This is a genomic window from Faucicola sp. SE7633, assembly GCF_059264685.1.
This window is the reverse complement of sequence record NZ_JCADBW010000005.1, coordinates 1-57,671: the sequence shown is the minus strand read 5'-3', so window position 1 is coordinate 57,671 and position 57,671 is coordinate 1. Positions and strand designations below refer to the sequence as shown.

46 protein-coding genes, 4 tRNA genes and 1 riboswitch (1 of these 51 running past the window's edge) are annotated in these 57,671 nt (G+C 50.4%); of the genes, 24 read left to right on the top strand and 26 right to left on the bottom strand.

Annotated features, from left to right (window positions below; genetic code table 11):
- Window positions 1–84: the start of a phosphate signaling complex protein PhoU gene (gene phoU, locus AC5L4R_RS03245; protein ID WP_494472642.1), read on the bottom strand. 678 nt of this gene lie to the left of the window's left edge; 84 of the gene's 762 nt are visible here — the first part of the coding sequence; it begins with the start codon at window positions 82–84; the stop codon falls past the left edge of the window.
- Window positions 85–524: 440 nt separating this feature from the next.
- Between phoU and pstS the strand changes: the two genes are divergently transcribed.
- Window positions 525–1,532, top strand: a complete 1,008-nt coding sequence (gene pstS / locus AC5L4R_RS03240; RefSeq protein WP_494472641.1) for a phosphate ABC transporter substrate-binding protein PstS — start codon at window positions 525–527, stop codon at window positions 1,530–1,532.
- 91 nt (window positions 1,533–1,623) lie between these two features.
- Here pstS and AC5L4R_RS03235 read toward each other — a convergent pair whose 3' ends face one another.
- Entirely contained in the window at window positions 1,624–2,991 is a 1,368-nt protein-coding gene (locus AC5L4R_RS03235) for a TolC family outer membrane protein (RefSeq protein ID WP_494472697.1), read from the bottom strand.
- Between the two features lie 104 nt (window positions 2,992–3,095).
- A riboswitch (TPP riboswitch) is annotated at window positions 3,096–3,242 on the top strand.
- Between the two features lie 61 nt (window positions 3,243–3,303).
- On the opposite strand from AC5L4R_RS03235, the gene thiC reads away from it, so the two are divergent.
- Window positions 3,304–5,349: a phosphomethylpyrimidine synthase ThiC gene (thiC, locus tag AC5L4R_RS03230; RefSeq protein WP_494472640.1), complete on the top strand. Its 2,046-nt coding sequence runs from the start codon at window positions 3,304–3,306 to the stop codon at window positions 5,347–5,349.
- Window positions 5,350–5,406: 57 nt separating this feature from the next.
- Here the strand turns inward: thiC and AC5L4R_RS03225 are convergent, their stop codons facing one another.
- From AC5L4R_RS03225 to AC5L4R_RS03210, 4 genes are all read right to left on the bottom strand, one after another.
- Complete coding sequence (locus tag AC5L4R_RS03225; RefSeq protein WP_494472639.1) at window positions 5,407–6,114, bottom strand: PAP2 family lipid A phosphatase; 708 nt, start codon at window positions 6,112–6,114, stop codon at window positions 5,407–5,409.
- An 18-nt stretch (window positions 6,115–6,132) separates the two neighbouring features.
- Entirely contained in the window at window positions 6,133–7,719 is a 1,587-nt protein-coding gene (locus AC5L4R_RS03220) for a phosphoethanolamine transferase (RefSeq protein ID WP_494472696.1), read from the bottom strand.
- A gap of 236 nt (window positions 7,720–7,955) precedes the next feature.
- Window positions 7,956–9,419, bottom strand: coding sequence for an ATP-binding protein (locus tag AC5L4R_RS03215; protein WP_494472638.1), 1,464 nt, complete (start codon window positions 9,417–9,419; stop codon window positions 7,956–7,958).
- Window positions 9,420–9,887: 468 nt separating this feature from the next.
- On the bottom strand, window positions 9,888–10,568 hold the full coding sequence (locus AC5L4R_RS03210; protein ID WP_494472637.1) for a response regulator: 681 nt from the start codon (window positions 10,566–10,568) through the stop codon (window positions 9,888–9,890).
- Between the two features lie 243 nt (window positions 10,569–10,811).
- On the opposite strand from AC5L4R_RS03210, the gene AC5L4R_RS03205 reads away from it, so the two are divergent.
- The 3 genes from AC5L4R_RS03205 (at window position 10,812) to uvrC (ending at window position 13,986) form a co-directional block, all read left to right on the top strand.
- Complete coding sequence (locus AC5L4R_RS03205; RefSeq protein ID WP_494472636.1) at window positions 10,812–11,417, top strand: class I SAM-dependent methyltransferase; 606 nt, start codon at window positions 10,812–10,814, stop codon at window positions 11,415–11,417.
- Between the two features lie 15 nt (window positions 11,418–11,432).
- Window positions 11,433–11,846: a hypothetical protein gene (locus tag AC5L4R_RS03200; protein WP_494472635.1), complete on the top strand. Its 414-nt coding sequence runs from the start codon at window positions 11,433–11,435 to the stop codon at window positions 11,844–11,846.
- Between the two features lie 286 nt (window positions 11,847–12,132).
- Window positions 12,133–13,986: an excinuclease ABC subunit UvrC gene (uvrC, locus tag AC5L4R_RS03195; RefSeq protein ID WP_494472695.1), complete on the top strand. Its 1,854-nt coding sequence runs from the start codon at window positions 12,133–12,135 to the stop codon at window positions 13,984–13,986.
- 65 nt (window positions 13,987–14,051) lie between these two features.
- Here the strand turns inward: uvrC and AC5L4R_RS03190 are convergent, their stop codons facing one another.
- A complete protein-coding gene (locus AC5L4R_RS03190) occupies window positions 14,052–14,576 on the bottom strand; it encodes a hypothetical protein (RefSeq protein WP_494472634.1) in 525 nt (174 codons plus the stop codon).
- 145 nt (window positions 14,577–14,721) lie between these two features.
- Entirely contained in the window at window positions 14,722–15,480 is a 759-nt protein-coding gene (locus AC5L4R_RS03185) for a CatB-related O-acetyltransferase (RefSeq protein ID WP_494472633.1), read from the bottom strand.
- Between the two features lie 324 nt (window positions 15,481–15,804).
- Here AC5L4R_RS03185 and AC5L4R_RS03180 point away from each other — a divergent pair, with 324 nt between their 5' ends.
- On the top strand, window positions 15,805–16,911 hold the full coding sequence (locus AC5L4R_RS03180; RefSeq protein ID WP_067056846.1) for an NADH-dependent flavin oxidoreductase: 1,107 nt from the start codon (window positions 15,805–15,807) through the stop codon (window positions 16,909–16,911).
- A 100-nt stretch (window positions 16,912–17,011) separates the two neighbouring features.
- Here AC5L4R_RS03180 and AC5L4R_RS03175 read toward each other — a convergent pair whose 3' ends face one another.
- Both AC5L4R_RS03175 and tyrS read right to left on the bottom strand, forming a co-directional pair.
- Window positions 17,012–17,257, bottom strand: coding sequence for a DUF1653 domain-containing protein (locus AC5L4R_RS03175; RefSeq protein WP_067056843.1), 246 nt, complete (start codon window positions 17,255–17,257; stop codon window positions 17,012–17,014).
- A 14-nt stretch (window positions 17,258–17,271) separates the two neighbouring features.
- Window positions 17,272–18,483 carry a tyrosine--tRNA ligase gene (gene tyrS / locus AC5L4R_RS03170; RefSeq protein WP_494472632.1) on the bottom strand — a complete coding sequence of 404 codons (1,212 nt, stop codon included), beginning with the start codon at window positions 18,481–18,483 and terminating at the stop codon, window positions 17,272–17,274.
- Between the two features lie 286 nt (window positions 18,484–18,769).
- Here tyrS and AC5L4R_RS03165 point away from each other — a divergent pair, with 286 nt between their 5' ends.
- Complete coding sequence (locus AC5L4R_RS03165) at window positions 18,770–20,110, top strand: anhydro-N-acetylmuramic acid kinase (protein WP_494472694.1); 1,341 nt, start codon at window positions 18,770–18,772, stop codon at window positions 20,108–20,110.
- Window positions 20,111–20,135: 25 nt separating this feature from the next.
- Here AC5L4R_RS03165 and AC5L4R_RS03160 read toward each other — a convergent pair whose 3' ends face one another.
- From AC5L4R_RS03160 to AC5L4R_RS03150, 3 genes are all read right to left on the bottom strand, one after another.
- Entirely contained in the window at window positions 20,136–21,164 is a 1,029-nt protein-coding gene (locus AC5L4R_RS03160) for an alpha/beta hydrolase (RefSeq protein WP_494472631.1), read from the bottom strand.
- 87 nt (window positions 21,165–21,251) lie between these two features.
- A tRNA-Phe gene (locus tag AC5L4R_RS03155) sits at window positions 21,252–21,327 on the bottom strand.
- A gap of 122 nt (window positions 21,328–21,449) precedes the next feature.
- The gene (locus tag AC5L4R_RS03150; protein WP_494472630.1) at window positions 21,450–21,851 is read right to left on the bottom strand and encodes a GNAT family N-acetyltransferase; all 402 of its coding nucleotides are present in this window, start codon (window positions 21,849–21,851) and stop codon (window positions 21,450–21,452) included.
- Window positions 21,852–22,571: 720 nt separating this feature from the next.
- Between AC5L4R_RS03150 and AC5L4R_RS03145 the strand changes: the two genes are divergently transcribed.
- Window positions 22,572–24,440 (top strand): ABC transporter ATP-binding protein, encoded by a 1,869-nt coding sequence (locus tag AC5L4R_RS03145; RefSeq protein WP_494472629.1) that lies wholly within the window; start codon window positions 22,572–22,574, stop codon window positions 24,438–24,440.
- 251 nt (window positions 24,441–24,691) lie between these two features.
- Here AC5L4R_RS03145 and hisA read toward each other — a convergent pair whose 3' ends face one another.
- Entirely contained in the window at window positions 24,692–25,426 is a 735-nt protein-coding gene (gene hisA, locus AC5L4R_RS03140) for a 1-(5-phosphoribosyl)-5-[(5-phosphoribosylamino)methylideneamino]imidazole-4-carboxamide isomerase (protein WP_395147597.1), read from the bottom strand.
- Between the two features lie 256 nt (window positions 25,427–25,682).
- Between hisA and nhaD the strand changes: the two genes are divergently transcribed.
- Window positions 25,683–27,104 carry a sodium:proton antiporter NhaD gene (gene nhaD / locus AC5L4R_RS03135; RefSeq protein ID WP_290000227.1) on the top strand — a complete coding sequence of 474 codons (1,422 nt, stop codon included), beginning with the start codon at window positions 25,683–25,685 and terminating at the stop codon, window positions 27,102–27,104.
- Between the two features lie 236 nt (window positions 27,105–27,340).
- Window positions 27,341–27,967, top strand: a complete 627-nt coding sequence (sodB, locus tag AC5L4R_RS03130) for a superoxide dismutase SodB (protein WP_494472628.1) — start codon at window positions 27,341–27,343, stop codon at window positions 27,965–27,967.
- 191 nt (window positions 27,968–28,158) lie between these two features.
- Here the strand turns inward: sodB and panD are convergent, their stop codons facing one another.
- From panD to gltA, 8 genes are all read right to left on the bottom strand, one after another.
- Window positions 28,159–28,539 (bottom strand): aspartate 1-decarboxylase, encoded by a 381-nt coding sequence (gene panD / locus AC5L4R_RS03125; protein ID WP_494472627.1) that lies wholly within the window; start codon window positions 28,537–28,539, stop codon window positions 28,159–28,161.
- 112 nt (window positions 28,540–28,651) lie between these two features.
- The gene (pth, locus tag AC5L4R_RS03120; RefSeq protein ID WP_494472626.1) at window positions 28,652–29,254 is read right to left on the bottom strand and encodes an aminoacyl-tRNA hydrolase; all 603 of its coding nucleotides are present in this window, start codon (window positions 29,252–29,254) and stop codon (window positions 28,652–28,654) included.
- Between the two features lie 30 nt (window positions 29,255–29,284).
- A complete protein-coding gene (locus AC5L4R_RS03115; RefSeq protein ID WP_067056811.1) occupies window positions 29,285–30,013 on the bottom strand; it encodes a 50S ribosomal protein L25/general stress protein Ctc in 729 nt (242 codons plus the stop codon).
- A 173-nt stretch (window positions 30,014–30,186) separates the two neighbouring features.
- Window positions 30,187–31,149, bottom strand: a complete 963-nt coding sequence (locus tag AC5L4R_RS03110; protein ID WP_067056808.1) for a ribose-phosphate pyrophosphokinase — start codon at window positions 31,147–31,149, stop codon at window positions 30,187–30,189.
- Window positions 31,150–31,334: 185 nt separating this feature from the next.
- Window positions 31,335–31,410: transfer RNA gene (locus AC5L4R_RS03105), tRNA-Gln, on the bottom strand.
- 136 nt (window positions 31,411–31,546) lie between these two features.
- A tRNA-Gln gene (locus AC5L4R_RS03100) sits at window positions 31,547–31,622 on the bottom strand.
- 60 nt (window positions 31,623–31,682) lie between these two features.
- Window positions 31,683–32,636 (bottom strand): 4-(cytidine 5'-diphospho)-2-C-methyl-D-erythritol kinase, encoded by a 954-nt coding sequence (ispE, locus tag AC5L4R_RS03095; protein ID WP_494472625.1) that lies wholly within the window; start codon window positions 32,634–32,636, stop codon window positions 31,683–31,685.
- A gap of 188 nt (window positions 32,637–32,824) precedes the next feature.
- A complete protein-coding gene (gene gltA / locus AC5L4R_RS03090; protein WP_067237223.1) occupies window positions 32,825–34,117 on the bottom strand; it encodes a citrate synthase in 1,293 nt (430 codons plus the stop codon).
- A gap of 702 nt (window positions 34,118–34,819) precedes the next feature.
- Here gltA and sdhC point away from each other — a divergent pair.
- From sdhC to rapA, 12 genes are all read left to right on the top strand, one after another.
- Window positions 34,820–35,209, top strand: coding sequence for a succinate dehydrogenase, cytochrome b556 subunit (gene sdhC / locus AC5L4R_RS03085; protein WP_067056799.1), 390 nt, complete (start codon window positions 34,820–34,822; stop codon window positions 35,207–35,209).
- Window positions 35,210–35,230: 21 nt separating this feature from the next.
- The gene (gene sdhD / locus AC5L4R_RS03080; RefSeq protein ID WP_067056796.1) at window positions 35,231–35,572 is read left to right on the top strand and encodes a succinate dehydrogenase, hydrophobic membrane anchor protein; all 342 of its coding nucleotides are present in this window, start codon (window positions 35,231–35,233) and stop codon (window positions 35,570–35,572) included.
- Window positions 35,573–35,743: 171 nt separating this feature from the next.
- Window positions 35,744–37,597, top strand: a complete 1,854-nt coding sequence (sdhA, locus tag AC5L4R_RS03075) for a succinate dehydrogenase flavoprotein subunit (protein ID WP_494472624.1) — start codon at window positions 35,744–35,746, stop codon at window positions 37,595–37,597.
- A gap of 186 nt (window positions 37,598–37,783) precedes the next feature.
- Window positions 37,784–38,494 carry a succinate dehydrogenase iron-sulfur subunit gene (locus AC5L4R_RS03070; RefSeq protein ID WP_494472623.1) on the top strand — a complete coding sequence of 237 codons (711 nt, stop codon included), beginning with the start codon at window positions 37,784–37,786 and terminating at the stop codon, window positions 38,492–38,494.
- 340 nt (window positions 38,495–38,834) lie between these two features.
- A complete protein-coding gene (locus AC5L4R_RS03065; protein WP_494472622.1) occupies window positions 38,835–41,765 on the top strand; it encodes a 2-oxoglutarate dehydrogenase E1 component in 2,931 nt (976 codons plus the stop codon).
- Between the two features lie 129 nt (window positions 41,766–41,894).
- The gene (gene odhB / locus AC5L4R_RS03060; RefSeq protein ID WP_494472621.1) at window positions 41,895–43,163 is read left to right on the top strand and encodes a 2-oxoglutarate dehydrogenase complex dihydrolipoyllysine-residue succinyltransferase; all 1,269 of its coding nucleotides are present in this window, start codon (window positions 41,895–41,897) and stop codon (window positions 43,161–43,163) included.
- A gap of 109 nt (window positions 43,164–43,272) precedes the next feature.
- On the top strand, window positions 43,273–44,721 hold the full coding sequence (lpdA, locus tag AC5L4R_RS03055; RefSeq protein ID WP_494472620.1) for a dihydrolipoyl dehydrogenase: 1,449 nt from the start codon (window positions 43,273–43,275) through the stop codon (window positions 44,719–44,721).
- A gap of 121 nt (window positions 44,722–44,842) precedes the next feature.
- Complete coding sequence (gene sucC, locus AC5L4R_RS03050; RefSeq protein ID WP_494472619.1) at window positions 44,843–46,012, top strand: ADP-forming succinate--CoA ligase subunit beta; 1,170 nt, start codon at window positions 44,843–44,845, stop codon at window positions 46,010–46,012.
- A 43-nt stretch (window positions 46,013–46,055) separates the two neighbouring features.
- Window positions 46,056–46,958 carry a succinate--CoA ligase subunit alpha gene (sucD, locus tag AC5L4R_RS03045; protein WP_494472618.1) on the top strand — a complete coding sequence of 301 codons (903 nt, stop codon included), beginning with the start codon at window positions 46,056–46,058 and terminating at the stop codon, window positions 46,956–46,958.
- Between the two features lie 133 nt (window positions 46,959–47,091).
- Complete coding sequence (locus AC5L4R_RS03040) at window positions 47,092–47,508, top strand: diacylglycerol kinase (RefSeq protein ID WP_494472617.1); 417 nt, start codon at window positions 47,092–47,094, stop codon at window positions 47,506–47,508.
- On the top strand, window positions 47,505–48,293 hold the full coding sequence (locus AC5L4R_RS03035; RefSeq protein WP_494472616.1) for a DUF72 domain-containing protein: 789 nt from the start codon (window positions 47,505–47,507) through the stop codon (window positions 48,291–48,293). Before AC5L4R_RS03040 ends, AC5L4R_RS03035 begins: the two co-directional genes overlap by 4 nt.
- Before the next feature lie 193 nt (window positions 48,294–48,486).
- A complete protein-coding gene (gene rapA, locus AC5L4R_RS03030; RefSeq protein WP_494472615.1) occupies window positions 48,487–51,351 on the top strand; it encodes an RNA polymerase-associated protein RapA in 2,865 nt (954 codons plus the stop codon).
- A gap of 116 nt (window positions 51,352–51,467) precedes the next feature.
- Here rapA and AC5L4R_RS03025 read toward each other — a convergent pair whose 3' ends face one another.
- On the bottom strand, window positions 51,468–52,352 hold the full coding sequence (locus tag AC5L4R_RS03025) for a PM1805 family lipoprotein (protein ID WP_494472614.1): 885 nt from the start codon (window positions 52,350–52,352) through the stop codon (window positions 51,468–51,470).
- Between the two features lie 219 nt (window positions 52,353–52,571).
- Here AC5L4R_RS03025 and AC5L4R_RS03020 point away from each other — a divergent pair, with 219 nt between their 5' ends.
- On the top strand, window positions 52,572–54,140 hold the full coding sequence (locus tag AC5L4R_RS03020) for a D-alanyl-D-alanine carboxypeptidase/D-alanyl-D-alanine-endopeptidase (protein WP_494472613.1): 1,569 nt from the start codon (window positions 52,572–52,574) through the stop codon (window positions 54,138–54,140).
- Between the two features lie 59 nt (window positions 54,141–54,199).
- Here the strand turns inward: AC5L4R_RS03020 and AC5L4R_RS03015 are convergent, their stop codons facing one another.
- The 3 genes from AC5L4R_RS03015 to AC5L4R_RS03005 all read right to left on the bottom strand — a co-directional run bounded on the left by AC5L4R_RS03015 (window position 54,200) and on the right by AC5L4R_RS03005 (window position 57,092).
- Window positions 54,200–54,478, bottom strand: coding sequence for a hypothetical protein (locus AC5L4R_RS03015; RefSeq protein WP_494472612.1), 279 nt, complete (start codon window positions 54,476–54,478; stop codon window positions 54,200–54,202).
- Between the two features lie 131 nt (window positions 54,479–54,609).
- Complete coding sequence (locus AC5L4R_RS03010) at window positions 54,610–56,250, bottom strand: phospholipase D-like domain-containing protein (RefSeq protein ID WP_494472611.1); 1,641 nt, start codon at window positions 56,248–56,250, stop codon at window positions 54,610–54,612.
- A 44-nt stretch (window positions 56,251–56,294) separates the two neighbouring features.
- The gene (locus AC5L4R_RS03005) at window positions 56,295–57,092 is read right to left on the bottom strand and encodes a hydroxymethylpyrimidine/phosphomethylpyrimidine kinase (RefSeq protein ID WP_494472693.1); all 798 of its coding nucleotides are present in this window, start codon (window positions 57,090–57,092) and stop codon (window positions 56,295–56,297) included.
- Window positions 57,093–57,365: 273 nt separating this feature from the next.
- Here AC5L4R_RS03005 and AC5L4R_RS03000 point away from each other — a divergent pair.
- Window positions 57,366–57,456, top strand: a tRNA-Ser gene (locus AC5L4R_RS03000).
- Window positions 57,457–57,671: the final 215 nt, after the last annotated feature.

Here is a 57,671-nt window from a genome sequence, read left to right as displayed (position 1 = left end):
GCCGCCCATTTTTAAAAACAGGGTTAATAAATCTTGTAAATCTTGGTCAAACTGCTTTGAAATATGTTCGCCGATTAAACGCATAATTTGTCCCTTATTTCATCTAAAATTTGCCAAAATCTATAAATCCTCGATACTTTGGCAGGTCAGTGCAACCAAACGCTGTATAATATTTTGTAAAACTAGCGCTTGGTACATGCTAAATGCTGGCAACGGGTGATAAAACCAAGCGCTAACCTAGCACAAAATTGTGACAAATTGATGTTAATGCTAGCGTTTTATTGGCCAAAAATTAGCGAAAAATAAAAATTCATTTGTCATATATTTGACATCTTTGCGGCGTACAATACCGCCAATCTTAGCGTGGTGTTTGTAGTAACGCTTTTTAGTGGTTAGTGTGCCCAAGGACGCTGCGATGGTGGTTTTACTTGTGATCCTGTTAGGTCATCTAGCCTGATTCTCACTCACCCACTTTAACCTGCTTAATTCTTTAAGCCTCACTGTAGTCTTAATAAGGAATCACCATGAAGCTATCTCACATTTTGGCAGGCCTCGTGCTTGCAACGGTTGGCAGCCAAAGCATGGCAGCCACTGTAACAGGTGCAGGCGCGACGTTCCCACAACCTGTGTACTCAAAATGGGCCGCTGAATATCAGCGCAGCACTGGCAACCAAGTGAACTACCAAGGTATCGGTTCATCAGGTGGTATCAAGCAAATCCAAGCCAAAACTGTTGATTTTGGTGCTACTGACGCGCCAATGACACCTGCGCAATTAAACGAAAGCAACTTGGTACAATTCCCAGCGGTCATCGGTGGTGTGGTACCTGTGGTGAACATCGCAGGCGTTGCACCTGGTCAATTAAAATTGACAGGCCCTATCTTGGCGGATATCTACATGGGTAAAATTACCCAGTGGGATGACGCGCGTATCAAGGCAATCAACCCCGGTCTAAACTTGCCTGCTGCCAAAATTACCACAGTCAATCGTTCAGACGGTTCAGGTACTACCCACGTTTTCACCACTTACCTAAGCCAAGTGTCTAGTGATTGGAAATCATCAGTGGGCGCAGACAAAACCGTTAAGTGGCCAAATGCCAACTCAAGCGTCGGCGGTAAAGGTAACGAAGGTGTGTCAAGCAACGTGCAACGCGTCGCCAACTCAATCGGTTACGTTGAATATGCTTACGCCAAGCAAAACCGTCTAGCGCACACCCAGCTACAAAACCGCGCTGGTCGCTTCATCCAGCCTGATGACTCAACGTTTGCAGCGGCAGGTAACATCAACTGGGCACGTTATCCTGGCTTTGCGGTGTCAATCACCAACATGCCAGCGGCTAACGCGTGGCCAATCTCTACCGCAACTTACATCCTTGTACCACGTACTGGCGGCGGTGCTAAAACCCAAGAAGCCATCAAATTCTTTGATTGGGCATTCACCAATGGCGACAACCTAGCGCGTTCATTGGACTACGTTCCACTACCAGCAGCCACCAAAGCCGCGGTACGCAACGAGTGGAAAAAAATCCGCTAATCGCTTGAGCTAACTCAAGCCACCAAAAGCCCTGTCTGTCAAAGACGGGGCTTTTTTGTGTTAAATGTACTGCGCTAGACAAAACCAATCATTAGGGCGTACTTGGCAGGGCGTGTGCTTGATCAGATGGCGCATGGACTTGTAGCAAATTGTCTAAGGTCTTGACCGTGTCATCGCCCAAATTGCCCGTGGCTTTTTGCAAATCCACATAGGCGTTGAGGTAGTCAAAATGGGCGTTGAGCCAGTCGCGCCGCGCGGCATAGTATTGTCGCTGTGCCAGCAATGTATCAACCATTGAGCGCATACCCAAATCATAACCCGTCTGCGAGGCTTCGGCGACTTTGGCGTTGGCGGTGACGGCGGCAGCTTGGGCCGCTAGTGTGGTTTGGCTTGCCATCAAGTTTAGGTACGCTTGGCTGGTTTGGGTCAGCGCCTGCTGATAAACAAACGTGAGCCGACTTTGCGCGGCTTGGGCTTGCAACGCGCCTTGCCCCACCGCTAGGCGTGTGCGCCCACCCGTATAGACGGGCCAATCAAGCTCAATGCCAATTTGATAATTTGTGCCATCAGAGAGAGTCTGTAAGCGGTTGCTGTTGTCCTGCCAGCTGATGTTGCCGACCAAATCTACTTTGGGATACAGATTGGATTTGAGGTATTTAACCTGCTGATTGGCAAGGGCGACTTGGGTTTGCGCTTGCTGAATAGCAAGATTGTCTTGCTGGGTGCTATTTAGCCATTGTTCAATGCTGCGCTTGGGGACTAAATTAAGCGTCACAGGCAATGGCAAAGGCGCGATATCCGCAATCGGTTGGGCGGTCACCAGTGCTAGCTGTTGTTTGGCATTCATGATGGCCACTTCGTTGTTGGCAAGCTGCGCCTGCACGCTGACCAACCGCGCGTGGGTCTCCTCGGTATCGACCCGTGCAACCACGCCTGCCGCCAGTCGCGCCTGCATCATGTCATCTTGTGCCTTGAGCGCGCGCCATTCGGCATTTAGGCTTTCGGTCATCGCCTGCGCACGCAACACGCTCAGATACGCCTTGATGACTTGTTCGGTCAAATCGGCGCGTTGTTGCAACAGCTCAATGTCATGCGCCTGTTGGGCAAGCACGGATTTTTGCAAATTTGTCCATTTATCAGCACGGTATAACGCTTGTCGCACCCCCAAGCCGACTTGACTGATCGCGTTGCCTGTGTCATCACCGCCATGCTGCGGATAAAACTGGTTGCGCTTGATGCTGCCTTGCACGCCAACTTGTGGCAATAAATCACCTGCCGCCAGTCCCACATCCTGTTGCTGTGCCAAATAATCGTACTGTTGTCCTGCCCACTGCCCGTTGTGACGCTGCGCAGCGGTGTACAAATCCCACAAATCATTTGCCCATGTGCTTGGGCTAAACGCGCTTGCAGCCAGCAGCCAACACGCGACATAGGTACGCTGAACCAAGCAAAATTTCATCACGTCATCACCGTCAATTTTAACCCGTTATCATACCTGTAATTGCCTCAAAAATCTGACAAAATTTCACTAGGTTTAACGCGCAAGTTTTGTTAAGATAAAGCCAACATGACTCGGGGTGCTTGTCGATTCGCGTTTTAACGCTGTGTGTTACACATGGCATCACAGATGGCGCACCAGCGGCAAGCTGAGAAACACCCGTCGCACCTGATATGGTTCGTACCGTCGTAGGGAAGTCTGGCGTGCGGTTGGGCAAGCCGAGTCGGTTTTGACATTGATTAAATTTAACAACACCGACCACCAAGGACAGCCATGAACGCCCCTGCCAATCCGCAACCCCAAGCCAATGATGCCTTAAAAACCCCTGCCCACCGCGGCCCACAAGACGCACGTTTTGAAGAAGAAGCCCGTGATTTGACCCGTGTGCTGCCTGCGTCACGCAAAGTTTATATTGAAGGCTCACGCCCCGACATCCAAGTGCCGATGCGTGAAATCACCTTGACCGACACGCCTGTGGGCGGTTTTGGCAAGGCAGAAGGCGAGCACAACCCTCCATTTTATGTCTATGACACCTCAGGCGTTTATACCGATCCAAACGTTGAGATTGATTTGACCAAAGGCCTGCCCAAGCTGCGCGAGACGTGGATTAAAGAACGTGGCGATACCGAGATTTTAAGCCAATTATCCAGCCAATACGGCACCGAGCGCGCCAACGACATTGCCACCGCCAATTTGCGTTTTGGGCACATCGCCAAGCCGCGCCGTGCCAAAGCAGGCAAAAACGTCACCCAAATGCATTACGCCAAGCAGGGTATCATCACCCCTGAGATGGAGTATATCGCCATTCGTGAAAGCCAGCGTCAGCATGAGCTGACCGACATGCGCCAACATGCAGGCATGAGCTTTGGCGCAAATACACCTGAGCTTATCACGCCTGAATTTGTCCGCCAAGAGGTTGCCGCAGGGCGCGCGATTATCCCAAATAACATCAACCACCCCGAATCTGAACCGATGATTATCGGGCGCAACTTTTTGGTAAAAATCAATGCCAACATCGGTAACTCAGCACTGGGCTCAAGCATCGATGAAGAAGTCGCCAAAATGACATGGGCGACACGCTGGGGCGCAGATACCATCATGGACTTGTCCACCGGCAAGCACATCCACGAAACGCGCGAATGGATTATTCGTAACTCACCTGTGCCAATTGGCACGGTACCGATTTATCAAGCGCTTGAAAAAGTCGGCGGCGTGGCAGAGGATTTGACGTGGGAGCTGTTTGCCGATACCTTGATTGAGCAAGCCGAGCAGGGTGTGGACTATTTTACCATTCACGCAGGCGTATTGCTGCGCTATGTGCCATTGACCGCCAACCGCTTAACGGGTATTGTCAGCCGCGGCGGTTCGATTATGGCGCAATGGTGTTTGGCGCACCACAAAGAAAACTTTCTTTATACGCATTTCAATGATATTTGCGAAATCATGAAAGCCTATGATGTGGCGTTCAGTCTTGGCGATGGCTTGCGCCCTGGCTGTATCCAAGATGCCAATGATGACGCGCAATTTGGTGAGCTGCGCACTTTGGGCGAGCTGACCGAGGTCGCATGGGCGCACGACGTACAGGTGATGATCGAAGGCCCTGGACACGTTGCCATGAACCGTATCAAAGAAAACATGGACTTGCAGCTTGAGGTGTGCCACGAAGCACCGTTTTACACGCTAGGGCCACTGACCACCGACATTGCTCCGGGTTATGACCACATCACCTCAGCGATTGGCGCGGCGATGATTGGCTGGTACGGCACTGCGATGCTGTGCTATGTCACACCCAAAGAGCACTTGGGGCTGCCCAACAAAAAAGACGTTAAAGACGGTATCATCACCTACAAAATCGCCGCTCATGCCGCTGACTTGGCAAAAGGCCACCCTGCCGCGCAAGCACGTGACAATGCTTTATCAAAAGCGCGTTTTGAATTCCGTTGGGAGGATCAATTTAACCTTGCGCTTGACCCCGACACCGCGCGCGAATTTCACGATGAAACCTTGCCCAAAGAAGCGCACAAATCGGCGCACTTTTGTTCAATGTGTGGGCCTAAATTCTGCTCAATGAAAATCACCCAAAACGTGCGCGACTATGCCGCAGGATTGGGCTTTAACGCGGATAAATCTGCCAAAGCCGCGCTTGATGTCACGCCCGACAGCGGCGACTTGCTAGATGCCAACCATCGCATCAAGCGCGTGGATACCGAGCTTGTCGAACAAGTCGGCGAGGGTACACTTGAGGAGGTCACCGCAGGCATGGAAGCGATGTCGCAAAAATTCCACGAAGAAGGCCAACAGTTGTACAAAACGGTATAAACAGTAACCACTTAAACCAACGGTTTGGATGTCCAAGCCGTTTTTTTTGGGCAAAAATTAGCGATAAAACACCCGTGCCAACGCAGCGCACAGCGTCCACGCCAACAGCATCGCCACCACCGTGTGGCTAAAAAAATGATCACCGATAGCGATTTTATACAGACCCATCAGCCAGCCTAACAGCGTGACCGCCGCCACAATCCGCCAGCGCCAACGATACAGCAGCGGCACAAACGCCCACGCATACAGCGCAAAGCCCGAACTGGCATGGGCAGCAGGAAAGCATTTGTGATGGCTTGCCGTGTGCAGGCTTTGCCACAGGCTCAAATATGGCATATCGCCACCAAACAAAGCCAAATGATTGGGGCATGTGACATGGGTGAGGTGTTTGAGCGTTGCGGTGATGGTGGGCACAAGCACCAACGCTGTCACCAAATACCACAAATCGGTGTTGCTTAACTTGCGTACAGGGCGAAACAACCGCACTAACGGCTGCGAAAAACGTACAACCACACGCTGCAGCCGTGCTGCCAACAAATACGCCGCCAACACAATCAGTAAGGCTTTGGGCAGGCGGTATAGCAGCAAGGCATATGGCTGCTCATGCTTGCCAAGTAGCCATTGCCCATGCAAATAAAACAGCTGACTAAACGCGATATCCACCGCGCTGTGCTCAAGGCTGAAAGTCGCCAGCAGCGTTAGACCTACCCCGATCGCAACCGCTTGCCAAGTAGGTGTTTGATGTTGGATTGGTAGGCGATTCATGGGCAAACACCAACAGAACTATTGGATAAAGCGCGTGTCTGCTGCTGCACGCGTGTGCACGTCAAACAATTTTAGCAATGTGGGCGTGATGGCATCATGGGAGAGTTGGCTGTCACCTGCCACAGGCTGAGCAAAACTTGGTGTGTTGCTATCAGCGCGCCACATCATCGCCAGTACATGGCGTTGGTCTTCGGGGGCAAATGCTTTGGGCAAGCCGTGCAGGTAGACGTTGTTCTCGCCCAAGCTCTCGCCGTGGTCGCTGCTGTAGAGCATGGCCACATCGTAATCTTGTTGGTGGGTTTTTAGCCAGCCGATGGTTTTTGCCAAAAAGTCATCGGTTGCCAACAGCGCGTTGTCGTAGCCGTTGATAATCTCACCTTGCGCGCAGTCGGCAAGCTCATTGGTTTGGCAGACGGGGGAAAACTTGGCAAAGGTAGCGTCATAGCGTTTGTAATACGCAGGGCCATGGTTGCCCATTTGGTGCAGCACAATGAGCACATCGTGCGCCGCGGTGGCGTGGGTGGTTTTTAAATAATCGTCTAAACCTGCCAGCATCCCCACGTCGCGGCATTCGCCATACGGGTTGGTGTGGCACACGGGGTTGGTCGCATCGCTGCGATAAGACTGGTACAAGTCTTTGGGCAACTGGTTCATCACACCTTTGGCGTCTGAGTTATTGTCGCGCCACAAAACGCGAACGCCCAAACGGTGCAAGGTGTCTAACACATTGCGGTAATTGCCTGCGTCATCAACCTTATAGGTCTGCTCACTCATATAGCTAAACATACACGGCACTGAATACGCTGTTGATGTGCCGCACGCCATGACATGGCTAAAGTTGGTCAGGCCTGCAGTTTGGCTCAGCTGCGGCAAGGTGTTACGCGCATAGCCATTCATCGGGCTGTGGTCAGCGCGCGCGGTTTCACCAACCACCATCACCACCAATCGTGGGCGGCGTGTGGCAGGTGTAGAGAGCTGTTTGGCATCAGCAGCAGGGTCTTGCATGCTGACATGGGCGCGTTTGTGGGCGTGCAGCGTGTTGCTGGCAAGTTTACCTGCGGCATATATCGGCGTTAGTGGCAACGCATAGCTGCGTAGTGGCTTGTGCTCACGAAAAAAGCTGGCATACTGTCCGCTTTGGCTGCCCATTGCCGCGACCAGCACCAGCACACTGCCAACCAGCCATGCCAAACGCTGGCATACGGCCTGCTTTAAGGGCAGTTTTTTGAGTGGTTGGCGGATAAGCCACACACTGGGCAACACGCCCAATGCCAACACCCGCAAAACAAACCAGCCATTGAGCAAATCATGCGCTTCGGCGGTATCAGTTTGTAAAGCGTTTTGTAGCATATTGGCATCATAAACGGTGGCATACGTATCAGCAAAATAACCCGTCACCGCTGCCACCAACAAAAGCAGCACCCCAATCGGCTTGAGGGTATAGCGATAGCCCGTTAAAAGCAGCAACAGCAGCAGCAGAGCAAACAGCACCGCCGCCAATGACAGCACAAAGCCGATATTTTGAGCCAGCGGATACACCGCCAGCACTTGCTGAAAAAACTGCCAGTTGGCGGTCAGTACCAAAAAGCCTGCCAACCCTGCCATCAGACCAAACGGATTGCGCCGCGTTTGGCGCAGGCTATGCCAAACGCGCAGCGGCAGACGGTGCGCGGTTGCCGTCGTGTCGGTCGCTGGTTGGGTGGTGCGGTGCGGCGCGTTTACGCCAAACGGTTGTACCATAAGCTTGCCTACTATCTTGAGCAAATGTTTAAGCCAAGAATTTGTGCGGCAATTTTAAAGGATAAAACTTAATGCAGGCTTAATTTGCCCTGTTGGGGGTATCAAGCGCGGCGCAGCGTCACGCACAAGCCGTGCGCAGGTGCGGTTTGGTTGGCAAAAGACAGCGTAAGCCCATGCAACGCGGCGATACGCGCGACGATGGATAGCCCCAAGCCGCTGCCCTGTTGGGCTTGGCCTGCTGGGCGATAAAAGCGTTCGGTCAAACGCTCCAGCTGTTCGGGCGCAACACCGTTGCCGTTGTCGCAAACACTGATACAGTCAGCAGCAAGCGTCAGCGTGATACGGCTGCCGTCGGGCGTGTAGCGGATGGCATTATCCAGCAGGTTGCGCAGCAGCAGGCTGATTAGGATTGGGTTGCCATCAAGCGGCAGGATATCGGCAGGTGTGGGCGCGGTGATATCGCGGCGCAGCTGGCTGTAACGCTCGCGGGCAGGGCGATTGACCTCGCTGAGCACCGCATCACTGATGGCAAGCCAATCGATGGGTTGGTTGTCGTGTTGCGTCAGGTGTTGTTGTGGGTCGATTTTTGCCAAGACCAACAGCTGCTCCACCAAACGATTGGCGCGCTCTAACCCATTGGCAATTTTTTGGCTGTGTTGCAGCAGTGGCTCGCCTTGCTCGGCAGGTAAATCATAGGCGTATTGGTTTAAAAGGTCGGTTTGTAGCTTAAGACTGGTCAATGGGCTGCGCAGCTCGTGCGATGCGTCGGCGGTAAAGCGTTGCTCACGCGCTAGCACCTGCGCGGTACGGGCAAATAGCTGATTCAACGCATGTACCAATGGGGCGATTTCTTGCGGCACTTGCGCCTCAATCGGGTCAGCGTCGCTGGGTTTGTGGCAGGCGACTTGCTCGCTAATCGTGGCAAGTGGTGCCATGCCGCGGCGTACCTGCCAAATCACCCAGCCAATCAGCAACATCAGCCCAAGCAGCATCGTCACGGCTTGCCCAAGCAAGGTGTCAATCAGCATCTCGCGGCGTTCCGACACGCGTTGTCCAACGGCAACGCTGTGGTGTGGGGTTTGGATAAAAAACAGCCGCCACGCGCGGTCTTTGACCGTCTGCTCAATAAAGCCCTGCGCACTGGCAGAATAAGCAAAATACTGCCCCTTGCGGTCGGCCAGAATTAACGTGGCAGCACCCTGCGCGCTGGCGTTGGTGTTGCCAAACGTTGGTTTTGTCCAAATTGCAAAGCTGACCGCGCCGTCTTCTGCCGCGCCGATATCGCCATGTTGTTGGTAGCTTTTGATGGTGACCACCAGTGGCGCGGCGTCGGGGTCGTTGGGCTTGTCAAGTTCATCGCTTAGCTGGGCGAGGTAGGCGGCAAATTGTACCAGTTGGGTGTCGCTTTGCTCGCCGATTTCATGGCTAAGCCGCCAGCCCATCGCCACGCTGATGGCAAGCCACCACAGCGGCAAGCCAAATAGCAGTGACTTGATGAGTTGGCGTTGAATACTGGGTGTTGTGCTGGCGCGGTTGCTGCCAGATAATTTTAAAAACGTGTACAAAGCGTTGCCGATAAGGTAGTCGTTTATCAGGGGGGGTTATGGCTAGCCCAAGCGGTGTTGAGCAGTCGCTTGCGGCGGTCGTCGGTGTGGTGGCATGGCGCAAGGCGGCCACGTCTTTGGCCTTGGCGGTGCTATGAAAACCGTTTAAATCCTGTTGCACATATTGGGTCACCGCGGCGATTGGCGCATCATTGATCATATCGTGAAAATACGGCCTCCCACGCAAGCCATTGCGCACCACGCTATCGATGAAGTCAGCCGAATGCGTTTTGGGATTGTTTGCCCGTGGCGGACAATAGCCTGCGCCAAGACCGCCTTGCCATCTTGACTAAACTCACCCGTTTTGCAAAGTCGCTGTCCCATGTTGGGCAATTTGCGTCACTTTTAGTGTAATCGCGTTTAGTGTAATCGCGTCAATTTGGGCAAAAAACAGCTATTTTGTAAATTTTTGGACAAACCTACCCCCAATCAGTGATTGGTTGGGCTAAGCTCGGGATTTAGATAATACCCCAAGCCACGTTTGGTCAAAATAAAGTCATTGCCCAGTTTTTTACGCAAGTGGTGAATATGCACCTCAATGGCGTTGCTATCGACTTCTTGCTGCCAGCCATAGACCTTGTCCTCAAGGCTTGCGCGGCTGTGGATGTGACTTGGCTGTGCCATCAACAATGCCAGCAGCGCGACTTCTTTGCCCGTCATCTCAACCAGCTGCCCATCTAGCCAAACCTGCTGGCTGTGCGGCTGATACTCAACCTTGCCATAGCGCATGGCAGGCTGACTGCGCCCTTGGCTGCGCCGAATCAGCGCTTGTAGTCGCGCGACCAGTTCATCGAGCGCAAACGGCTTGACCAGATAATCATCCGCGCCAGCATTGAGCCCTGCCACGCGGTTGGCAATCGCGTCACGGGCGGTGATAATCAACACAGGTGTATCAAACCCACGCGCGCGCCATTCTGCCAACAACATCATGCCGTCACCCTCAGGCAGGCTCAAATCCAATAGCACCGCGTCAAACTGCTCAGCGTCCAATGCCCACCGCCCCTCACGTGCATTATTTAGCCATTCGACCATCATGCCTTGGCGGTGTAGTCCTGTTAGCAGTGCGTCGGCAATTTGGGTGTCATCTTCTAGCAATAAAATTCGGCTCATGGTGGTGGTTTTTATGGCTGTGATAAGGTTGGGTATAAGGCTTAGCGTTTATTTAACCATTTATTTAAAAACGAAAACATAGCGCGCGCGTGGTGGCATTGTAGCATGTTTTGCTGTTGTGATTGTTGAGCGTTTCTTGATTGCGTGTGTGGCGGCACGCTTGATAAAATCACCCATTTGCCCAATTAAAGTAACAGCGTCACGCACGCCTACCACGCAACATACCGCCAACAAGGAATCGCCATGCACCGTATTGACCCCGATTTGCTCAAAAAATCCGCCCATTGGCGGCAAGATATCGCGTTTCGTCAAGACGTACTAGGCAAGCCGTTTGATTTTGTCAGCACGTGGGGGTTATTTTCACCTGAAAAACTTGACGATGGTAGCTTGATGTTGTTGGATTATATCGAGTTTTTGCCCGATGACCACTCAATTGACTTAGGCTGCGGCTATGGCGTGCTTGGCATGACGGCGGCGCGTGAATGTCCCAATGGACAGCATTTGCTGATTGATAAAGACTTTGTCGCTGTGCAGTACGCTGAGCGCAACTGCCAAAAAAACGGCTTAACCAATACCCAAGTCATATTGTCCAACGGTTTTGCCCAAGTCGATACCGCGCGCCGCTTTAGTCTTGTCATGTCAAATTTGCCTGCCAAAGCCAGCAAAGAGCAGCATTATTTGTACCTGCTTGATGCCTACAACGCGATGGATGCAGGCGCACGGTTTTATGTTGTCACCATCAATGGGCTACGCGAGTTTATGAAGCGTTCATTCACCGAAGTGTTTGGCAATAGCGAAAAAATCAAACAGGGCAAAACCTACACCATCACCAAGGCAGTCAAAGCGTAAATTTAGCCAATAATTATGCCAAAAAAATCCCAACAAGCGTACCTAGACTGGCTTGAGCAAGTCGAAGCAGCAAACGATGATGACGCAATGGGCGCGTGTGAGCTGTGCCAACGCCAAGCAGTTGTCTTGACGCGCCACCATCTGATCCCACAATCACGCCACAACAAAGCACGTACACAGCGTGAGTTTAGCCGCGCCGAGATGAAAACCGAAATCGCCCTGCTGTGTCGCCCGTGTCACAGTCAGGTACATCGGGTGTTTAGCAACCAAGAACTGGCCGATTATTATCACACGGTCGAGCGGCTGTTGGGCAATGACGATATCGTCAAGTTTATCAACTGGGTCAAAAAACGCCCTGCTGGGCAAAAAATCCGCGTGCGCTCACAGCGTGATACGTCCAAAGATCCCAAAAATCATCGACGAGGCTAAGCAACTTGTTTAAAACCCAGTCAATCTACGCAATATAACCCCTATCGCAACCCATTGCCAACCGAGTTATTGTGTTATGCCCGATTTTGAGTTACCACCCGTTTTGCCACCAAGCAGCGAATTAAAAAGCGGCGAATTAAACTTAAATGCCGCTTCACAGATGGACATCGACCAAAACAGCGGCACAGCAAGCGAGGCTGAAATGCAGCGCAATGCCGATATGACAAACGCGCAGCCCGACGCCGCCCACACGCCAAGCGAACCTGTTATCGGTGACGGTATCACCATCAACACCAGTATTCCACCCGTCTCTGCCACCACCGCCGAACGCAAAGCGTACCTCAATCACCTCATCAAACGCTTGCCCAATCTGCCAGGCGTGTACAAAATGATTGGCAAAAGTGGCGATATTTTGTATGTCGGCAAGGCAAAATCGCTCAAAAACCGCGTCAGCAGTTACTTTGCCAAAACCATCGACCATCCCAAAACGCGCGCGTTGGTGCAGCGTATCCACCACATTGACACCATCATCACGCGATCTGAGACCGAAGCACTATTGCTTGAGCAAAACCTCATCAAGCTGCACCGTCCGCCCTACAACGTGCTGCTGCGCGACGACAAATCCTACCTGTACGTATTCATCTCTGCCGACAAACCCTACCCACGGCTGGCATATGGGCGCGGCAAAGGGCAACACCAAAAGGGCAAATTCTTTGGTCCGTTTCCGTCAGCGCATGCGGCAAAAGAAACCTTACTGCTCATGCAAAAAATGTTTCAGGTGCGCCAATGCACCAACACATTTTTTAAAGCGCGTCAGCGGCCGTGTCTTGAATACCAAATCAAGCGTTGCCGTGCGCCGTGTGTGGGGCTGGTATCGCCCGAGGATTACGCCGATGATGTCAATAACACCATTCGGTTTTTAAAAGGCGAGGGGACGGATTTGCAGGTGCGTTTGGTTGGCAAAATGGAACAAGCCGCCGAAGCCATGCAGTTTGAACAAGCCGCGTTTTATCGTGACCAGCTGTCCATGCTGCGCGAAGTGCAAGCCAAACAAGCCGTGTATACCGTCAAAGGTGAGGCCGACATCATCGCCATCGCCAGTCAAGCAGGCATCACCTGCGTGCATGTCATGAATGTACGCGGCGGGCGCGTACTGGGGGGCAACAATTACTTCCCCGATGTTGATAGCCAACAACAGCTTGCCGAAAACTTGTCAGAATTTGTCATCTCATTTTATTTTCAAGTCAGTGATGACTTACCCGATGACTTGATTTTAAGCCATGCACTGCCCGACCAAGCCGCCGTTGGTGACGCATTAGCCGAGCAATTTGGCAAAAAAGTCGCCATCAAAACCCGTGTGCGCGAGCAGCGTGCCGAATGGCTTAGCCTTGCCCAAATGAACGCCAACAACGCCCTACAAACCAAACTTGGCGATTATCTTGAAGTCAAGGCGCGTTACCAAGCGTTGCAAGACGTACTGGGCGATGCGCTGGACGGCAAGACGCTAGACCGTATCGAATGCTTTGACATTTCGCACACCATGGGCGAGGCAACCATCGCCAGCTGCGTGGTCTGCGACCAAGGCGGTCTGCGAAAACGCGACTACCGCCAATACGCCATTCACGGCATCACAGGCGGCGATGACTACGCCGCCATGCAGCAAGCCCTAACACGACGCTACAGCAAACAACCGCTACCCGATTTATTGCTGATTGATGGCGGCAAAGGACAGCTCAACATGGCAAAAAATGTGCTGACCGAACTTGGTATTTTGGGGCAAACGCTGCTGGTTGGTGTGGCAAAAGGCGAGGGGCGCAAGGCAGGGCTTGAAGTGCTGCACTTTATCGACCGTGAACCGCTGGATTTACCACCTGACAGCAAAGCGTTGCACCTGATTATGCACATTCGCGATGAGGCGCACCGCTTTGCCATCACCGCACACCGCAAAAAACGCGACAAACGCCGCGCAAGCTCGGTGCTAGAAGCCATTCCAGGTTTGGGTGAAAAACGCCGCCGTGATTTGCTCAACCATTTTGGCGGCTTACAGCAGCTACTAGGCGCGTCACAGGCAGACATCGAACAAGTCCACGGCATCGGCAAGGTCATGGCAAATACCATCTATAAGGTTTTACACCATTAGGCACGATTGGCGTGCAGTCAGTGGGTTAAGCCGTTGAATTTGACAAAAACGCGCGTTAGATTTTGCTAGTCATCGTCTGTGGTTTGCTGAAAGGTGGTGTGCAACCAGTCGTGCAATTCGGCTTTGAGCTCAGCGGCAAATTGGCGCGTGCGTGCCTCGACATACGCGTCGATATTCGCCTGCAGATCCGCGGTAAACTCGGCAAAATCGGTGTCGGCGGTGATGGTAGGGACTTGCAGCGCGGTCAAGGCGTGCTCGGGGTCACGAATGGCGTACACACTGTGGCAAGCTTGCGCGGTGTCATGCTCGCTTGTGCTAGGTGGCACATACACAGGCTCAATCGGCTCAGCAGGCGTGGTGAACGGTGCGTTTTCGCTGTTGCTGACAGCGCGGTTGAGTGCTTCGATTTGCTGCAGGGTGTCGATTGCTTCATGCAAATTATCGACTTGAAAGCTGAAATTGTCCAATTCAGTTTCAGGCTGTAGCAAGGTATGGATATCTGCCAGTTCTTGCATGATGGTATGCTTGATGGCGGTTGGCGTTGCCAGCCAGCGCTGCGAAAACTGGTGTGAAAAAGCAAATCCTGACATAGCCGTGTGTTTCCCATCCTGCCGCTTGTCACCGCCGCCAAAGTGGCAGCGGTATTTAACCAAAGTTATTTAACACGACATTGCGCCAAATAGCAAGCCTTGCTGGCGTGTATTGGGCGCAAAATTGGGCTGGCTTATAGGCGAATTAAACCTTACCACCTGCGGCAAGTAATTGCTTGGCGGTGATGACTTTGGGCTTGTGCACAATGGCCGTGCCGTCAGCGATTTTTTTTTCCAAAACATCCAAAGCCGTCACAGGGTCAAGAAACGCCTTATGATCAAAATTAACAAACGAATAATTCCACCATTTGACACGCAATAACCGCGCAATCACGTCCTCGGAAAAACGGTATTTAATCAGTTTGGCAGGGTTGCCGCCAACAATGGCATACGCTGGCACGTCTTTGACCACGTGTGAGTTTGCCGCCACAATCGCGCCATCACCGATCTGAATGCCATTGGCAAGCGTCACGCCCTCGCCAATCCAAACATCGTTGCCAAAACGTGCGTTGTTCAGCGCGGTTTGTGTGGGTTCAACCGCAAAATCGGTATAACCGTTGTCCTCAAGATAGCGTGACATGATCACAAAATTGCCATCATAGGTGAATGACGATGAGCTGATGCGCTCATATGGATGACGCTCGCCCATGAACTTCAATCCTGCGGCAATCGAGCAATAACGCCCAACCTTAAGCCACGTGGGCAACCCTGACCACGAATACGAAAACGAGCCCATCGAGCACAGCGTGCGATGCCCCATAAATGAACAGTACGGCTCAAGCCGTAAACTGGCATCAAAAAAGATATAATCTTCTGGCTTGATAAAATTAAAGTCATCGTCTGCGCCCGAAAAATACACACGCGACAATACACGTTTTTTGGCTTTGCCAAACTCGATATACATGATTTTTTTCCGATTTTGTTTGTTAGCGGCTTTAGTATCGTTAAACTATAAAAGAGCGGCTGACTTACGTCAAGGCTTTGGCGACGCAATAATTTAAACGCACGGTTTTATGTTGTGCCAACGCGTTTAAGGCTGTCATCAGGCAACAAGCCGCCCAGCGTGTGCGTCAGCATCAACATTTTTTAACCACCAGACTTGTTTTTTGTTGGCATCGGGCTTATCTAGCGACTAGGCGTTTGGCTAAACTAACCAACGCTGATGTACAAAAAATCTTAACAATACCCTATATTGGACAATCCAGCCAACTAAGCTAAGGGCAACCGTATGCAAGCATTATTCACCCCCTTTACTCTCAACAATGGCGTGGAGCTCAAAAACCGCCTAGCCGTTGCACCCATGACACACTGGGCATCTGACGAGCACGGGCATTTAAGTGACGCTGAGCGCGAATTTTTGCGCGGACGTGCGACGGATTTTGGGCTGTTTATTACCGCCGCAACTTTGGTCACCCGTGAGGGCAAGGCATTTGCAGGGCAGCCATACGCCATCGACGACAACGACTTGGCAAGCTTGACCCAAACCGCCAACCTACTTAAACAACAAGGCGCTAAAGCGATTTTGCAAATCCATCACGGCGGCAAGCTGGCAGAAACAGACCTCATCGACGGGCGCGACAAGGTTGCCCCCAGCAATGATGCGGACACAGGCGCGCGCGCCGTCACCGAAGCAGAAATCCACGCGCTGATTCAGGGCTTTGCCAATGCCGCTCGTTTGGCGATTGCGGCAGGGTTTGATGGTGTGGAAATTCACGGTGCGAACGGCTATTTGATTCAACAATTTGTTTCGGGTCATAGCAACCGCCGCACCGATGATTGGGGTGGTAGCCGCGAAAAACGCCTAAAATTCCCGTTGGCAGTCATTGATGCGGTTGATGCGGTGCGCCAAGCGCATAACAAGCCAGAATTCATCGTCGGCTACCGTTTGTCCCCCGAAGAGCCCGAGGAGCAAGGCTTGACGATGGCAGATACCTTTGCGCTGATTGATGCATTGGTCGAAAAACCGTTGCAATACGTTCACGTGTCGTTGTGGGACTTTTTCTCCGAGCCGCGCCGCGATGCTAGCACCGACAAAACGCGTTTGGCGCATATCCATGAACGCTTGGCAGGCAGACTGCCATTGATGGGTGTGGGTAATTTGCTGTCTGCTGAGGACATCGAGCGCGCGTACAACAGCGGTGTGGTTGAGCTGATCGGCTTGGGCAAGGCGGTGCTAATGAACCGCAACATGGCAACGTTGCTCAAACATGGCGACTATGCCAATATTGACACCGAGCTTGACCCCAACCGCAAAGACTACTATGGCTTTTCCGAAAAATTGTGGGAGCTTAATATGCAGCAACCTGCGTTTTTGCCTAAGGTTAAACAAGCCTAAATTCACACAAAAAAGCGTAATACAAAAAAGGGGCAGCCGATGTTTGCCCCTTTTTTTTACAGTCTTTCTACCAAAGCCTGTATCGCTAAAAATACAAAGCTCAACCGTGCGGCAATGGCTGGGCTAGCGCAAAGCGCGGCACGGTGTTGCCATCGACGCTGACGGTCTCAACAAACATCGCCAACGGGCGCACCCAAATGCCAAACTCACCGTATAGTGCACGGTAAACCACCAGCCATTCCTCGGTTTCGCTGTGGCGGGCAAGGTGCAAAACGTGATAAAAATCGCCTTTGTAATGCTGATAAATACCGAGCGTCAATGGCGGCGTAGTGGTGTAAGCTGTCATCTGTTTGACCTTGTTTAAACCAACGTAACTTTAGCGTACGCTTTTTTGCCTGCTTGGATGACCACAGTTTGCCCACGGGTAAGCGCAAAGCTATTATCCACTACGTGTCCATCGACTTTGACCGATTGATTTTTGAGTAAATCCTTGGCTTGAGCAGAGTTTTTAGCCAGTTCGGCTTGGTTAAGCACTTGGGTGATAAACATCTGTTCGCTATCGGCAGGTACGTCTAAAGTCACCTCGGGCAAGTCAATCGGCAATTCGCCGTCAGCAAGCACGTTACCTGCCGATTTGTGCGCATTGGCAGCGGCATCGGCATCGTGAAAACGCTCAATCAACTCCAATGCTAAGATTTTTTTTAGCTCTTGCGGATTGCGACCATTTGCCATCTCAGTAAGTAAGGCTTCAACCTCAGCCATTGGCTTAAAGCTAAGCAGCTCAAAATAACGCGGAATTAAGCTATCGGGCATGGATAGGATTTTTTGGTACATGCTACCTGCGCTGTCATAAATCCCGATGTAATTGCCCAATGACTTGGACATTTTATTGACTCCGTCAAGCCCTTCTAAAATTGGCACAGTGATACACACTTGTGCAGGCTGTCCATACCGCCCTTGCAAGGTGCGCCCCATCAGCAGGTTAAAGGTCTGGTCGGTGCCGCCAAGCTCGACATCGGCGCGCATGGCAACCGAATCATAGCCTTGCACCAATGGGTACAAAAATTCATGAATTGAAATCGGGGTTTGTGAGTGATAACGCTTAGAAAAGTCATCGCGCTCTAGCATTCGCGATACGGTTTGCTGACTGGCAAGGCTGATCATATCTCCTGCCGACATTTTGCTAAACCATTGAGAATTGAACATCACTTGCGTTTTGGCAGGGTCAAGAATTTTAAACACCTGTTCTTTGTAGGTTTCTGCGTTGGCGGCAATTTGTTCTTCTGACAACGGCGGACGGGTGGCATTTTTGCCCGTCGGATCACCGATGCGTGCGGTGTAATCGCCAATCAAAAACAGCACCTCATGCCCCAAGTCTTGAAAATGCTTGAGTTTGTTGATCAGCACCGTATGACCAAAGTGTAAATCAGGTGCAGTCGGGTCAAACCCTGCCTTGATTCGCAGTGGACGGTTTTGCTTGAGTTTGTCTAGCAAGTCTTGTTCAGAAATAATTTCATGGGTGCCACGACGAATCAGCTCAAGCTGCTGTTCGGGAGGTAAAAAATCACTCATCGGATATCCTGTCTTAAAATTGGTTAAAGCTACGGTTCAATTTAACGTATTAAAAGATTTTGTAAACACTTTGTTTGGCTGCCAAAAAAAAGCAAAGCCGTTGTTGGGTTGCATCGTAAGAAAAGGTTGTGTCATTATAGCAAAGTTTTTAGCAAGTTTGCCGCCCACCCGTGCAACGCGTCGAGGGCATTTTTTCGTCTATATTTTTCACCATCTAACAGGTCTGCCCATGAGCAACAATCCTCAAAACCCGATGTCACCGTTTGATGTACCCACTGATTTGGGTATGGCAAATCTACCCTTTGACGAGGCGTTTATCAACCAGTTTGGCGAATTGCTGGGCGCGATGACCGAACCGCTGCGCTACGACCAAACAGATATGCTGGCGGATACACCATATCTGGTAGGTATCATGTCAGGCACCAGTTTAGATGGTATGGACGCAGTGCTGTGTCAGTTTCACGAAATCGACGTGGACAATGATGAGCCGATTGAGCTACTCGCGACGGCTAGTTTGCCATTTGATGATGAGTTGCGCTCAGCATTGTTGGCATTGAGTACGCCAAACGGTGTTAGCGAATGGTTGGCGCAACGCATGACGACAGATAAGAGCCAGTCAGATTTTGCCAGTGAGTTGGATGTGTTTGGTTGGGCAAGTGTGCGCTATGCCGAGCTTGCCAGCGAATTGGTCAGCGAGCTGCTGCGTCATGCGCACGTGCTGCCTGAGGAGGTCGCGGCAATCGGCTGTCATGGGCAAACCGTGCGCCATCGTCCCGAATGGCACTTTAGTCTACAGTTGTTGGACGCCAATTTATTGGCTGAGCGCACGGGCATTGCGGTGGTCAGTGATTTTCGCCGCCGTGATATGGCAGTGGGTGGACAAGGCGCGCCCTTGGTGCCTGCGTTTCATCAAGCCATGTTTGGACAGTTTGTGCAGGACGCTGCGCCGTGGGTGGTGCTAAACTTAGGCGGAGTGGCAAACATCACCGTGTTGGCAAAGCCAGCGACAGACGAACCAGCCGATACAGATGCTGCCGTGGTTGGTTTTGATACAGGCCCTGCCAATCTGCTGCTTGATGGCTGGTGTCAGCGTCACACAGGCAAGGCGTACGATGACAATGGCGCGTGGGCAAAATCGGGCACGGTGATCGAGCCGTTATTGACCGCGTTGTTGCAGCACGAATTTTTTGCCAAGCCTGCGCCCAAAAGCACAGGGCGTGAGGCATTTAACTTGGCATGGCTTGATGATGTGCTGGCACAAGTTGCCGCCGCAAATCCCGATTTGACGCTAGCCCCTGCCGATGTGCAAGCTACCTTGACTGAACTGACCGCCATCACAGTGGCGCAAGCGATTTTAGCTGAGCTTGGGCAAATAGATGACAGCGCGCACGGCACCTTGTTGGTCTGTGGCGGTGGCGCGTACAATAGTTTTTTGCTCAAGCGCTTAGCGGTGTATTTGCCAAACTTTAGCATTAAATCCACCGATCGCGTGGGCTTAGCGGCAAAATGGGTCGAGGCGGCGGCGTTTGCGTGGCTGGCGCGGCAGACCCTAACCAACCAAACAGGCAATTTGCCAAGCGTGACAGGTGCAAGCAAGGCAGTGGTTTTGGGGCAGGTGTGTTTTTAAAGCCCACTTTTGGCACCCACAACCTTCACTGTTTAGGCAGTGCCTCAAACCAGTCTAAAAACGCCTGTTGCCAACCCTGTGTTGGTGTATTGGCTTTGCCCATCCCCCAACCATGCCCACCGCTGGCATACAGTTGTAGCGTGGATGGCACACCAGCTTGTTGCAGTTTGCAATAAAGCGTTTGGCTTTTAGCGACGGGCGCGATGGGATCATCAACCGCATGGGCAATAAACATCGGCGGTGTACTGGGTGTGACCGCGGTTTCTACCGAATACGCGGCTTGGGTTTGATGTAGCGTGATAGGTTTGGTGTTATGGTTTGGTTGGGTCGTTTGCCAATCGCCCAGCAACACTTTGTACGAATGGCTGCGGTTGTCAGGCGGCAACATACTGACAATCGGATACAGCATCACAACAAAATCGGGGCGTGTTGATAACGATTGTGCGGCATCGCGCTGGTCATTCATGCGCCCAATGCTGCTATGGCGATCATCAATTTGCGAATGCGTGGCGATCATGCCTGCGATATGTCCCCCTGCCGAAAAACCCATCACACCCACACGCTGATAGCCATAGGTTGTTGCCAAACTGCGTGCCAAGCGCACCGCTTGCTGGGCATCTGCCCATGCCACGGTTTTGTGCGTCCAACCTTCAGCAGGCAAACGATAGATCGTATTAAACACGCTAAAGCCTTGTTCTGCTAGCCACTGTGCAGCAGGTGTACCTTCCTTACCCAATTGCTCACTGGCGTAGCCACCGCCGCTGAGCACAATGATAGCGGTATGGCGATTTTGGCTGCCAGAGGTTGGCACATACAGCATCATACGCGGATTACCGACTTGGGTCACTGCGCCTTTATTGCTGACTTGCTCGACAGGCATAGGGGTATCGCTCCCCCAATCTCGTTGAAGCTGGGCAGGCGACCACAGGGCAATGGTTCGAGCAGGTGTGGGCAATGCAGAAAAAACCTGTGCATCTGCCAAAGTGCAGACCAATACACCACAAGCCAACATACCTCTTATCAACTGGGCGTATTGATCGTTAGTTGGTTGCATTGGATGTCATCCATGGTTGTTTTTGATTGTGCTGTTCGCTAACCAACCATAAAAAAACCCAAACCAACAGGTTTGGGTTTTTGGATATGGTGGCGTGAGGCAGGATCGAACTGCCGACACACGGATTTTCAATCCGTTGCTCTACCGACTGAGCTATCGCGCCATATGTGAGGCATTATTTAACCAAAAAAAACCTGACTTGTCAAACATTATTTATCATTATCGAGAAAATTTTTATCAAAATCTATCAATTTGTTTGCCAACAGCGTATTGGGCAGCTATTGCTTAGCCCAACAGTTCATAGTGGGTCAAAATCCGCAAAATATCGCCGTCATCGCTGGCAAAGCGCACAATACCCAGTTTGCGCTCGCTGTCGGTGGTTTGTTTGATGAGTTTTGCATCAATGGCGCGTCCGCGATTGGCAGGGTGGACGGCAAGGTGGGCGAGCCTGCGTTGTCCGTCAGTCCCATCATCAAGGCTCGCCACGGCGGCAATTGGACGGTCATTGAACATGCCGACGTACAGTCGCCCACCACGCGCAAATAGCCCGTTGAAGGTCGCAATTGCGGTTTGCCCATCGGCAAATTCTCGGCTATCTTCGTATAGCTTGGCGATACGGGCGGCAAGTTCAGGGTCGTCGATGCGGTTATGGCTAAAATCTTGGATGGCAATGCTTTCTAGTGGCATGGTGGTTACTTTTTGATGTGCCAATTTTGATGTGCCAATTTTTACAAGCAGTTTGTTGACTTCCTCCCCTCCCTATCGTTCGGGGATTCCTTCTGCAAGACGGTGAAGCCCCACCGCAAACCTAAGACAATGGCAACCGCCCGTACGACACACCGTACATCTTAGGTTCTTATTTTAAGCTAATCCTACCGTTAGGATTGTCATAGACACGAATTAGCTTAAGTGTGTGTTTGGAAACGTCTTACCAGTTAAGTTACTGCGTACTCGCAATTTAGTCTTAACTTAACTGTGGAATGTAAGACATTGAATATAGTGAGATGAGTATAGCAAAACTCATCGCATTTAACAATTGCCTTATATCCACCGCCTAAAGGCGGTGGTTTTACGGCAACGAATGATAAACCGATTGCTGGGGTTATTTTAGCAAATTTGGCTGGATAAATTTTGGTCAAATTCCGTATAGTTTTTGCTCAACATACACGCGATGTGTCATGATAAGCTTTGGGTACTGGCGTTACATTTGTTTGCATTCGTCTGCCTTGCAGACGCATTGAGCATGTTAAAATCGACTTGCGAAGCCGATGTTGAATTATTAAGTTTTACCACAATAAAACGTATGGTCATTAAGACAAATCATGTATTATATTGGTCTAAATTATAAACGCTTAGCCATTTAAACTGTCAGGCTTAAATAAGCCAATTGATCAAAGGTCATGCCTTATGCCAATGATGCGCTGGTTTGAAAACCGCCTTAACCCATATCCTGATGATGATTATCACCTGCCGACTGATAGCCTGATTAAGTTTTTGTGGGCGTGCAGCAAGGGCTTGCGCGGTTGGATTTTGGCGTTGATGGTGCTTACGGGGCTGGTCGGGGTGTATGAATCGCTGCTGTTTGCGTGGATTGGGCAGGTGGTTGATTGGCTATCGGTCTACACACCACAGACGCTATGGCAGCATAAAGGTGATGCGCTGTTGGGTATGTTGGCGGTGCTGTTGGTCAGTCCGTTTGTCGTCGCGCTCAGCTCGTTGATTCATTTTCAGGTCATTCAAGGCGTGTTTCCCATGCAGATGCGTTGGCGGTTTCACCGTCAGATGCTGGGGCAGTCGATGCAGTTTTATCAAGATGAGTTTTCGGGGCGTGTGTCGGCAAAGGTCATGCAAACGGCGTTGGCAGTGCGTGATACCATCATGACTGTGGCAGATATGTTCGTCTATGTGCTGGTGTATTTTGTCAGCAGTGGCGTGATTTTGGCGCGGCTTGATGGCTGGTTGTTGTTGCCGTTTGTGCTGTGGTTGGTGTTGTTTGTCGCTTCGGTGGCGTTTTTTATCCCAAAACTCAAAGCGTCTGCCAGTCGGCAAGCCGATGCACGTGCGCTGATGACGGGGCGCGTCACTGATGCGTATGCCAATATCATGACGGTCAAATTATTTAGTCATTCACGGCGCGAATTAAGCTATGCTAAATCCGCCATGAATCAATTTTTGGGCACGGTACATGACCAGATGCGCTGGGTATCACGGTTTGAAATTGTCAATCACACCATCAATGTGTTGTTGGTTGGCTCAACCGTCGCGCTCGGGTTGTATTTGTGGCGGTACCAAAATCTATCTGTCGGGGCGATTGCGGCAGCTACCGCGATGGCGCTGCGGCTTAATGGCCTGACACATTGGATCATGTGGCAGACTGCTAGCCTGTTTGAGAGCATTGGCACGGTGCAAGATGGCATGAAAACGCTATCTAAACCGCATACCGTGGTCGATCAACCTAACGCAAAACAACTGGTCGTCCAACGCGGCGATATCGTGTTTGACCATGTGGATTTTAGCTACGGCAAAAAGGGCAGTCAGGCGCGTAAAGGCGACAAAGCCGCGCAAAAACTGCTTGATGATTTTAATTTGCACATCAAAGCAGGGGAAAAAATCGGACTGGTTGGGCGTTCAGGCGCAGGCAAATCGACGTTGGTTAATCTGCTGCTGCGCTTTTATGATGTTGAAAACGGTAAAATTTTGCTCGATGGGCAGGACATCAGCGAGGTAACCCAAGAAAGCCTACGCCAACAAATCGGCATGGTAACACAAGACACCTCGCTGCTGCACCGCAGTGTGCGTGATAACATCGCTTACGGTCGCCCCGATGCCAGCGAAGCCGACATCATCGCCGCTGCCAAACAGGCACATGCGTGGGAATTTATTCAAACTCTATCCGATGCCAAAGGCAACACGGGGCTTGACACCCAAGTGGGTGAGCGCGGCGTTAAGCTCTCTGGTGGGCAGCGTCAGCGCATTGCCATTGCGCGCGTGATGCTCAAAAACGCACCAATTTTGCTGCTGGATGAAGCCACCAGCGCGCTTGATAGTGAGGTTGAGCATGCGATTACCGACAGCCTCAATGAGATGATGGCAGGCAAGACCGTGATTGCGATTGCTCACCGTTTATCGACAATTGCCGCGCTTGACCGTCTGGTAGTAATGGATCAGGGGCGGATTGTTGAGCAAGGCTCCCACCAAGAATTGCTTGCCAAAGGTGGTGTGTACGCACGACTGTGGCAACGGCAAAGCGGTGGGTTTTTGGGTAAAGATGATTGAGCGGATCAGTCTAGTATTTAGCCAAACAATTCTGCATAGCTTTTTAGGCAAAGTAGCTCATAAGATGACGTAGCTTGAGTGTATCATCGTATGGCTACTACACCAGTCCCAAATCAAGCTTTACCTTGCAATCGCGGTCGCCTTTGCAATAGATATGTGTTGAGTGTATACCACCAGTCAGCGGTTGGTAACGCGCGGCGCATTCATGGTAGAACACAATAACAAATAACAAACGTATCCAGCTTAACCGATTACTGTTCGCTATCCAGCAACGCCTGCGCTTGCTTGATATCTAACGAGCCTTCATAAATCGCCCGTCCTGTGATAATTCCTGCCAAATGCGCGCGATATGGCAGCAGCCGCTCGATATCGCCCAAATCTGTCACCCCGCCCGATGCGATCACAGGCAGCCCACACGCTTGCGCCAAGCCCACGGTTTGCTCAACATTTACGCCCTGCATCATGCCATCGCGCGCAATATCGGTATACACAATCGCTGACACGCCTGCATCGGCAAAGCGTTTAGCAAGCTCGGTTGCGCGTGTATCAGTGACATTCGCCCAGCCATGCGTTGCCACCATACCGTCTTTGGCATCAATGCCAACGATGATATGCCCAGCAAACTCACGGCAAGCTTGTTCGACAAATTCAGGTTGTTCGACCGCCTTGGTGCCGATGATGATGCTACTAAGCCCTGCTGCCAAATACTGCTCAATGGTACGCAAGCTGCGTACTCCACCGCCCAACTGGATTGGCAAATCAGGATGCGCCGCTGCAATCGCTGTCACCACTGACTTATGGACAGGCACACCATCAAACGCGCCGTTTAAATCCACCAAATGCAGCCGCCGCGCACCTTGTGCCACCCAATGCTTTGCCATCGCCACAGGATCATCGCTAAATACCGTGTCATCTTCCATACGTCCTTGCTTAAGGCGTACGCATTTGCCGTCTTTGAGGTCAATCGCAGGGATTAGCAAAGTCATCGCTTGTCCTTTAATTATGAAAAATTTTTAACGTATAATCAAATACTTAATACGCACCTAACCGCACCAAGTCTAGCACGGCTAAATGGTTTTACCGTATAATGCGTCATTTGGGCAAAATAATCCAGCAAAATTGTCGCAAAGTTGGGCGTATTAAGTTACAGCAAGCCACCGCTAGCGTGGGTAAGGCAATCCACCCGATCATAACCAACCGACAATGAGTAATTAGGAGGCAAGGGTGTCGCTAACGATTTTAATGGCAGCGGTATTTGTATTGGGCTATTTGGCGATTGCCTTTGAGCACACCATTTACGTGAATAAAGCTGCCAGTGCCTTACTGACGGCGGTGCTACTGTGGGTGCTGTTATCGTTTGGTATGGGTCATGGAGTAGGGCAAAACGGTATCGGTGCAGAACTTGCCGAGCATCTGGCAGAAGTGTCAGAAATTCTGTTTTTCTTGTTGGGCGCGATGACAATTGTCGAGTTGATCGATGCCCATGACGGTTTTCGCGTTATCACAGATCGTATCAGCACCCAAAGCGTCACCAAACTGATGTGGATTATCGGCACGTTGGCATTTTTCTTGTCTGCGCTGTTGGATAATTTGACCACCACCATTGTCATGATATCACTGGTTGCCAAGCTAATTGATGACAAGGAACTGCGTTGGTACTTTGCAGGGCTGGTTGTCATTGCAGCCAACGCGGGCGGCGCGTGGTCACCGATCGGCGATGTCACCACCACCATGTTGTGGATTGGCGGACAAATCAGCGCACTTGGCATCATGCGCGATGTATTTTTGCCAAGTTTGGTCTGCGCGATGGTGCCGATGGCATTGCTTAGCATGAAGTTTAAAGGGCGCACCTTTAGCCCACTGACTGCTCACGCTTCAAGCCGCCATACTCCTGCCTTGGCAAACATCGACCCCAATACCGACCCCATGCCCAAGCAAATCCACGCGCTTAGAGTCGATATTCATGACGAGATTCAAGCCAGTATCAGCCCCACGCTGCGCCGCGGTATTTTAGCACTGGGGCTAGGTGCATTGGCGTTTGTACCCGTGTTCAAAACCGCCACCCATTTACCGCCGTATATGGGCGTGCTGTTCGGGCTTAGCATTGTCTGGATGGTTGCGGCATTGACCCACCGCCAACAAGATGACTATATCAAAGAGCGCATCGGTATCGAGGGCGTATTAAAGCGCGTTGATATGCCCAGTATTTTATTTTTCTTGGGGATTTTGCTGGCAGTCGGGGCATTGGCGACAGCAGGTATTTTGGCCGATGTTGCCGCGTGGCTTGATGGGCATTTTGGTAACATTTACGTCATCAACATGCTGATTGGTCTGCTGTCCTCACTGGTTGATAACGTGCCGCTTGTGGCAGGCGCAATGAACATGTATCCGTTGGCTACCGATGCCACCATTGCCCAAGCCACGGGCGCGGAGGCAGCGCGGCTTGCCATGTTTAGCCATGACGGGGTATTTTGGAAGTTTTTGGCGTATTGTGCAGGCACAGGTGGCAGCTGCTTGATCATTGGCTCGGCAGCAGGCGTTGCCGCGATGGGCATGGAGAACATCTCGTTTGGTTGGTATCTCAAAAAAATCGCTTGGTTGGCATTGGTGGGCTACCTAGCAGGTGCAGCAGTGTACATTGCGATTACGCTATTATTTGGTTAAAAAATTTTTGATGAAAAACCGTCTGGCTCAAGTTTTTACGTCGGGTTAAGTCGTGCATATCACCGTTGCGTTTGATAAACTTTCGCCTACCAAACCACAACACAAGAGACGGCAAAATTTGCTATTTTATTACCCAATAATTCACTGATATCTGCTCAGTGAATTATGTTAAAGTCAAAAATTTTCTTAAATAATAGCCATTGAGTAGTTATTTAGCCAACGTTAAGGAAAAAATTATGTCACAAGTTACCCTACCAGACCTACCTTACAGTAAAGACGCACTAGAACCACATATCAGCGCCGAAACTTTAGAATTTCACCATGACAAACACCACGCAGCCTATGTGAATAAGCTCAATGAGCTGCTACCAGGTTCAGGTCTAGAAGGCAAAGAGCTTGATGAAATCATCAAAGCCAGTGCCAAAGATGACAGCAAAACGGCCATCTTTAACCAAGCGGCACAAGTGTGGAACCACACCTTCTACTGGAATAGCATGACCCCAAATGGTGGCGGTGAACCAACGGGCGAACTAAAAGACAAAATCAACGAAGCGTTTGGTTCGTACGCCAAATTCCGTGAAGAGTTCAAAAACGCGGCCGTCAGCCAATTTGGTTCAGGTTGGGCGTGGTTGGTTGCCGACACTGAAGGTGGCAAGCTATCAATCATGAAAACTGCCAACGCAGATACCCCAATGGTGCATGGCAAAGTGGCTGTTTTGACTTGTGACGTGTGGGAGCACGCGTACTACATCGACTACCGCAACCGTCGCCCTGATTATGTTGATACTTTCCTTGATAATTTGGTGAACTGGGATTATGCCAACGCCAAATACCATGAAAGATCAGCAGGCGTAGAAGAATAATTGCTGGACCATCCGTCAAAAAAACGCTCTTTTACTGCAAGAGCGTTTTTTTAGGCGATTTTTAGGTTTACGGTCAATAGCTTGACATAAAAAAAGCAGCGATACACCACGCTGCTTTTTTTATGCCTGCTGGCTTTTGTGCGGGCTTGTTTTACACCGGTTAGACCAGCCTCATTCAAGCATTGTGTCTGCTAAGAGACCTGCACAGGAATCACATTTGCCGTATCTTTAACCACATTGCCTTCATCCAAATACACCAAACGCGGTTGGTGGCGGTCGGCCTCTTGCTCATCCATTTGCGCGTAGGCAGCGATGATGACGATATCATCCAAATCTGCCATGTGCGCTGCCGCACCGTTTAGCGAAATCATCTTAGAACCTGCTTCAGCGCGAATCGCATAGGTACGAAAACGCTTACCATTGGTCACGTTGTAGATATCAATGGATTCATTTTCACGAATACCTGCCAAATCCAGCAGCTCGCTGTCAATACCGCACGAGCCTTCATAATGCAGCTCACAATGCGTCACACGCGCCCGATGAAGCTTGGCTTTTAGCATAGTCAATAACATGGCAAATTCCTAGATGACAAAACGCAAAATTATTAAATTTAAATGCCCAAACTTGTCTGCTAGGTAAGACCTAGATGGCAAAAATCAAGACATCGCCAAAAAAGAGATAGATTTAATCAACAAAAAAACTATGCAAGGCTTGCTGCGCAGCGGCAATATTACCTGCCACCAAGTCTGGCATCGCTTGCATGGCCGCATCTAGCATACGCTCAAATACAATGCGCTCATCAGGCGTAGGCGCGCCCAAGACATACCCTGTGACCAAGGACTTGTGCCCCGGATGCCCAATGCCTAAGCGTAAGCGATAAAAATCTGCCCCGATACGCGGCACGATATCACGCAGGCCATTGTGCCCACCATGACCACCGCCAAACTTGAGGCGTATCCGTCCAACAGGCAAATCTAGTTCATCGTGTGCGATTAAAATTTGATTGGGTGAAATATCAAAAAACTGGCTGAGTGCGCCCACCGATTGCCCCGACGCATTCATAAACGTGGTTGGTAGCAGCAGGCGCACCTCGTGCCCTGCCACTTGCCCACGTCCGACCAAACCGTGAAACTTCTTGTCTTGGCTAAGTGTGATGCCGTACGCATCGGCAATGCGCTCAACCAACCAAAAGCCCGCGTTATGCCGTGTTTGGGCATATTGCGCGCCGGGGTTGCCAAGCCCAACAATCAGCGTGAGACTTGATGAGGCTTTGGTTTTATCAGACATGGTCAATCACATCAATCAACAAACGCGCTATTACTCATCATCACTCTTAGGCGCGTCATGGGTGTCGTCTTGCGCTTGTACTTTACGCGCTTCTTCATCGTCCTCAGTTGAACGTGTGCCTGCACCTTCTTCGTGCTCTTCAGGCTCAATAGGCTCTTCAACAGGCTCAAGCGTTGGTGCTTGCATGGTTGCAACAGTACGGTTGAATGGCTCTTCAACTTCCAATTCACGAATGGCCACGCCTTCAGGCATGTTGATATCCATCAAGTGAATTGAATCGCCAACCGCCATGCCAGACACATCGATGCTGATAAATTCAGGAATCTTCGATGGGATACAGGTGATTTCAAGGTCAGTTGCGTTGGATACAAAGATACCGCCTTCTTTGGTACCAGGTGCATCTTCAATACCCACATAATGTAGAGGTACAGTCACGTTCATGGCCTGACCACGAACAATACGCTGAAAATCAGCATGCATTGGGGTGTTTTTGGCAGGATGACGTTGCAACGCTTTGATGATAACTTCTTCAGCTTCTTGACCTTCAACGTTGATAGTCAAAATGTGTGAGAAAAACGCTTCGTTTTGTAGCGATTTAATCAACTCATTGTAGCGCAAAGACACTGATAGTGGCTCTTTGTCTGCACCGTATACGATAGCAGGCACGAGGTTTTGCTTACGCAGGCGGCGGCTCGCACCTTTACCTTGCTGATCGTCGCTACGCACGACAGCGTTTAGCGTAAAATCTTGTTGGCTCATGGAAAAATTCCTTTGCTGGTAAAAAATAAATCACCAAACCATCGTTACCAGTCTGGTGATACATCAAACGGGCAGTATTTGCGACCAATACTACCTGTTGCCATTTTTAGTCAGATAAAACTATATATTTATTCATAATATCTAACAAAAATGGCAAAAAATTGTAAATCTTATTAGAAATTCATATCAAAAATATCAAACATCGCGCTGAGTGACTCTTCGTTATTGATACGACGCAATGCTTCTGCCAACATCGGCGCAATAGTGACCTGACGGATTTTGTCACACGCTTGGGCAGCAGGCGATAATGGAATGGTGTCAGTCACGACGATTTCGTCCAAATAAGACGCGCTAATTGTTTCAATGGCCTTACCTGATAGCACAGGGTGGGTGATATAGCCCACCACACGGCGCGCGCCGTTTTCTTTGAGGGCAGCAGCAGCTTTGCACAGCGTACCTGCGGTATCGACCATATCATCAATGATCACGCAGTCACGGTCTTCCACATCACCGATGATATGCATCACTTGTGACTCATTGGCGCGCGCACGGCGTTTATCGATGATTGCCATGTCTGCATCGCCCAGCGATTTTGCCATGGCACGCGCACGCACCACACCGCCAACGTCAGGTGACACCACCATCAAGTTTTCATAATGCTGTTGGCGCAAATCTTTGAATAGCACAGGTGTGCCGTAAATGTTATCAACAGGAATATCAAAAAAACCTTGGATCTGATCAGAGTGCAAGTCCACCGTTACCACGCGGTCAATACTAACGATATTGAGCATATCGGCAACGACTTTGGCAGAAATAGGCACCCGTGCTGAGCGTGGGCGGCGATCTTGACGCGCATAGCCAAAATACGGCATCACCGCCGTGATTCGTCCTGCACTGGCACGACGCAGCGCATCTGCCATCACCATCAATTCCATCAAATTATCATTGGTAGGTGCGCAGGTAGATTGCAAAATAAAGACATCTTTACCGCGTACGTTTTCTTGTATTTCAACCGCGATTTCACCATCCGAAAAGCGCGTCACATCCGCACGCCCCAGTGGAATATGCAAGTGATTGGTGACGTTTTTTGCCAATTCGGGGTGGGCATTGCCCGTAAAAATCGCTAAATACGGCATAGCTATTTCCTATCACGGCTGCAAGTCATACGATCCAACTCGTTTTACCAAAACAAAAATACCCATCAAACAACGCGCTTTGGCATATTTTGAAGGGTATAGCAATATCTAGGTATCACGATTTAATCGATGTTTACCCCATCATCAGAAAAACATAGGTCACTATGATAGAGTAAAATAAAAAATGGCAGGGGTAGCTGGACTCGAACCAACGGATGTCAGGATCAAAACCTGATGCCTTACCAACTTGGCGATACCCCTAAAGCTCGGCTACAAAGCTAGTCATCGACTAACTAAGATGGCAGTCTTACGCTGCGCACTATACCGATTTTGCAGGGTTTTGTCAATTTTTATCGTGATTAAATTTAAACACGCTATGACAAAAACCTAAAGAAGATGGCAGGGGTAGCTGGACTCGAACCAACGGATGTCAGGATCAAAACCTGATGCCTTACCAACTTGGCGATACCCCTATTTAGAAGCGTTATTTTAGCCGAAAATTTTTAAAAAGCAAGACTTTTGGTGAAAATAAATCAATTTTTTTCAATAAGTGGCGTGGCGTCTAGTGTATGCACCACGATAGCACGGCAAGGTGCGCGCTGCTGCCAATTTTGGAGGGTATGGTTGTCAATACCTTTTGGTAAAGGCAAAAACACGCTACCGCCTGAACCTGTCAAGCGGGCGGTGGTTTGGGTGGTTGCGCTCAATACTTGCAAGTAGTTTAGTGCCGTCTGCACAGGTTGCGATAACTGGCTGACAACAGGCTCAAACACATTACCAAACGGCGCGTTCATGTGGTCTAAGTAATCAGCTTGGCGTTGGTCAATATCGTGAAGTGACAGCGTTGGACAGTCGCGGCGCAAATCGCTGTGGGCAAAAAGGCGCGCGGTGTTGATGTGATCATCAGGTGTCAATAATAAAAAACGCTGTGGCGGTAAGTCAATCGGCGTGAGCTGCTCACCTATACCTTCAGCCATCGCGTCTTGCCCAACAATAAAAATCGGAACATCCGCGCCAAGGGTTGCGCCAATGGCTTGTAACTCATCGTTTTGTAGCCCCAATTGCCAAATTTGGTTGAGCAGCAGCAGCACGCTTGCGCAATCTGACGACCCACCGCCTAGCCCTGCGCCCATTGGGATGCGTTTGCTAAGGTGTAGATTGATCGCAGATAATGTGGCGATTTGATCGGGTGATAAAGTCTGATAAGCGTGTGCCAATAGAGCAGCAGCGGCTTTGATGATTAGATTATTGCGGATATTGTCAGTAATCGGCGTGTCACAAGTTAGGCTAACAAAATCTAGCACGTCTAGCGCAGCAGTATCTTGTCGTGTGGTACGCTGGGCAGCTGAAACGCTCGCAATCAAGGTGTCACACAAATCAATCAGCCGAAACACAGTTTGTAAATTGTGGTAGCCATCGGCACGTTTGCCTGTGATATGTAAAAACAGATTGATTTTGGCGGGGCAGGACACGCGGTAGGTATTCATGGCAAATATTGGTTAAACACTAAATTGGTTAAACACTAAATTGGTTAAACACTAAATTGGTTAAACACTAAATTGGTTAAACACTAAAATGATGGGCTAAATTGTAGCATGCTGGCAAGCAGACAGTAGTATTATGCATAAAAAAACCCAACACAAATGGTTGGGCTTTTGCGTACATCCAATATAAATTAGCGTTGTTCGACAGGTACAAAGTCGCGTTGGGTAGGTCCTGTGTAAAGCTGACGTGGACGACCGATTTTGTACGGTGCTGAGTGCATCTCGATCCAGTGGCTAATCCAACCTGCAGTACGCGCCAAGGCAAAAATCACGGTAAACATCGACGTTGGAATACCGATGGCTTTTAGGATAATACCTGAATAAAAATCAACGTTTGGATACAAATTACGCTCGATGAAGTACGGATCATTCAAAGCGATTTGCTCAAGTTTCATCGCCAGTTCAAGCTGCGGATCATTGATACCCAATGCGCCAAGCACTTCATCACATGTCTCTTTCATCACGCGCGCGCGTGGGTCGAAGTTTTTATAAACGCGGTGACCAAAGCCCATCAACTTGACTTCTTTGCGCTTAACTTTTTCCATGAAGTCATCGACATTCTCAACGCTGCCGATCTCATCTAGCATTTGCAATACCGCTTCGTTAGCCCCACCGTGTGCAGGTCCCCACAATGCAGCGATACCTGCTGCGATACACGCATAAGGATTAGCACCTGTAGAACCTGCTAGGCGTACGGTTGAGGTTGATGCGTTTTGCTCATGATCGGCGTGCAGGGTGAAAATCTTATCCATTGCTTTGGCAAGGATTGGATTAACTTTATAGTCTACGTCTGCGGGGGTGGCAAACATCATATACAAGAAGTTTTCAGCATAGCTTAAGTCATTGCGTGGGTACATAAACGGCTGACCTTGGCTATATTTATACGACATTGCCGCAATGGTAGGTACTTTAGCAATCAAGCGAATTGCTGTAATTTCACGGTGATCTTCTTTGCTGACATCCAAGTTATTGTGATAAAACGCTGATAATGCGCCCATCACACCGACCATGATCGCCATGGGGTGCGCGTCACGGCGGAAACCTTCAAAAAACTTACGCAGCTGATCATTGACCATCGAGTGCTTGCTAACTTTATCATAAAAATCAGCTTTTTGCTCAGCGGTTGGCAATTCGCCATGCAATAGCGCGTAGCAGACTTCCAAATATTCAGCTTGATCAGCAAGCTGTTCAATGGGATACCCGCGATACAACAACACGCCTTTTTCACCATCAATATAAGTGATTTTTGATTCAACGGCAGCAGTCGCCATAAACCCTGGGTCGTACGACCAGTAGCCTGCTTGTTGCACGCCTTTAATATCTAGCACAGGGTTGCCAAGCGTGCCTTCAATAATAGGTAGTTCGTAGTCTTTGCCATCGACTTGCAAGGTAGCTGCTGACGTGGCGGTGTTATTGTCCGACATGGTCCATTCCTCTGTTTGTGTACATGTTATAAGTACGTGGTTATCAAAATCGTGCCAGCCAAGACCGCCAGCACGGCTGTGGTTTGAACGGCACGGTGCTATCATTTGCACTGAGGGTTGCACAAAAAATCTGCACATAAATTTTGGTTATCTTAGCAGTATTTTGGGCAAAAAAGAAAGCAAATTGCAGTTTTGCAACAATTTGTCGCCAAAAAGTGCCAGTTTGTCGTCATTGACGGCAGGCTTTTTAAGTCAAGCTACGCAAAGGGCATTGATAACATGTGCTAACTTATCAATCTAGCACAATAAATGTAGTTTTTTGTCGTTTTTGTTTGTAATTGTAAGCCAAGCCTTCTATAATTAAGCAAATTTATTAATTGCAATTTTTGCAATTTGGTTGAAAGTGCGTCGAGATAGAATTTAACCAACATGGGTTATATTTTATCACAGTCTGATGACCGCTCAACCATCATGAGTTGATTGGCGCTGCTATGGCATGGGTTTTTGATAAAAACCTGCTATATAGTGACGTTGATGCGCGCCCACTACCACGCTAACGTTTGTGTGGATGTTATGAGCGGTGTGCGTGCTTAATCTTTGTATGACGCTAGCTATTCCTGATTTCGATGGTTGGGTGTGTCGGGCGAGGTGACCGTCGCCTTGTGCCAGCAGGCTCGGCCCAATCGACCCTGTAACTAAAGGATGCCCGCTGTGAAAAGCAACCGCCCTGTCGTTTTGCCGCTAAGTCTGGTGGTCGAGGTAAACTCAAAAAACCCCGTTGCCATGACGTCGATTACCCACCGCGTGTCGGGTGTGGTATTGTTCTTGATGATTCCTGTGCTGTTGTGGGTGTTTCAACACTCATTGGCTACCCCTGAAGGCTTTGCGCATATTTTTGATAATATTTTGGTGCGCCTGTTGGTGTGGGTGTTGGCCGCTGCGACAGGCTACCATTTTGTCATGGGTATCAAACACTTGCTTGCCGATATGGGCATGAATGAAGAGCTTAAAAGCGGACGCACGGCAGCGATTGTCGGCTTTGTGATTGCGCTACTTTGGGTGTTGGCTTCGTTTGTTTGGATTGTGTTGTAAGACGCGGCAAGGGAGAATGCAATGAAAAGTGCAACAGGTTTGACAGGTTCGGGCACGCGCGATTGGGTGGTACAGCGTATCAGTGCGGTGGTGCTGGCGGTGTATGCGCTGGTGATGCTGTGCTGGTTTTTGACCCATGATCATACCTTTGAATTGTGGCGTGGCTTTATGCTAAGCCTGCCGATGCGTTTGTTTAACTTATTGGCGATTTTGGCGATTGCTGCGCACGCGTGGGTGGGTATGTGGACGGTGTTCACCGATTATGTCAAGTCAGGTGGCTTGCGGTTTGTGCTACAAGCGGCGATGATTTTGGCGTTGTTGGTGTACGTGTTCTGGGGTGTGATGATTTTCTTTTTCTCATAAGATTTTTATTTTAAATATGAGCAATAAGATACGCCCGACGTGATTTAGTTGTTTTGAATTTGGTTTAGCTTTTGGCTTGAACAAGTCGCTTGGCTAAATGCTTGAATTTTAACGATATTTAGCCATACAATGCGTTGTATCAAACAAGCGATATAAGATAGGAAACCCAACATGGCATTGGCACCAGACACTCCAATTAGCAATATCAAAACCTTGACCTTTGACGCTGTGATTGTTGGCGGCGGCGGTTCGGGTATGCGTGCGTCGCTACAGTTGGCACGCGGCGGCTTGAATGTCGCGGTTTTAACCAAAGTTTTTCCCACCCGCTCGCATACAGTTGCGGCGCAAGGCGGGATTGGCGCAAGCCTTGGTAATATGAGTGAAGATAATTGGCATTTTCACTTTTATGACACCATCAAAGGCTCAGACTGGCTTGGCGACCAAGATGCGATTGAATACATGTGCCGTGAAGCACCAAAAGTGGTGTATGAGCTTGAGCACATGGGCATGCCGTTTGACCGTAACGCCGATGGCACGATTTATCAACGGCCGTTTGGTGGTCACACGTCAAATTATGGCGAAAAGGCCGTACAACGCGCGTGTGCTGCCGCTGACCGCACGGGGCATGCGCTGTTGCACACTTTGTACCAAAAAAACCTTGAGCAAGGTACGCAGTTTTTTGTTGAGTGGATTGCGCTTGATCTCATCAAAGATGTCCACGGTAACATCGGTGGCGTGATTGCACTTGATCAAGAAACAGGCGCGATTTCAGTATTTCAAGCCAAAACCACGGTATTGGCAACGGGTGGGGCGGGCCGTATTTTTGCCGCTTCAACCAATGCCTATATCAACACGGGTGATGGCTTGGGCATGGCGGTGCGTGCAGGCATTCCGCTACAAGATATGGAGTTTTGGCAATTTCACCCAACAGGCGTGGCAGGCGCGGGGGTGCTATTGACCGAAGGTTGCCGCGGCGAAGGTGCGTTATTGCGTAACAAAGACGGTGAAGCGTTCATGGAGCGTTACGCGCCAACTTTGAAAGACTTGGCACCGCGTGATTTCGTATCACGCTCGATGGACCAAGAAATCAAAGAAGGACGCGGTATGGGCCCAAACGGTGACTATGTTGTGCTGGACATGACCCACTTGGGTGTGGACACCATCATGAAACGCTTACCATCGGTGTATGAAATCGGCAAAAACTTCGCCAACGTCGATATTACCAAAGAGCCGATTCCTGTTGTACCAACCATTCACTACCAAATGGGTGGTATCCCAACCAATATCCACGGGCAGGTAATGGTGCCAGATTTGGACGCAGGCACGGATGAAAACGGTCTATACGCTAAGCAAAAAATCGTCAAAGGCTTGTACGCGATTGGTGAATGCTCGTGCGTGTCCGTACACGGTGCAAACCGTCTAGGCACCAATTCACTGCTTGACTTGGTGGTCTTTGGACGCGCTGCAGGGCAACATATCATTGATGAATTCCATGCCGCTGACCGCCACGAATATGAGCCACTACCCAGTGATGTGCTTGACAAAACCCTCAAGCGCCTAGATGGCTTGCAACAATCAACCGAAGGCTTGAACGCGCAAGAAGTTGCCGATGAAATCCGCCGCATCATGCAGCAACACGCAGGTGTATTCCGCACCCAAGCCATGATGGATGAAGGCGTGCAAAAAATTCTGGCAATGGAGAGTAAAGTTAATCGCATTCACTTGGCGGATAAGTCACAAGTCTTTAATACCGCGCGTATCGAAGCGTTAGAAGTGGCTAATTTGTATGAAGTGGCAAAAGCGACGATGATTTCTGCGTCATTGCGCCATGAATGCCGCGGTGCACATGCCGTGCTTGACTATGAACGTCCAGATAATGACCCGTATGCGCCACTTGGTCGTAATGATCATGAATGGATGAAGCACACGCTGTGGTATTCAGAAGGTAATCGTGTGATTTATAAACCCGTACGCACCACGCCGCTGACCGCCAAGTACATTGAGCCAAAAGTTCGTACGTTCTAAGTTTTACCCGTTCATTTGGGCTTGGCAGCTTGTGGCAAGCCCAAATAAAGTTTTAGCCGAGGGCGTATTTAGCCAATTAACCGATACGCCATCTTGCCAATTATCAGCGTTTGGTCATGACAGTCTATAGCCATGGCAGCAAGACAATAAACGCGATCCATAAATAAGTTGTGTGGAGTTAGCACTATGAGCCGAGGTACTCGCACCATCGAAATTTTCCGCTACGACCCCGATCGGGACGCAGCCCCACGTATGCAAACTTATACGATTGAGCTGCTTGATAGCGATCGTATGTTGCTAGACGTGTTGATTCGTCTAAAAAAAATGGACGAAACCTTGACGTTTCGCCGTTCATGCCGTGAGGGGATTTGTGGTTCAGACGGTATGAACATCAATGGCAAAAACGGTTTGTCATGCTTGATCAACATGAACACCTTGCCTGAGAAAATCACCCTACGCCCCTTACCAGGTTTACCAGTGATTCGCGATCTGGTGGTGGATATGAACCAATTTTATGAGCAGTACGAAAAAGTTCATCCATACTTGATCAATGACCAACCTGCGCCGCCCACCGAACGCCTACAATCACCTGAAGAGCGTGAAAAGCTAAACGGTCTGTATGAGTGTATCTTATGCGCATGTTGCTCAACAAGTTGTCCATCGTTCTGGTGGAACCCTGACAAGTTCTTAGGACCATCGGCCTTGCTAAACGGTTATCGCTTTGTTGCCGATAGCCGCGATACCGACACCCAAGAGCGTTTGGCGCGTCTGGATGATCCATTTAGCCTATTTCGTTGCCGCGGTATCATGAACTGTGTATCAGTGTGTCCAAAGGGTCTAAACCCAACCCGCGCTATCGGGCATCTACGCAGTATGCTGCTTGAACAAGCGGGCTAATCGCGGTAAGCTTATACCAAAACCTCAGTCACACTGAGGTTTTCTATTATATAGCTATCTACTGTGTAGTAAATTAAGGACTAGGGTTAAGTTTTCTCAACAAAAAAAGAACACAATGGGCTAAGCATAATTTGCTAAATGCGCTATCATAAAGTGGAAAAAAACATAAGCTTTTAGCAAGTATTTTGCCGTTTTTTATACCTAGCATTTGGCAAATTTATGGTATATATTTCTTGGCAAAATCTGATGATGAAGCAATTGATGTTACGCTATAGCTTAAAAAATATATTGTTATCTTAACCTTTTAATGTTTAATGTCGCACAATTAAAGAAGCCGATTATGACTCAATCCCAACACACCGATTCACCAGCGGCACGCTTTACTGAGCTGTCTGCTGACAACGCCGCTTACCTTGAAGCCCTGTATGAGCAATACACGCAAGACCCAAGCAGCGTTGATCCTAGCTATTTGCCGTACTTTGAGCAGTTTGCTAGCGATAACGATGACGAAGCACTGTATAACGCCATTCAAGATCAGTTTGTGCTATTGGCACGCAATACCACAGCCGCCAAACCCAATTCGGTTGGCAGCACTGCGGGTAATGGTGAGTGCAGCATTGAGGAGCTACGAGAGTTTAGCCAACACCAAATGGGTGTGCAAAAACTCATCACAAGCTACCGCCGCCGTGGGCATCGCTTGGCAAAACTCGACCCACTAGGCTTAATGCCACGTCCACAAATCGAAGAACTGACGCTTGAGTATCATGGTCTGTCAGAAGCGGATTTAGACACGGTGTATCCTGTCAGTGACATGCATATTGGCAAGTCAAAAGCAACTTTGCGTGAAATCATTGAAGTTTTGCAGCGCGTATATTGCAGCAGTATTGGCTCAGAGCATTTTCACGTCACCACTGCTAAAGAAAAGCGTTGGATAGAGCAGTATCTTGAGCAAAATTTGGGCTACATCGATTTTAGCAACGAAAAACGCGAATCAATCCTTGAGCGTCTAACCGCTGCTGAAGGGTTAGAAAAATACTTGGCGCGTAAGTACACGGGCGTGAAGCGTTTTGGTCTTGAAGGTGGCGAAAGCTTTATCCCGATGGTACATGAGATGATCCAGCGTGCTGGTGAAAACGGTACCAAAGAGATGGTTATCGGCATGGCGCACCGTGGACGCCTGAACTTGTTGGTCAATATCTTGGGTAAAAATCCTAAAGATTTGTTTGATGAATTCGATGGTAAAGTTGCGCCAAAACATGGTTCAGGTGACGTCAAATACCATAAAGGTTTTTCATCAAACGTCATGACCCCAGGCGGTGAAGCGCACTTGGCGTTGGCATTTAACCCATCACATCTAGAAATCGTCTCGCCCGTGTTGATTGGTTCGGTACGTGCACGGCAAGTGCGTCGTGACGATACCACAGGCAACCAAGTCTTGCCGATTGTGGTGCACGGCGATGCAGCATTCGCGGGTCAAGGTGTGAACCAAGAAACGTTCCAAATGTCGCAAACGCGTGCGTACGCGACAGGCGGCACTATTCATATCGTGATTAATAACCAAATCGGTTTTACCACCAGCCGTTTAGAGGATGCGCGTTCTACCGAATATTGTACTGACATTGCCAAGATGGTACACGCGCCGATTTTCCATGTAAACGGTGATGACCCAGAGGCGGTGGTATTTATTGCGCAGTTGGCACACGATTACCGCAAGACCTTCCATAAAGATATCGTTGTGGATTTGTATTGCTATCGCCGCAATGGTCACAACGAGGCAGATGAGCCTTCAGCGACGCAACCATTGATGTATAAAGTAATCCGTGCGTTGCCATCAACCCGTGAAATCTACGCCAAAAAATTGGTAGAAGCAGGGGTTATCACCGAGCAACAAGCCACTGAGCTTGAAGACGACTACCGTGATTCACTGGATAAGGGTGAATACGTTGCCAGCGCGTTGGTAATGCAGCCTAACCGCTCTTTGTTCGTTGATTGGACTCCGTATTTAGGCCATGACTTGGTTGATGAATGGGATACGAGTGTCAGCATTGAACAGCTTAAAGCCTATGGTGAGCGCGTGGCGCAGCTACCCGAAGGTTTTGAACTACAACGTCAGGTCAAAAAAGTTGTTGAGCAACGCCTTGCTATGCAAACGGGTGAAGAGCCCCTAAACTGGGGTGCGGCCGAAACGTTGGCCTATGCCTCCTTGGTGGATGCAGGGCACCCTGTCCGTATCACGGGTGAAGACGTGGGACGTGGTACGTTCTCACATCGTCATGCCGAGCTATACAACATCCAAGACGGTCAAATGTATGTCCCGTTGGCGAACTTAAACCCTGAGCAGGCACGTTTTGACACCTTTAACTCGCTATTGTCCGAAGAAGCCGTATTGGCGTTTGAGTATGGTTATGCCACCACCGCACCCAATGCCTTGGTGATTTGGGAAGCCCAGTTTGGTGACTTTGCCAACGGTGCACAGGTTGTTATCGACCAGTTTATCTCAAGTGGGGAGACCAAGTGGCAACGCCTGTGCGGCTTGACCATGTTGTTACCACATGGCTATGAAGGCCAAGGCCCTGAGCACTCCTCGGCACGTTTAGAGCGTTATTTGCAGCTGTGTGCAGAAGACAACATGCAGGTTGTCACGCCAACCACGCCTGCGCAGATTTTTCATGCGCTGCGCCGTCAAGTGCTACGCCCTGCGCGCAAGCCATTGATTGTGATGTCGCCTAAGAGCTTGCTGCGTCATAAACTGGCGGTATCAACGCTTGATGAATTGGCAAACGGTCGTTTTGAAACCGTTATTTCAGAAATCGATGATTTGAACGCCGATAAGGTTACGCGTTTGGTATTCTGTGGCGGTAAGGTATACTATGATCTACTGGAAAAACGCCGCGAGCTTGGACTAAACAATGTTGCTTTGGTGCGCATTGAGCAGTTATATCCGCTGCCTGAAGAACGCATGCTTGAGGAAGTGAAAAAATATCCAAACCTTGAAGATATCGTATGGGCACAAGAAGAGCCGCGTAACCAAGGAGCTTGGTACTACATTGCACCGCATATGTTCCGCTTATTTGCGCCACCAAAACCTGCTAAACGCCCAACCAAAGCCTATCTACGTGAGCCCGTAGCACGTCCGTCATCGGCAGCACCAGCGGCAGGCTTGATGCAGATGCACGTTGAGCAGCAAAAACGCGTGGTTAATGAAGCCCTTGGCATCGATGAGCAACCAGCCGACGACAAGGCAAGCGCAAAAGACGTAGAGAACAAATAAAAATTCGGGCAATACCATGTATTGCCCTGATTTGTGTACAAAATTTGAGCCTGGCTTAAACTGCAATACCTTAAATAAACGAAACAAACCATTTGCATTAAACAAACTGATTACATCAGGAGCATTAAAATGAGCGAGATTAAAGCCCCCGTATTTCCAGAATCGGTTGCCGATGGCACGATTGTAAGCTGGAACTTTGCTGAAGGTGACCAAGTTAAGCGCGATGACGTATTGGCAGAGATTGAAACCGATAAAGTCGTCCTAGAAGTTGTTGCCCAAGCTGATGGTGTATTGGGCAAAATCATCAAACAAGTCGATGACACCGTGTTGTCTGATGAAGTGATTGGCGAGCTTAACGAAGGCGCGACCAGCGAAAAATCAAGCGACACGGCCGCAGCAGACAACCAGCAGACGCAAGAAAAATCGTCGGATAGCGAATCAGACCAAGGCACAACTGTACCACCAGAATCGGTAGCAGCACCTGTACAAGCCAAATCTGACAGCGCGGAGCAACCCCACAAAGACCAAAGCCCAGCGGTGCGCAAAGCCGCTAACACCACAGGTATCAATCCTGCTGACGTGGAAGGCACAGGTCGTGGTGGGCGTGTGACCAAGCAAGACATGGCAAACCCAACCTTGAAAGCCAACGCCAACATCAAAGCTGACAATGGACAAGCGGTTGCCGATGCGGTTGGACAACGCGCGGACAAACGCGTACCGATGACGCGTTTGCGCCAACGTGTGGCAGAGCGTCTGATGTCGGCAACGCAAGAAACCGCCATGCTGACGACGTTCAACGAAGTCAATATGAAGCCTATCATGGATATGCGCAGCCAATACAAAGAGCGTTTTGAAAAACGCCACGGTGTCAAACTTGGCTTTATGTCATTGTTTGTCAAAGCTGCCACTGAGGCCTTAAAACGCTTCCCAGCGGTGAATGCATCGATTGATGGCAATGATATCGTTTACCATGGTTACTATGATGTTGGTGTTGCCGTATCAACCGACCGCGGCTTGGTGGTGCCTGTGTTGCGTGATACCGACCAAATGAGCATGGCAGATATCGAGCGCGGCATTGGTGACTATGCTAGCAAAGCACGCGAAGGCAAGCTTGGTATTGATGAGATGACAGGCGGTACTTTCACCATCACCAACGGCGGTGTATTTGGTTCATTGTTATCAACGCCAATCTTGAACCCACCACAAACCGCTATCTTGGGTATGCACAAAATCCAAGAGCGTCCGATGGCGGTCAATGGTCAAGTGGTAATTTTGCCAATGATGTACTTGGCATTGTCATATGACCATCGCATGATTGATGGTAAAGAAGCGGTACAGTTCTTGGTAACCATCAAAGAGTTGGTGGAAGATCCTGCAATGCTGCTTTTGGATTTGTAATTTAACCACCCATGGTTGCAACGTTTTTAGATAATAGGGCTTATTTTGTAATAAGCCTTATTGTCGAAAAATTAAGCCATATTAAACAATTATAACCTTAGGAAAAATTATGAAAGATTCATACGATTTAATCATCATCGGTGGCGGCCCAGGCGGCTATGAAGCGGCAATCCGTGCAGGTCAGCTGGGCATGAGTGTGGCCTGTATCGAAAAACGCGTACACAAAGGTGAACCAGCATTGGGCGGCACGTGCTTAAACGTCGGCTGTATCCCATCAAAAGCCTTGCTTGATAGCTCACACCGTTATGAAATGATTAAAGATGACGTGGCAGAGCATGGTATCAGCACAGGCGAAGTTGCCATTGACATCAGCAAAATGCTATCGCGCAAAGATGCGATTGTGAAACAATTGACAGGCGGTGTGGCAGCCTTGCTAAAAGGCAATAAAGCCGACTGGCTACAAGGCACAGGCACGCTGATTGATGGTAAAGGCGCGGACAAAAAAGTTCAGTTCACCCCATTAGATGGTGGCGATGCAGTGACCTTGACTGCCAAAAACGTGATTTTGGCATCAGGCTCTGTGCCGATTGATATTCCCGTTGCGCCCATCGATCATGAATACATCGTTGATTCGACAGGTGCGCTTGATTTTGCTGAAGTGCCTGCGCGTCTAGGGGTGATTGGCGCAGGGGTGATTGGACTTGAGCTGGGTTCAGTATGGCGGCGTTTGGGCGCAGAAGTGGTGGTGTATGAAGCCATGCCAACCTTCTTGGCAGCAGCAGACAGCGCGGTCAGCAAAGAAGCATTGAAGCTTTTGACCAAACAAGGTTTGGATATCCGCCTTGATACCAAAGTCACCAAGGCAGAGGTCAAAGACGGCAAAGTGGTTGTCACCACCGATGCCAAAGGCGAAACGCAAGAAGAAACCTTTGACAAGTTGATTGTGTGCGTGGGTCGCCGTGCTTACAAAGAAAACTTGCTTGGTGAAGATGCTGGCGTTGAGCTCACCGAACGTGGTTTGGTGGCAGTCAATGACTACTGCAAAACCAACCTTGATGGCGTGTATGCCATCGGTGACTTGGTGCGCGGCCCAATGCTTGCCCACAAAGCAATGGAAGAAGGCATGATGGCGGTTGAGCGCATTCATGGTGAAAAAGTTCAAGTCAATTATGACACCATCATCAGCGTGATTTATACCCATCCAGAAATTGCATGGGTTGGCATGACCGAAGAGCAGGCCAAAGCGCAAGGTATTGAGGTCAAAACAGGGCAGTTTAGCCTAGCGGCAAATGGTCGCGCGTTGGCCGCAGGTGAAGGTCAAGGCTTTATCAAGGTGGTTGCCGATGCCAAAACAGATCGTCTGCTGGGTATGCACGCTGTGTCAGCAGGTGCAGGCGACATCGTCCATCAAGGCATGATTGCGATGGAATTTGTCTCAAGCATTGAAGACTTGCAGTTGATGACATTTGCTCACCCAACCATTTCTGAAGCCGTGCATGAAGCGGTACTATCAGCCGATGGGCGCGCGATTCACGCGATTCAACGCAAGCGTAAATAAGCCCTTGCAAAAATGAAGGTTGCCAAATCGTTTGGACGAATAACAGGCGGTTTGGCATAACCAAGTAAGCGTTTGACAATTTTTATATAACGTTTTTTACAGCAAAAATGAGGATAAATTCATGAATTTACATGAGTATCAAGCCAAAGAACTTCTTGCTAAATACGGCTTGCCTGTTCAACAAGGCATCTTGGCACACAATGGTGACGAAGCAGCACAAGCGTTTGACAAAATGGGTGGCAAATTTGCCGTCATCAAAGCCCAAGTACACGCAGGCGGCCGCGGTAAAGCAGGCGGCGTAAAAGTTGTGAAATCACGCGAAGAAGCCAAAGAAGTTGCCGATAGCCTAATTGGCACCAATTTGGTGACCTATCAGACCGATGCCAACGGCCAGCCTGTAAACAGCGTGTTGGTTGCTGAAGACATGTACCCTGTGCAAACCGAATTGTATTTGGGCGCGGTGGTAGACCGCTCAGCGCGTCGCGTGGTGTTCATGGCATCAACCGAAGGCGGCGTTGAAATCGAAAAAGTTGCCGAAGAAACCCCCGAAAAAATCATCAAAGTTGTGGTTGATCCTTTGGTTGGTTTGATGCCAAACCAAGCGCGTGAAGTGGCGTTCAAATTGGGTCTCAAAGACAAGCAAATCAACGCATTTGCCAAATTGATGACGGGCGCCTATCGTGCATTTATCGAAAATGACTTTGCGCTATTTGAAATCAACCCACTAGCCGTGCGTGAAAATGGTGACTTGGCGTGTGTGGATGCCAAAGTTGGTATCGACTCAAACGCTTTGTACCGTCTGCCAAACGTCGCTGAACTTCGCGATAAGAGCCAAGAAAATGAGCGCGAGCTTAAAGCGTCTGAATTTGACCTAAACTACGTTGCACTCGAGGGCAATATCGGCTGTATGGTCAATGGCGCAGGCCTTGCCATGGCAACCATGGATATCATCAAGCTATACGGTGGACAACCTGCTAACTTCCTAGACGTGGGCGGCGGTGCGACCAAAGAGCGCGTGATTGAAGCGTTTAAAATCATCTTGGATGACGACTCAGTCAAAGCCGTGTTAATTAACATCTTTGGCGGTATCGTACGCTGTGACATGATTGCTGAAGCTATTATCGCGGCGGTCAAAGAAGTCAATGTGACTGTGCCTGTCGTGGTGCGTCTTGAGGGCAACAACGCCGAATTGGGCGCAAAACTGCTTGACGAGTCAGGCTTGAAATTGATTTCAGCACAAGGCTTGTCAGACGCAGGTAAAAAAGTCGTTGAAGCCGTGCAAAACGCTTAATGCAATAGATTGATAAAATTTTGTTAAAATAAAAGGAACAACCATGAGTGTATTGATTGATAAAGACACCAAAGTGTTGGTGCAAGGTTTTACGGGTAAAAACGGTACGTTCCACTCAGAACAAGCCATTGAATACGGCACTAAAGTTGTCGGCGGTGTGACCCCAGGTAAAGGCGGGACTACTCACCTAGGCTTACCTGTATTTAACACCATGGATGAAGCGGTCAAAGAAACTGGCGCGGATGCGTCGGTAATCTATGTGCCTGCACCATTCGTGTTGGATTCAGTGATTGAAGCGATTGACTCTGGCGTTAAACTAATCGTCATCATCACCGAAGGCGTGCCAACGCTTGACATGCTAAAAGCCAAACGCTATCTAGAAAACGTCAATGCAGACTTGACCGAAAAAGGTGAGCAAATCATCCGTATCGTTGGGCCAAACTGCCCTGGCGTGATTACCCCCGGTGAGTGCAAAATCGGCATCATGCCAGGTCACATCCATCAACCCGGCAAAGTGGGTATCATCTCACGCTCAGGTACTTTGACCTATGAAGCCGTGGCACAAACCACCAAATTGGGCTTTGGTCAATCAACCTGTATCGGTATCGGTGGCGACCCCATCCCTGGTATGAACCAAATTGACGCGCTAAAACTGTTCCAAGATGACCCACAAACCGAAGCCATCGTATTGATTGGTGAAATCGGTGGTACGGCAGAAGAAGAAGCGGCAGCGTACATTAAAGAACACGTCACCAAACCTGTGATTGGCTACATCGCTGGTGTGACAGCGCCAAAAGGTAAGCGTATGGGACACGCAGGCGCGATCATCTCAGGCGGTAAAGGCACAGCCGAAGAGAAATTCAAAGCGTTTGAAGACGCAGGTATCGCCTACACCCGTGATCCATCAAAAATCGGTGAAAAAGTTCAAGAAGTTACTGGTTGGTAATGCTTGTTTGAACGTTTAACCAAAAAAACAGCTGGTCGATGACCGGCTGTTTTTTTACATGATGTGGGCAGTTTCTGCCTATTGGGCTCAAAATCCAGTAAACTAAACGTTAGCGTTTTGACCGGCAGACACTATGAATCAATCGTCTAAATCCTCAAATAACAGCAATCTGACAGGCTATGCTGCCCAAGCCAAAGGCAAAACAGGCGTGATGCGGATCATCAAAGCGGCAGGTTATTCACGCGATGGTTTTTTGGCGGCATACCACAATGAGGCAGCGTTTCGGCAAGTGACATGGCTCAATGCCGCGCTGCTGGTTGTGTTGGTATTTATGCCGTTTGACCTTGTGGTCAAGATGGTTTTGGTGCTTGCGTCGTTTTTTTCGGTGGTGGTTGAGCTGTTTAATACCGCCATTGAAGCGGCGATCGACCACACGTCGACCGAACGCCATCCGCTTGCCAAAATCGCCAAAGACGTGGGCTCTGCGGCGCAGTTGATGGCACTTTTGCTATTGGCATTGCTGTGGGCAATGGCCGTGTGGCAGCTATGACGATTTATTTAGGCACAGGTGGCTACAGTGACACGGATTTGCTTGGTGTGTTGTACCCACCTGAGACCAAAAAAACCGATTTTTTGCAGGCGTATGCCGCGCATTATGCCAGTGTAGAAATCAACAGCAGTTTTTATGCCCCACTTGGGCGCAAGGCTTTTGAGGGCATGTTGGCAAAGTCTGGTGGGCAGGTCAAGTTTGCCATCAAGCTACACCAAGATTTTAGCCACACGTTACGCGCAACCTGCGACAGCGCGCAGGCATTTTTACACGCCATTGCCCCGATTTGTGAGCATGATTGTTTGGCGGCGTTGCTGTTACAGTTTCCGCACGGTTTTGACCGTACCATCGCGCATCGGCGGTATTTGGCGCAGTTGGTCGGCTGGTTTGGCGGTATGCCATTGGCGATTGAGTTTCGTCATGCCAGTTGGCATACGCCGCAGGTGTATCACAGTTTTGCTGAGCGAGGACTGATTTGGTGCAGCGTTGATTATCCCGATGTATCAGGCTTGCCCGACAGTCGATTGGTGTTTACCAGTCGTGTAGGGTATTTGCGTTTACATGGCAAAAATCCGAATTGGTGGGATGCACACAGTGCCAGCGAGCGGCACGATTATCGCTACAGTGCGCCGCAAATGCAGGCATGGGCACAGTCGATTGCCAATCAGCAGGCGAATTTTGACACGTTATTTGTGTATTTTGAAAATACGGTCAAAGCCCATGCGGTGTATAATATCGCCACGTTGCGCCAAGCGTTGGCGGATCTGGGGCTGGATGTGCGCTAGTTGGGTCGGATTTTATAGGCATTCACGCGTTGAAAATACGGCTAAAATACGCGCCAAACCTTGATTTTACGCCATCGGCACGCATCATAATGAAGTGCCAATGGTGTGCTGGGTTGCCAAATTTAGGCAGATAATGACAGCGCGGCAGCGGGCATGCAACGGTAAAAATAACAGCGGTAAGCGGTGAGGTAGTATGACGGATTTTGCCATAGGACAGCGGTATTTATCAGACACCGAAAGCGAGCTTGGGCTTGGCGTGGTGGTATTGGTTGATGAGCGCAGCGTGCAGGTGTTGTTTGCCCAAAGTGAGGCTATGCGCGTGTATGCCAAAGCGTCAGCACCGTTGTCGCGTGTGGTGTTCAAGGTCGGTGACAGCATCCAAGACCAAGATGGTAACACCTACACCGTGCGCGCTGCCGAAGAGCACGACGGCGTGTACAAATACCATGTAGAAGAAAGCGACAAGCCGCTGATGGAGACGCGGTTGGCAGCCAATCTGACCCTTGCCAAACCGCTTGAGCGTTTGCTTGCCAATCGCTTGCATGACAACAGCTGGTATGAGCTGCGCCAACGTCTGCTACACACGCAAGGCAATTTAGCCAGCCATCCGCTGCGTGGTTTGATGGGCGCGCGTGTCGATATCATCGAGCACCAGTTGTATATCGCCCACGAGGTGGGTAAACGCCTTGCACCGCGTGTGCTGCTTGCCGATGAGGTGGGGCTTGGTAAGACCATCGAGGCAGGGCTCATTATTCACCAGCAGTTGCTCACGGGCAAGGCGGCGCGCGTGTTGGTGCTTGTGCCTGATAGCTTGCAATACCAGTGGATGATTGAGCTTAAGCGGCGTTTTAATCTTGATTTTGCGATTATGGACTTGGTGCGCACGGCGGCGATTGCCGAGCATGATCCCGAGCAAAATCCGTTTTTGACCGAGCAATGTATCATCGCAAGTCTTGATTTGCTACTTGACCATGCTGATTTGGCGAATAAGGCGCTGGCGGCAGGTTTTGATTTGTTGGTGGTTGATGAGGCGCACCATCTGCATTGGCACAGCGAAAATGGCGGTAATGACAACTACCAGTTGGTTGAGCGTTTTGCCGCGCAGACGGATGGCGTGCTACTATTGACCGCAACGCCCGAGCAGTTGGGGCTTGAAAGCCATTTTGCGCGGTTACGTTTGCTTGATCCACACCGCTTTGCGGATTTGGACGAGTTTTTGGACAGTGAGGCAAAATTTGCCCAAATTGCGGCGATTGCCGAGGTGCTGCTTGGTGATACGCCATTGAGCGAACGCCAGCAACAGGCGTTGGCAGGCTTGCTTGGGCATGATATCAGCGATGATGAAGCAGGGCGTGCGCAGACAATTCATGAGTTGCTTGACCGTCATGGCACGGGGCGCGTGCTGTTTCGCAACACCCGTGACAGTGTGGCGCAGCTGATTGACGGTTTTCGTGGTCGCCATGCCATCGGCTATGCGCTGGCGCTGCCAGACAGTTGGCGCGATACCCTGCACACGCATGGCAAATTGCGTGAACAGCTGTGGAGTGAGGAGCTGTCGCCCGATGGCGAATGGCTGCAAGATGATCCACGCGTGCCGTGGCTGATTGACCTGCTGCGCCATACGTTGCGTTATCATAAGGTGCTATTGATTGCGCGTAGTGGCGCGACGGTGGAGAGCCTAGACGCAGTGCTGCGCTTACATGGTGGGATCAAAACCGCGCTGTTTACCGAACAGATGACGCTGCTTGAGCGCGACCAAGCGGCGGCGTATTTTGCTGATCATGCAGGGGCGCAGGTGCTACTTGCATCCGAGATTGGTTCAGAGGGGCGCAATTTTCAATTTGCCAGTGATTTGGTATTGTTTGATTTGCCTGCCAATCCCGATACCCTTGAGCAGCGCATTGGGCGGCTTGATCGCATCGGGCAGCAGCATGACATCACCATTCATGTGCCATATGTCGAGGGCACAGCAACGGCACGGCTGTATCGTTGGTATGATGAGGCATTGAATATCTTTAGCCAAATTTCACCGACCGCGCAAAGTGTACAAGAGCAGCTGATTGTTGAGCTCAAGCCCGTGCTTGAGGGTAAGGATTTGACGCTAGATGATGGCGAGGTGCTAACCAATGCCGCGGCGTTAGAGGCGTTAATCGCTCAAGGGCGCGCGCTGCGATTTGATTTAGAAGACGCGCTACAACAAGGACGCGACCGTCTGCTGGAATATAACTCTTGCCGTCCACGCGTGGCACGAAAAATCGCCGACACGCTGCGCGAGTTTGATGATACCCACAGCTTACCGCGTTTGTTTGAAGATTTTTTAAGTGCGATTAATTTGGAGTATAGTGGGCAACGTGACGGTTCGTTGGTGCTGCAACCCAGTGATGAAGTCGCGCTGCAGGGTTTGTCTGTACCTGAAGAGGGCATGACACTAACGTTTGAGCGTGAGCACGCACTGGTGCGCGAAGACGTGGCGTTTATGAGCTATGAACACCCGTTTATGCAAAGCATTTTTGATACAGTAACACACGGCACGTTTGGCAATGCCACGGTCGCTTTGCTGCAAAGCCGTGCGATGCCTGAGGGTATGCTGTTGGTTGAGGTCAATTTTCGTGTTGAGGCGATCGCGCCTAAGTTGTTGAACTTGCCTGCATACTTGCCCACGCCGCTGATTCGGGTATTTTTGAGCCAACAAGGCACAGATTTTAGCGAAAAAATCGCCAGTGATATGATCGCACCGTACATTCAGCGGTTGGATAAAACCCGTGCGCGGCAGGTCATCAAGGCACGGCGTGATATCATCGAGCAGCGGTTTGAACAGGCGCAAACCATTGCCGCCGCCCAGCTACCTGCCATCGCCGAGCAGGCGCAGCGCGTGTTTCAGCAGCGTTGGCAACGTGAGATTGAGCGGTTACGCTATCTACAGCGCGTCAATCCTAACGTACGTGACAGCGAGATTAGCGCGTTAGAGCGTATACAAGCGCAAGGTGAACAAGCGTTGGCGCAGCTTGCGTTGGTGGCTGACAGCGTGCGCGTGTTGGTGACCGTTAAGCCTGAATAGATATGAACAAACAAAATTTAGGCATGATTGCGTTTGTATAAAAAAACCAACCGTTTGTCATACAAGCGGTTGGTTGATTTTTTTAAGCGTTGATGTTTAAATCAAGGTAGCAAAATTTATTGGCGTTGGGTCTTGCTGTTTTTGGGCGCAGCGTCGCCTTCGGCTTCTTGTGTAAGTTTCATCAAACGGTCACGTGCTTTGACGGCAATATCTTGTGACTTTTGCATATGCTCAACGATTTCAGGATGGGTTTCGGGCGTGGCTGTTGGATTTTTGATCATCGCTTGCGTGCCTGCGATGGACTGATTGACGCTTTCGACCATCATATCGCGCACTTGGGTGACGCGTGGGTCACTAAACTGCAATTTTGCCAAGGTGTTTTTTTGCTGGGTCATTTGATTGACGATTTGCTTAAATAGCTTGGCTTGCTCTTGCGGTGTTTTTGCCGTTTGCATTTTTTGGCCAATTTCGGCTTGCTTGGCTTGTGATTCGCGGTCAAACTCGTTGATGGTGTGAAACAGTTTGGTCAAATCGGCGCGTAGCAGGTCTTGTTTGGTTGGCGCGGTGGGTTTGGGCGTTGGATTGGCGGTGTTGCTGGCCGTTGGGGTGTCAGCTTTTGGCATGGCGGCAGGTGCTTGTGGTGCGACCGCTTCGATAGGTGAGGTTTGCGCCGTGGGCGTGTCGTTGGCTTCGGCCGCTTGCGCGCGCGGCTGAATGGCAACACTGGCAGGGGCAGGTGCTTGCGGCACAGGCACAATGGGCACGGCTGAGGCAGGTGGGGCTATCGGCTCACCAACGGGTACTGCGTCGATGGGTTTGGGCGCGGCAGGGGTGGTAGTCGGTGCGCTATCGGCTGCCGTGGTGGTTGCATCATTTGGGGCATTGGTGTTACGCTGACAGCCTGTGATGCCAAGTGCTAACGCAAGGCTGAGCGCGGTCAGTTTGCCCAATGTTGTTGCCGTGCGGCGGTATGCCCGATGAGTGGCTGGTGTTGTGCCCATAATCTGTCCTAAATCACGTCGCCCTAAAAATGTCACCAAACGCCAAACCGACGGCCAACGTCTGCCCAGCGTGAAAGACAGCCAGTTTAGCAGACCCGTCCGCCATTCGATAGTCACCGCCATTCATAAAAATGTAGAAAAATGCAACCAACCTTACGCCCTTGCTTAACCCGACTTGTCTTTGCTTGCGCGGCTGTGTGCGGTCTTGGTCAAGCCACGTTGAGCCACGCCCAAACCACCGCGCTTGCGCCCGATACCTTGCCTGCAAGCCTACAAACCGCCATCAACGCCGCAAATCTAAACCCCGACAACGTCAGCATCGTGGTCGCGCGGTTGCCCAATTTGCCGATGACCAACGACGCTGCGCCAAAGCCTGTCGAGGTCATCACTTATCATGCCAACACGCCGCGCACCCCTGCATCTACCCAAAAACTGATACCAACGCTCATCGCGCTTGATACGTTGGGCAAGGATTTCATGTGGCAAACCAAGCTGTATCAGCATGGCATCGTGTGGCGTGGCACGTTGTACGGTGATATCATCATCAAGGCCAGTGGCGATCCCAAATTGACCGCTGAGCAGCTCAGTGATTTACTTGCCCAAGTCAAAGCGCATGGCATCAAGCGCGTCACAGGTAGCGTGATGATTGACAGCCGCCGCTTTGGTGAGGTGGGGTTCGACCCCAATGCCTTTGATGGCAAGGGCTTGCGGCCTTACAACGCCATGCCCAACGCGCTGCTAATCAACTTTGGCACGCTGACTGTGACGCTTGAGCCATTTGGCAAAACCGCAGCCACTGCCCCAACAATAGCCAGCACGCCCACCCCCGCCACCATCGAGCCCACCACACAGGCAAGCATGGCAAGTAACACGCTCAAGGCCGCTGACATTGCGGGCTTTCGGGTCAAGGTATCACCGCAAATGACGGATTTTAGTGCACCGCAAACACTTGCTGTCACGCGCACACCATGTAAGCTGTCAAAGGATGATTGGATTGCCGACTTAACGCCCACGGGGTTAAGCTTTCATCAAAATCCGTCGGTGAACTGCGGCGCACAGCAGCGCTGGCTGACCTATGCCGACCCCAATCGACTGGCAAAAAACACCATTCGCTATGAGTGGCAGCAGCAGTTTCCTGAATTTGGTGGGCAGCTTGGCTTTGTTGATGACATCACGCCTGACCCCACGTGGCGACAGCGTTGGATTATGCGTCACACGCGCCCAAAGCTGCTGGCGTATGCCAGTTCTGCACCGCTTGCCGATATTATCGCCGATATCAACCACTATTCTAACAATGTCATGACCGAGCAAGTCGCCTTGTCATTGCCACTGTATGCCGACAACCAAACGGTCAGCGATTATCCAAAGACGTTTGATTTTATCGCGCGGTGGTGGCGGCAACATCTACCCGATGCGCCGCCGCCCGTCATGTCGCGCGCATCGGGGCTATGCCGCGATTGCCGCGTCACGCCAAACAGCCTTGCAGCGCTGCTGGGCTATGCCTACACGCACAAGGATTTTAATGTCTATCGCCAATCGCTGAGCGTGGCAGGCGAGACGGGCACTATGCGCGAGCTCAAAGCACGCGACCCCAATCACCCTGCCATCGGGCGGGCGTGGATCAAAACGGGTACGCTGGATGACACCATTGGCATGGCAGGCTATGTACACAGCCAATCAGGGCAGTGGTATGCCGTCGTTGGGCTGATTAACCAGCCCAACGTGCGCTTTAACCCCAAAGCCAAAACGGTGCTAGATGCTATGTTGCGCTGGACAGCGACGCAATAGCAGGCAACAAAAAAGCGCGCCGCATCAGGCACGCGTGTCACCTGCTACTGTCAAACCAATCAGTCATCAAAGCTCAAATCAATCGCCTCTGAATCGGCGATATCGCGGATATCAGAATAGTGGTCTTTGTTCAGCGCATCTTCGACCAACACCTCATCAACGCGGCTTTCGTTGATGTTTTGGCGGTGCATGGGTGTTAAGCCTTCTTCGGGCGTGGCGATGTGGCTGGCAGAGAGTGCCGCATCGTCTTCAGCATCGGCTAACACGTGCATATCATCGCGGGCTTTTGGATCGTCTAAATCGTCTTCGGTCAGTTGAGGGGTGTTGATTTGACTCATGGGATAGTTCCTTGTATTGGGCAAAAATTTTATGGTTTAAACAAAAGTTTGATGGTCAAATCTTAGCATACCCAACGCCAAACCAACGTATCACGTGCGTTATGATTGGTTTAACTTTTGCCCGTGCGGTTTTATAACAGCGGACTTAACAGCCGAATGCCGTTATCGACCAACTGACTGACATAGCCGCGTTGCCGCCATGCTGCCAGCGTCAAACGTTCGCTGTGGGCAAGATAGCGCGTTTGACAGGCAGCAATCTGTGCAATCAGCGCCGGGCTATAAATCGCCACACTAACTTCCATGTTCAAATAAAAACTGCGCATGTCCATATTGACCGTGCCAAACAGGCAATAATCGTCATCAATCGTCACGATTTTGGCATGCAGCAGCCCACCTGTGAACAGCGCAATCTCAACCCCCGTTGTCAGCAGCGGCTCATAATACGCGCGCGACGCATAATGCACCAAATTTGAATCCACCTTTTTGGGCAAATTCAGCGTCACCCGAATGCCGCGTTTTGCTGCCGTTGTCAGCGCAATCAGCAGCGGCGTATCGGGGACAAAATACGGGGTGGTGATGGTCACCGACTGACGCGCGCTAAAAATCGCTGACAGCAACGTTTCATAAATCACATGCCCCGTCAGCTCAGGCGCGGATGGTATCAACTGTAGCGCAACGTTCTCAACAGGCGCAAATCGTGACGGCAGTGTCGCAAGCGCGGTGGCATCGGCCTTGGGCGCAGACAACGCCACCTCCTCACGCTCACGCGGCCCTGCCATCACATACAGCATTGAGGTGGGCGACAGGCTCTCAGGCGTGGTTGCCGTGTACAGGCGTTTGGTAAACTGGTTAATTGACTGCTCAAGACTGGACAAATTGTCCTGCGTCTCAGCGCTGATATCCGCCGACGCGACCAGCAGCATGGCTTGCACCACATTCACCCGTGGCGCGTCCGCCATTGTCGGCGCATTTTCAATGCGCATCAGCACATCAATCCATTGCCCAACGTTGGCATTTTGCTTAAACACCTTGGGGTCAGCCAAATTAAAACTGCCCGTGTAGCCAATATTGCCATCAAACACCGCAATTTTACGATGATTGCGGATATCAATGCGCTTGACCAACGTCTTAAACAGCCCAACGGGCAACGACTCATGCACCCATACCCCTGCCGCGCGCAGCCTTGCCACCCATGGACTGGCAAAAAAATCAAAACTACCAACGCTATCGGCAAGCACATGGCACGTCACACCGCGTTGTGCTGCCGCCATCAGCGCCGTTAGCAGTGCCTCAACACGCCCTTTGGGATAAATAATATAAAACTCTAAAATAATCAGCCGCTTAGCCGCATGAATATCCGCCAGCAGGTGGTCAAACATCGCCGCCGACTCAGTCAAAAGCGTCGTCGTATGCCCGTCATACACCCCCAAACCCGTTTTACGAAAACCCAAACGGCTGATTTGTGCCGCACTGTCAGACAAATCCTGCACCTGCTGGTTAAAATCAATCGCCTGACTGCGCGCAAAATCCGCCAAAATCTGCTGCGCCGTCATACTGCGCTTGCGATAACGCCGCCCGATATTGACCTCACCAAACAGCAGATACGCCACCAACCCAATCATCGGCAAGGCAAACAAAATTGCAATCCACGCAATGGCCACGCTGTTGTTGCGCTGCTGCAGCAACACGCGCACCACCAACACCAACGTGATCAGCGTATGCACCACCACGCCAATCGTTCCCCAATCCGCTTGCAGATTATGCCACGACAATTTTATGCCTTATCGACTGATACCCTATTTCAGCACAACAACCTTTAAACATACCAAAACCGCTTTGGAATGCGCTGCCCATCGGCATGTGGGATATCTGCCGCGCGTAGTATCTGCTGCTCCCAAATATCCGCGCATTGCATCGCCACCGCCAAATCATCACCCATCGCCAAACGCCCTGCCACATAACTTGCCAAACTACAGCCTGAGCCGTGATACTCACCTGTCAGCCGCGGCAAGCGTGTGCGGTACACCTGCCGCACCGTATCGCCAGCACACGCGTATAGCGTCTGCTCAATGGCATGGGCATGGTTTTCATGCGCCGTCTTAACCAAAACCGCACGACAACCACGCTGACACAAATCACGCGCCGCCTTGTCCAAATCATCAATCCCCGTTAAATCACGCAGCTCATGGCTATTGGGCGTCGCCAGCGTGGCAAACGCCAACAACTGACCAAACGCCGCCACCAACGTCGTCTTATCGCCCAATGCCCCACCACTATTGGCAACCAACACAGGGTCAAGCACATACGGCGTGCCGCGTGCAATCACCCCCGAGGCAAACAGCTCAGCAAGTAGCGCGATGTTGTCCGTTGTGCCCAGCATACTCGACTTGACCGCGCGCACTGGCAAATCTGCCAACACCGTTTGCGCCTGCTCACGCAACAATGCCGCCTCACACGGCTCAAACCCATACACCTGTTGCGAGCTTTGCACCGTCAAAGCCGTGCACACCACCGCCGCATGGGCTCCCGACTGCCCAATCGCCTCAATATCTGCCTGCAAACCGGCCCCACCAGACGGGTCAAGCCCCGAAAAACACAACACCGTTGGACGCATCGCCATATTCAACCTGCCAAAATTCGCCAAATTGCCACAAAAAACTTGCCTGCATGTATCGGCATTTTGGCATATTTTTGCCAGAAAGTCTTGTGTTGTCACAGCGGTATGCCCAGACCAACGACAGCGTCACGAGCAGGGCAAAAATTGTCGCCGCCAATGCTACAAAACACTTGCATTTTTAAAACCGTCTGTTATAATGCCCTCCCACAATCCTATGCCGATTGGCATGTGATAGGGCATGGCACAAGGATTGGCTAACACCTAAAATTCGGTGACGTGGGTGAGTGGCTGAAACCACAGCCCTGCTAAGGCTGCATACGGGTTTACCGTATCGAGGGTTCGAATCCCTCCGTCACCGCCATTTTATCATTCGTTGCCGTAAACCTGCGACTTCAGGCGGTGGATATAAGGCAATTGTTAAATGCGATAAGTTTTGCTATACTCATCTCACTATATTCAATGTCTTACATTCCACAGTTAAGTTAAGACTAAATTGCGAGTACGCAGTAACTTAACTGGTAAGACGTTTCCAAACACACACTTAAGCTAATTCGTGTCTAAGACAATCCTAACGGT

What these genes read in the sequence shown, in the direction of transcription:
- AC5L4R_RS03145 (WP_494472629.1), top strand. Translation starts at nt 22,572, where the DNA reads ATGCCAATGATGCGCTGGTTTGAAAACCGCCTTAACCCATATCCTGAT.
- AC5L4R_RS03015 (WP_494472612.1), bottom strand. Translation starts at nt 54,478, where the DNA reads ATGAGTCAAATCAACACCCCTCAACTGACCGAAGACGATTTAGACGAT.
- hisA (WP_395147597.1), bottom strand. Translation starts at nt 25,426, where the DNA reads ATGACTTTGCTAATCCCTGCGATTGACCTCAAAGACGGCAAATGCGTA.
- AC5L4R_RS03180 (WP_067056846.1), top strand. Translation starts at nt 15,805, where the DNA reads ATGCAAGCATTATTCACCCCCTTTACTCTCAACAATGGCGTGGAGCTC.
- AC5L4R_RS03040 (WP_494472617.1), top strand. Translation starts at nt 47,092, where the DNA reads ATGAATCAATCGTCTAAATCCTCAAATAACAGCAATCTGACAGGCTAT.
- AC5L4R_RS03235 (WP_494472697.1), bottom strand. Translation starts at nt 2,991, where the DNA reads ATGAAATTTTGCTTGGTTCAGCGTACCTATGTCGCGTGTTGGCTGCTG.
- odhB (WP_494472621.1), top strand. Translation starts at nt 41,895, where the DNA reads ATGAGCGAGATTAAAGCCCCCGTATTTCCAGAATCGGTTGCCGATGGC.
- pth (WP_494472626.1), bottom strand. Translation starts at nt 29,254, where the DNA reads ATGTCTGATAAAACCAAAGCCTCATCAAGTCTCACGCTGATTGTTGGG.
- AC5L4R_RS03160 (WP_494472631.1), bottom strand. Translation starts at nt 21,164, where the DNA reads ATGCAACCAACTAACGATCAATACGCCCAGTTGATAAGAGGTATGTTG.
- AC5L4R_RS03210 (WP_494472637.1), bottom strand. Translation starts at nt 10,568, where the DNA reads ATGAGCCGAATTTTATTGCTAGAAGATGACACCCAAATTGCCGACGCA.
- pstS (WP_494472641.1), top strand. Translation starts at nt 525, where the DNA reads ATGAAGCTATCTCACATTTTGGCAGGCCTCGTGCTTGCAACGGTTGGC.
- AC5L4R_RS03165 (WP_494472694.1), top strand. Translation starts at nt 18,770, where the DNA reads ATGGCAAATCTACCCTTTGACGAGGCGTTTATCAACCAGTTTGGCGAA.
- AC5L4R_RS03110 (WP_067056808.1), bottom strand. Translation starts at nt 31,149, where the DNA reads ATGCCGTATTTAGCGATTTTTACGGGCAATGCCCACCCCGAATTGGCA.
- sodB (WP_494472628.1), top strand. Translation starts at nt 27,341, where the DNA reads ATGTCACAAGTTACCCTACCAGACCTACCTTACAGTAAAGACGCACTA.
- AC5L4R_RS03065 (WP_494472622.1), top strand. Translation starts at nt 38,835, where the DNA reads ATGACTCAATCCCAACACACCGATTCACCAGCGGCACGCTTTACTGAG.
- AC5L4R_RS03175 (WP_067056843.1), bottom strand. Translation starts at nt 17,257, where the DNA reads ATGACAGCTTACACCACTACGCCGCCATTGACGCTCGGTATTTATCAG.
- gltA (WP_067237223.1), bottom strand. Translation starts at nt 34,117, where the DNA reads ATGTCGGACAATAACACCGCCACGTCAGCAGCTACCTTGCAAGTCGAT.
- ispE (WP_494472625.1), bottom strand. Translation starts at nt 32,636, where the DNA reads ATGAATACCTACCGCGTGTCCTGCCCCGCCAAAATCAATCTGTTTTTA.
- AC5L4R_RS03115 (WP_067056811.1), bottom strand. Translation starts at nt 30,013, where the DNA reads ATGAGCCAACAAGATTTTACGCTAAACGCTGTCGTGCGTAGCGACGAT.
- AC5L4R_RS03205 (WP_494472636.1), top strand. Translation starts at nt 10,812, where the DNA reads ATGCACCGTATTGACCCCGATTTGCTCAAAAAATCCGCCCATTGGCGG.
- AC5L4R_RS03220 (WP_494472696.1), bottom strand. Translation starts at nt 7,719, where the DNA reads ATGGCAGGGTTGGCAGGCTTTTTGGTACTGACCGCCAACTGGCAGTTT.
- sucD (WP_494472618.1), top strand. Translation starts at nt 46,056, where the DNA reads ATGAGTGTATTGATTGATAAAGACACCAAAGTGTTGGTGCAAGGTTTT.
- AC5L4R_RS03025 (WP_494472614.1), bottom strand. Translation starts at nt 52,352, where the DNA reads ATGGGCACAACACCAGCCACTCATCGGGCATACCGCCGCACGGCAACA.
- AC5L4R_RS03200 (WP_494472635.1), top strand. Translation starts at nt 11,433, where the DNA reads ATGCCAAAAAAATCCCAACAAGCGTACCTAGACTGGCTTGAGCAAGTC.
- sucC (WP_494472619.1), top strand. Translation starts at nt 44,843, where the DNA reads ATGAATTTACATGAGTATCAAGCCAAAGAACTTCTTGCTAAATACGGC.
- AC5L4R_RS03225 (WP_494472639.1), bottom strand. Translation starts at nt 6,114, where the DNA reads ATGAATCGCCTACCAATCCAACATCAAACACCTACTTGGCAAGCGGTT.
- AC5L4R_RS03190 (WP_494472634.1), bottom strand. Translation starts at nt 14,576, where the DNA reads ATGTCAGGATTTGCTTTTTCACACCAGTTTTCGCAGCGCTGGCTGGCA.
- tyrS (WP_494472632.1), bottom strand. Translation starts at nt 18,483, where the DNA reads ATGAGTGATTTTTTACCTCCCGAACAGCAGCTTGAGCTGATTCGTCGT.
- AC5L4R_RS03035 (WP_494472616.1), top strand. Translation starts at nt 47,505, where the DNA reads ATGACGATTTATTTAGGCACAGGTGGCTACAGTGACACGGATTTGCTT.
- lpdA (WP_494472620.1), top strand. Translation starts at nt 43,273, where the DNA reads ATGAAAGATTCATACGATTTAATCATCATCGGTGGCGGCCCAGGCGGC.
- AC5L4R_RS03150 (WP_494472630.1), bottom strand. Translation starts at nt 21,851, where the DNA reads ATGCCACTAGAAAGCATTGCCATCCAAGATTTTAGCCATAACCGCATC.
- AC5L4R_RS03185 (WP_494472633.1), bottom strand. Translation starts at nt 15,480, where the DNA reads ATGTATATCGAGTTTGGCAAAGCCAAAAAACGTGTATTGTCGCGTGTG.
- panD (WP_494472627.1), bottom strand. Translation starts at nt 28,539, where the DNA reads ATGTTATTGACTATGCTAAAAGCCAAGCTTCATCGGGCGCGTGTGACG.
- rapA (WP_494472615.1), top strand. Translation starts at nt 48,487, where the DNA reads ATGACGGATTTTGCCATAGGACAGCGGTATTTATCAGACACCGAAAGC.
- thiC (WP_494472640.1), top strand. Translation starts at nt 3,304, where the DNA reads ATGAACGCCCCTGCCAATCCGCAACCCCAAGCCAATGATGCCTTAAAA.
- sdhC (WP_067056799.1), top strand. Translation starts at nt 34,820, where the DNA reads ATGCCCGCTGTGAAAAGCAACCGCCCTGTCGTTTTGCCGCTAAGTCTG.
- sdhD (WP_067056796.1), top strand. Translation starts at nt 35,231, where the DNA reads ATGAAAAGTGCAACAGGTTTGACAGGTTCGGGCACGCGCGATTGGGTG.
- AC5L4R_RS03005 (WP_494472693.1), bottom strand. Translation starts at nt 57,092, where the DNA reads ATGCGTCCAACGGTGTTGTGTTTTTCGGGGCTTGACCCGTCTGGTGGG.
- sdhA (WP_494472624.1), top strand. Translation starts at nt 35,744, where the DNA reads ATGGCATTGGCACCAGACACTCCAATTAGCAATATCAAAACCTTGACC.
- AC5L4R_RS03070 (WP_494472623.1), top strand. Translation starts at nt 37,784, where the DNA reads ATGAGCCGAGGTACTCGCACCATCGAAATTTTCCGCTACGACCCCGAT.
- nhaD (WP_290000227.1), top strand. Translation starts at nt 25,683, where the DNA reads ATGGCAGCGGTATTTGTATTGGGCTATTTGGCGATTGCCTTTGAGCAC.